39 protein-coding genes, 1 pseudogene and 1 riboswitch (1 of these 41 running past the window's edge) are annotated in these 47372 nt (G+C 71.9%); of the genes and pseudogenes, 17 read left to right on the top strand and 23 right to left on the bottom strand.

From position 1 onward, the window contains the following. Positions 1–172: 172 nt before the first annotated feature. The 6 genes from ACIPLC_RS06630 to ACIPLC_RS06605 all read left to right on the top strand — a co-directional run bounded on the left by ACIPLC_RS06630 (position 173) and on the right by ACIPLC_RS06605 (position 8647). Positions 173–1201, top strand: coding sequence for a carbohydrate ABC transporter permease (locus ACIPLC_RS06630; protein ID WP_400471687.1), 1029 nt, complete (start codon positions 173–175; stop codon positions 1199–1201). Next, positions 1198–2025: a carbohydrate ABC transporter permease gene (locus ACIPLC_RS06625; protein ID WP_400471686.1), complete on the top strand. Its 828-nt coding sequence runs from the start codon at positions 1198–1200 to the stop codon at positions 2023–2025. The genes ACIPLC_RS06630 and ACIPLC_RS06625 overlap by 4 nt, the downstream gene beginning before the upstream one ends. Positions 2026–2030: 5 nt before the next feature. Continuing rightward, positions 2031–3584, top strand: coding sequence for a glycoside hydrolase family 3 protein (locus tag ACIPLC_RS06620; protein ID WP_400471685.1), 1554 nt, complete (start codon positions 2031–2033; stop codon positions 3582–3584). A 432-nt stretch (positions 3585–4016) separates the two neighbouring features. Further along, on the top strand, positions 4017–5312 hold the full coding sequence (locus ACIPLC_RS06615) for an extracellular solute-binding protein (RefSeq protein WP_400471684.1): 1296 nt from the start codon (positions 4017–4019) through the stop codon (positions 5310–5312). A 185-nt stretch (positions 5313–5497) separates the two neighbouring features. Then, positions 5498–6556: an SIS domain-containing protein gene (locus ACIPLC_RS06610; RefSeq protein ID WP_400471682.1), complete on the top strand. Its 1059-nt coding sequence runs from the start codon at positions 5498–5500 to the stop codon at positions 6554–6556. A gap of 570 nt (positions 6557–7126) precedes the next feature. Next, on the top strand, positions 7127–8647 hold the full coding sequence (locus ACIPLC_RS06605; protein WP_400471680.1) for a sensor histidine kinase: 1521 nt from the start codon (positions 7127–7129) through the stop codon (positions 8645–8647). A 441-nt stretch (positions 8648–9088) separates the two neighbouring features. Here ACIPLC_RS06605 and ACIPLC_RS06600 read toward each other — a convergent pair whose 3' ends face one another. Then, positions 9089–9340 carry a WhiB family transcriptional regulator gene (locus ACIPLC_RS06600; protein WP_014138019.1) on the bottom strand — a complete coding sequence of 84 codons (252 nt, stop codon included), beginning with the start codon at positions 9338–9340 and terminating at the stop codon, positions 9089–9091. A 383-nt stretch (positions 9341–9723) separates the two neighbouring features. Then, positions 9724–10695 carry a diacylglycerol/lipid kinase family protein gene (locus ACIPLC_RS06595; protein WP_400471678.1) on the bottom strand — a complete coding sequence of 324 codons (972 nt, stop codon included), beginning with the start codon at positions 10693–10695 and terminating at the stop codon, positions 9724–9726. A 50-nt stretch (positions 10696–10745) separates the two neighbouring features. Here ACIPLC_RS06595 and ACIPLC_RS06590 point away from each other — a divergent pair, with 50 nt between their 5' ends. Continuing rightward, on the top strand, positions 10746–11174 hold the full coding sequence (locus tag ACIPLC_RS06590; protein WP_400471676.1) for a hypothetical protein: 429 nt from the start codon (positions 10746–10748) through the stop codon (positions 11172–11174). 48 nt (positions 11175–11222) lie between these two features. On the opposite strand, the gene ACIPLC_RS06585 is transcribed toward ACIPLC_RS06590, so the two are convergent. From ACIPLC_RS06585 to sodN, 7 genes are all read right to left on the bottom strand, one after another. Further along, positions 11223–12101, bottom strand: coding sequence for an RNA polymerase sigma factor SigF (locus ACIPLC_RS06585; protein ID WP_400471796.1), 879 nt, complete (start codon positions 12099–12101; stop codon positions 11223–11225). A gap of 273 nt (positions 12102–12374) precedes the next feature. Continuing rightward, positions 12375–12785: an anti-sigma regulatory factor gene (locus ACIPLC_RS06580; RefSeq protein WP_350879653.1), complete on the bottom strand. Its 411-nt coding sequence runs from the start codon at positions 12783–12785 to the stop codon at positions 12375–12377. A gap of 249 nt (positions 12786–13034) precedes the next feature. Further along, entirely contained in the window at positions 13035–13511 is a 477-nt protein-coding gene (locus ACIPLC_RS06575; protein WP_400471674.1) for a GNAT family N-acetyltransferase, read from the bottom strand. Between the two features lie 80 nt (positions 13512–13591). Then, complete coding sequence (locus ACIPLC_RS06570; protein WP_400471672.1) at positions 13592–14587, bottom strand: ABC transporter substrate-binding protein; 996 nt, start codon at positions 14585–14587, stop codon at positions 13592–13594. 22 nt (positions 14588–14609) lie between these two features. After that, positions 14610–15374, bottom strand: coding sequence for an ABC transporter ATP-binding protein (locus tag ACIPLC_RS06565; RefSeq protein ID WP_400471670.1), 765 nt, complete (start codon positions 15372–15374; stop codon positions 14610–14612). Then, complete coding sequence (locus tag ACIPLC_RS06560; protein ID WP_400471668.1) at positions 15374–16456, bottom strand: FecCD family ABC transporter permease; 1083 nt, start codon at positions 16454–16456, stop codon at positions 15374–15376. The genes ACIPLC_RS06565 and ACIPLC_RS06560 overlap by 1 nt, the downstream gene beginning before the upstream one ends. 89 nt (positions 16457–16545) lie before the next feature. Further along, positions 16546–16684: riboswitch (cobalamin riboswitch) on the bottom strand. A gap of 87 nt (positions 16685–16771) precedes the next feature. Continuing rightward, positions 16772–17167 (bottom strand): superoxide dismutase, Ni, encoded by a 396-nt coding sequence (sodN, locus tag ACIPLC_RS06555; RefSeq protein WP_400471666.1) that lies wholly within the window; start codon positions 17165–17167, stop codon positions 16772–16774. Positions 17168–17483: 316 nt separating this feature from the next. Here sodN and sodX point away from each other — a divergent pair, with 316 nt between their 5' ends. Beyond that, positions 17484–17855, top strand: a complete 372-nt coding sequence (sodX, locus tag ACIPLC_RS06550; protein ID WP_400471794.1) for a nickel-type superoxide dismutase maturation protease — start codon at positions 17484–17486, stop codon at positions 17853–17855. Here sodX and ACIPLC_RS06545 read toward each other — a convergent pair. The 4 genes from ACIPLC_RS06545 to ACIPLC_RS06530 form a co-directional block, all read right to left on the bottom strand. Beyond that, complete coding sequence (locus ACIPLC_RS06545) at positions 17852–18442, bottom strand: CGNR zinc finger domain-containing protein (protein ID WP_400471664.1); 591 nt, start codon at positions 18440–18442, stop codon at positions 17852–17854. The genes sodX and ACIPLC_RS06545 overlap by 4 nt on opposite strands. A 114-nt stretch (positions 18443–18556) precedes the next feature. After that, positions 18557–19354 (bottom strand): amino acid ABC transporter ATP-binding protein, encoded by a 798-nt coding sequence (locus ACIPLC_RS06540; protein WP_400471662.1) that lies wholly within the window; start codon positions 19352–19354, stop codon positions 18557–18559. Then, on the bottom strand, positions 19351–20325 hold the full coding sequence (locus ACIPLC_RS06535) for an amino acid ABC transporter permease (RefSeq protein WP_400471660.1): 975 nt from the start codon (positions 20323–20325) through the stop codon (positions 19351–19353). The genes ACIPLC_RS06540 and ACIPLC_RS06535 overlap by 4 nt, the downstream gene beginning before the upstream one ends. Positions 20326–20362: 37 nt before the next feature. Continuing rightward, a complete protein-coding gene (locus tag ACIPLC_RS06530) occupies positions 20363–21292 on the bottom strand; it encodes an ABC transporter substrate-binding protein (RefSeq protein WP_400471658.1) in 930 nt (309 codons plus the stop codon). Positions 21293–22265: 973 nt separating this feature from the next. Here ACIPLC_RS06530 and ACIPLC_RS06525 point away from each other — a divergent pair. Further along, the gene (locus ACIPLC_RS06525; RefSeq protein WP_400471656.1) at positions 22266–23459 is read left to right on the top strand and encodes an NADP-dependent malic enzyme; all 1194 of its coding nucleotides are present in this window, start codon (positions 22266–22268) and stop codon (positions 23457–23459) included. 133 nt (positions 23460–23592) lie between these two features. Next, positions 23593–24555, top strand: coding sequence for a zinc-binding dehydrogenase (locus ACIPLC_RS06520; protein ID WP_400471654.1), 963 nt, complete (start codon positions 23593–23595; stop codon positions 24553–24555). 96 nt (positions 24556–24651) lie between these two features. Here ACIPLC_RS06520 and ACIPLC_RS06515 read toward each other — a convergent pair whose 3' ends face one another. The 6 genes from ACIPLC_RS06515 to ACIPLC_RS06490 all read right to left on the bottom strand — a co-directional run bounded on the left by ACIPLC_RS06515 (position 24652) and on the right by ACIPLC_RS06490 (position 33126). After that, the gene (locus ACIPLC_RS06515) at positions 24652–25683 is read right to left on the bottom strand and encodes a PadR family transcriptional regulator (RefSeq protein WP_400471652.1); all 1032 of its coding nucleotides are present in this window, start codon (positions 25681–25683) and stop codon (positions 24652–24654) included. A 1-nt stretch (position 25684) separates the two neighbouring features. Further along, complete coding sequence (locus ACIPLC_RS06510; RefSeq protein ID WP_400471651.1) at positions 25685–26593, bottom strand: DUF4097 family beta strand repeat-containing protein; 909 nt, start codon at positions 26591–26593, stop codon at positions 25685–25687. A 189-nt stretch (positions 26594–26782) separates the two neighbouring features. Then, a complete protein-coding gene (locus tag ACIPLC_RS06505) occupies positions 26783–26962 on the bottom strand; it encodes a DUF6104 family protein (protein ID WP_400471649.1) in 180 nt (59 codons plus the stop codon). 164 nt (positions 26963–27126) lie between these two features. After that, positions 27127–30882: a multifunctional oxoglutarate decarboxylase/oxoglutarate dehydrogenase thiamine pyrophosphate-binding subunit/dihydrolipoyllysine-residue succinyltransferase subunit gene (locus tag ACIPLC_RS06500; RefSeq protein ID WP_400471647.1), complete on the bottom strand. Its 3756-nt coding sequence runs from the start codon at positions 30880–30882 to the stop codon at positions 27127–27129. 282 nt (positions 30883–31164) lie between these two features. After that, positions 31165–32295 carry a sensor histidine kinase gene (locus tag ACIPLC_RS06495; RefSeq protein ID WP_400471645.1) on the bottom strand — a complete coding sequence of 377 codons (1131 nt, stop codon included), beginning with the start codon at positions 32293–32295 and terminating at the stop codon, positions 31165–31167. A 93-nt stretch (positions 32296–32388) separates the two neighbouring features. After that, a complete protein-coding gene (locus tag ACIPLC_RS06490; RefSeq protein ID WP_063351140.1) occupies positions 32389–33126 on the bottom strand; it encodes a response regulator transcription factor in 738 nt (245 codons plus the stop codon). Between the two features lie 625 nt (positions 33127–33751). Here ACIPLC_RS06490 and ACIPLC_RS06485 point away from each other — a divergent pair. The 4 genes and pseudogenes from ACIPLC_RS06485 (at position 33752) to ACIPLC_RS06470 (ending at position 38223) form a co-directional block, all read left to right on the top strand. Further along, complete coding sequence (locus ACIPLC_RS06485; RefSeq protein WP_400471643.1) at positions 33752–34486, top strand: rhomboid-like protein; 735 nt, start codon at positions 33752–33754, stop codon at positions 34484–34486. Positions 34487–34631: 145 nt separating this feature from the next. Then, positions 34632–36336: pseudogene (locus ACIPLC_RS06480) on the top strand (S16 family serine protease). A 105-nt stretch (positions 36337–36441) separates the two neighbouring features. Continuing rightward, entirely contained in the window at positions 36442–36984 is a 543-nt protein-coding gene (locus ACIPLC_RS06475) for a GtrA family protein (RefSeq protein ID WP_400471642.1), read from the top strand. A gap of 18 nt (positions 36985–37002) precedes the next feature. Next, complete coding sequence (locus ACIPLC_RS06470) at positions 37003–38223, top strand: ROK family protein (RefSeq protein ID WP_400471640.1); 1221 nt, start codon at positions 37003–37005, stop codon at positions 38221–38223. 119 nt (positions 38224–38342) lie between these two features. Here the strand turns inward: ACIPLC_RS06470 and ACIPLC_RS06465 are convergent, their stop codons facing one another. Then, complete coding sequence (locus ACIPLC_RS06465; RefSeq protein WP_400471638.1) at positions 38343–39395, bottom strand: ABC transporter permease; 1053 nt, start codon at positions 39393–39395, stop codon at positions 38343–38345. A 112-nt stretch (positions 39396–39507) separates the two neighbouring features. Here ACIPLC_RS06465 and ACIPLC_RS06460 point away from each other — a divergent pair, with 112 nt between their 5' ends. Together ACIPLC_RS06460 and ACIPLC_RS06455 are read left to right on the top strand one after the other, a co-directional pair. Continuing rightward, positions 39508–39957 carry a MarR family winged helix-turn-helix transcriptional regulator gene (locus ACIPLC_RS06460; protein ID WP_400471636.1) on the top strand — a complete coding sequence of 150 codons (450 nt, stop codon included), beginning with the start codon at positions 39508–39510 and terminating at the stop codon, positions 39955–39957. Positions 39958–40217: 260 nt separating this feature from the next. Beyond that, positions 40218–41714 carry an MDR family MFS transporter gene (locus tag ACIPLC_RS06455; protein ID WP_400471634.1) on the top strand — a complete coding sequence of 499 codons (1497 nt, stop codon included), beginning with the start codon at positions 40218–40220 and terminating at the stop codon, positions 41712–41714. A 103-nt stretch (positions 41715–41817) separates the two neighbouring features. Here ACIPLC_RS06455 and ACIPLC_RS06450 read toward each other — a convergent pair whose 3' ends face one another. Next, the gene (locus ACIPLC_RS06450; RefSeq protein ID WP_400471632.1) at positions 41818–42066 is read right to left on the bottom strand and encodes a hypothetical protein; all 249 of its coding nucleotides are present in this window, start codon (positions 42064–42066) and stop codon (positions 41818–41820) included. Positions 42067–42092: 26 nt separating this feature from the next. Further along, entirely contained in the window at positions 42093–43268 is a 1176-nt protein-coding gene (locus tag ACIPLC_RS06445) for an anion permease (RefSeq protein WP_400471630.1), read from the bottom strand. A gap of 333 nt (positions 43269–43601) precedes the next feature. Between ACIPLC_RS06445 and ACIPLC_RS06440 the strand changes: the two genes are divergently transcribed. After that, complete coding sequence (locus tag ACIPLC_RS06440) at positions 43602–45179, top strand: NlpC/P60 family protein (RefSeq protein ID WP_400471628.1); 1578 nt, start codon at positions 43602–43604, stop codon at positions 45177–45179. 54 nt (positions 45180–45233) lie between these two features. Here the strand turns inward: ACIPLC_RS06440 and ACIPLC_RS06435 are convergent, their stop codons facing one another. After that, positions 45234–47372 carry the 3' portion of an FdhF/YdeP family oxidoreductase gene (locus ACIPLC_RS06435; protein ID WP_400471626.1) on the bottom strand. Its footprint extends 147 nt past the window's final position, so 2139 of the gene's 2286 nt are visible here — the last part of the coding sequence; its start codon lies beyond the right edge, outside the window; the stop codon is at positions 45234–45236.

The raw sequence follows: 47372 nt of genomic DNA, 5'->3' as shown, positions 1-47372 counted from the left end.
GGCGGGGCGGGCCCCCCCCCCCCCCCCCCCCCCCCGCCGCCCGCCCCGCCGCGCCCGCCCCCCCCCCCCCCCCCCCCCCCCCCCCCCCGGGGGCCCCCCCCCCGCGGGGGGGGGGGGGGGCCCCCCCCCCCACGCCTGTCCGTCGTGGTCGGGTTGTGAGGAAGTGAGAACGATGGCTGTGCATTCGGATCGGGTGCAGACGCAGTCCCCGGATTCAGGGAAGGCTGCCGTGGCCGGAATTGAGACGAGTGCCGCCGGTGGTGGCGCCGACGGCACCCCCCGCAAGGGCGCCAGACCCGCGGACGGGCCGGGCCTCGGTGCACGCCTGGCACCGTACCTGCTGCTGCTGCCCGCCACCGTGGCGACCGTCGCCCTGCTCGGCTGGCCGCTGGTGAAGACGGTCCTGCTGTCGTTCCAGAACCTCAACAAGCGCCAGTTCGTCCAGCACCTGACCGAGTGGAACGGCTTCGACAACTACAAGGACCAGCTGACCGACCCGGACTTCTGGGCGGTCACCGGGCGCACCGTCGCCTTCACCCTGGTCAACGTCGTGCTGATCATGGCCGGCGGCACCCTGATCGGCCTGCTGCTCAACCGCCTCGGCAAGCGGATGCGGCTGCTCCTCTCGGTCGGGCTGCTGATGGCCTGGGCGATGCCCGTGGTCGCCGCGACCACCGTCTACACCTGGCTGTTCGACCAGCAGTGGGGCGTCGTCAACTGGGTCCTGGACAAGCTGGGTTGGCACGCGATGGCCGACTACAACTGGATGAGCGACCAGTACTCGACCTTCTTCGTGGTGATCCTGCTGATCGTCTGGCAGTCGGTCCCCTTCGTGGCGTTCAACATGTACGCCGGACTGACCACCATCCCCAAGGAGCTCTACGAGGCCGCCCGGATGGACGGCGCCGGCGCGTCCAAGATCTTCGGCTCGGTGATCTTCCCGAACCTGAAGCCGTTCTTCCTGGCCACGACGTTCCTGGAGATCATCTGGGTCTTCAAGGCCTTCACCCAGGTGTACGCGATCAACGGCGGCGGCCCCGAGAACCTGACCCGGACCCTGCCCGTGCACGCCTTCCTGGAGGGTTCGGCCGGGCAGCACTACGGCATCGGCTCCGCGATCGCGGTGCTCACCATCCTGATGCTGGGCGCGCTGATGGCGTACTACTTCCGCATCATGATCAAGCAGGAGGACGAGCTGTGAGGCGCTCGCTCATCGGACGTACCTGGCCGAACGTGATCGCGGTCGTCCTCTTCGTCTTCTTCATCTTCCCCGTCTACTGGATGATCGCGACTGCCTTCAAGCAGGACAACGACATCATCAGCAAGACGCCGGTCTTCATCCCGTTCAACGGGACCCTCGACCACTTCACCACCGCGATCAACGCGCCCAACTTCTGGACGTACGTCACCAACAGCCTCATCGCCACCGTCGGCGCGGTGGTGCTCTCGCTGGTGATCGCGACCCTCGCGGCCTTCGCCATCGCCCGGATGAAGTTCCGCGGCCGCAAGACCTTCGTCCTGGTCGTCATGGTCGCGCAGATGGCGCCGTGGGAGGTCATGACCATCGCGGTCTACATGATCTCGCGCGACAACGAGATGCTGAACAGCCTGGTGCCGCTGACCTTCTTCTACATGATGATGGTGCTGCCCTTCACCATCTGGACGCTGCGCAGCTTCATCGCCGCGGTGCCGAAGGAGCTGGAGGAGTCGGCCATGGTGGACGGCTGCACCCGCTCCCAGGCCTTCGTGAAGGTGATCTTCCCGCTGCTGGCCCCCGGCCTGATGTCGACCTCGCTGTTCGGCTTCATCACCGCGTGGAACGAGTTCCCGCTCGTCCTGATCCTCAACAAGGAGGAGGGCAAGACCCTCCCGCTCTGGCTGTCGTCCTTCAAGACCGCTTTCGGCAACGACTGGGGCGCCACCATGGCGGCGTCCACGATGTTCGCCATCCCCGTGCTGATCCTGTTCGTCTTCCTGCAGCGCAAGGCGGTCGGTGGACTGACCGACGGCGCCGTGAAGGGCTGAGAAACGTGAGCATCCTCGTCCCCACCGCTCCGGTCAGCGACCAGCTGCACCGCGACGCCCTGACCGTCCTGCAGCCCGGCTTCGTCGGCACCGAGCCGCCGCAGTGGCTGCGCCGCCACCTCGCCGCCGGGCTCGGCTCGGTCGCGCTGTTCGACCGCAACGTGGTCGACCTCGACCAGCTCTCCAAGCTCACCAAGGCGCTGCGCGAGGAGAACCCCGACCTCCTGATCGCCATCGACGAGGAGAGCGGCGACGTCACCCGGCTGGAGGCGGGCTCCGGCTCGTCCTGGCCCGGCAACCTCGCGCTCGGCGCGATCGACGACCCGGCGCTGACTCGGGACGTCGCCCGTGAGCTGGGCCGGGCGCTGGCCGCGGCCGGCGTCAACTACAACTGGGCGCCCACCGCGGACGTCAACTCCAACCCGCGCAACCCGGTCATCGGCGTCCGCTCCTTCGGCGCCGACCCGGAGCTGTGCGCCCGGCACACCGCCGCCTGGGTGGAGGGCCTGCAGTCGGCCGGCGTGGCCGCCTGCTCCAAGCACTTCCCCGGCCACGGCGACACCGCGGTCGACTCGCACCACGGCCTGCCGGTCATCGACGTCGACCTGGACGTGCTGCGGTCCCGCGACCTGATCCCGTTCCAGGCGGCGATCGCGGCCGGCACCAAGGCCGTGATGACCGCCCACATCATGATCCCGGCGCTCGACCCGAAGCTGCCGGCCACCCTCAGCCCCACCGTGCTGCGCGACCTGCTGCGCGCCGCCCCGGCCGACGGCGGCCTCGGCTACCAGGGCCTGATCGTCAGCGACGCGATCGAGATGGGCGCCATCGCCGACACCTTCGGGATGGGCGACGGCACCGTGCTGGCCCTGGCGGCCGGCGCGGACGCGATCTGCGTCGGCGGCGGGCTGGCCGACGAGGAGACCGTGCTGATGCTGCGCGACGCCATCGTGGCGGGCGTGCGGGCCGGCGCGCTCTCCGAGGAGCGGCTGGCGGACGCCGCCGACCGGGTCCGCTCGCTCGGCAGCTGGGGCCGGATCTCGGCCCAGGGCGAGCGGCCGGAGCCGGACCTCGCGGTCGGCCTGCGGGCCGCCCGCCGGGCGCTGAAGGTGGTCCGGGCGCCGGGCCGCGAGCCGCTGCCGGTGTCCGAGCGCCCGTTCGTGGCCTCGTTCTCGGACGAGCCGAACATCGCCGTCGGCGACGTCACCCCGTGGGGCGTGGCCGGCATGCTGGCCGACCGCTTCCCCGGCACCCGCACCCGCGCGGTCTCGGCGGCCGAGGCCACCCCCGAGCTGCTGGACGGGCTGGTCGCCGAGCTGGTGGCCGGCGCCGAGGGCCGCCGCCTGGTGCTGGTGGTCCGGGACGCGCACCGGCACTCGTGGATGTCCGCCGCGCTGGGCCGCCTGGTGGCGGCCCGGCCGGACGCCGCGGTGGTCGAGATGGGGCTGCCGCAGTCCGAGCCGGTCGGCGCGCTCTACATCGCCACCCACGGTGCCGCCCGGGTCTGCGGGCTGGCGGCCGTGGAGGTGCTCACCGGGCAGCCGGGAGCGATCGGCTGAACCAACGGGGGGAACGTCACCGGGAGTGTCCGGGAGGCGTTGGCCGACGGGCCCGCCATGCGCATGTCGCATGGCGGGCCCGTTCCGTTTCCCCGCCGTTGACCTGCGGATTCGGCAGGTGACCGTGCTCCCTCAAGTAGGCCTTAAATCCACCTTAAGTTCCACTGAGGGTGACGGTGCGGCGACTGATCGCCACGGGGTACAACGGCTCTGCAACGGCCGTGGCCACGGGGCCATTTGGCCGTTGACACCACCTTTGGTCTAGGCCAGAGTCCAGTCATCCGGTTCGAACTTCAACCTCACCGGATGTGGTATCGGCCCTCCCCGAAGCTCTTCGCCCCTGCCCGGACTCTCCGCTGCGGGCGCCATCACGCTGCCGGCGGGCAACACGGCTCTAGCACCTCGGAGGATGGCGTGAAGAAGCGTCAGCTCATGTCGACATTCGGAATCACGGCCCTGGCGGCCGGGCTGACGGCCTGCTCCTCGGCCGGCACGGCGTCGACGGACGGCAAGGGCCCCGGCGCCGACCCGAAGGCCGCGACCGGCACCGTCACCGTCTGGCTGATGGACGACGCCCAGAAGAACTGGCCCGACCTGGTGCAGCAGGTCAACGACCAGTTCGCGGCGAAGTACCCGAACGTCACCCTCAAGCTCGCCTACCAGGGCTGGGCCGACAAGGTGACCAAGCTCGACAGGGCGATCGCCGACGGCTCCGCGCCCGACGTGGTCGAACTGGGCAACACCGAGACCATGAAGTACGTGCTCTCCGGCGCGCTGGCCCCGGTCGACCGGACCACCTTCGACAACTCCGACAGCTGGATCAAGGCGCTCGCCAACACCTGTACGTACCAGGACAAGCTCTGGTGCGTGCCCTACTACGCCGGCGCCCGGGTCGCCATCTACAACTCCGCGACGTTCCAGCAGGCCACCGGCAGCGCCGAATTCCCCAAGACCGAGACCGACCTGACGGCGGCCCTGGACAAGGTCGCCGACAAGAACAAGGCCGACAAGAGCTACTCCGCGTTCAACCTGCCCGGCCCGTACTGGTACGCCGCGATGAGCTACGTGGCCGCGTACGGCGGCAGCATCGCCAAGTTCGACAGCTCCGGCAACTGGCACGGCGCCCTGCACGACGCCAAGTCCCAGCAGGGCATCAGCCACTTCGTCGACCTGGTCCGCAAGTACACCAAGGGCGACCTGACGGTGAACGAGCAGAACCAGTTCGAGTCGATGGCCCGCGGGCACGCCGCGTCCTTCTACGGCAACGGCTACGAGGCGGCCAGCGTCATCGCGCCGGGCACCGGCGACCCGAGCCTCAAGGACACCGTCAAGGTGGCCACCATGCCCGGCCCGGACGGCAAGCCGCTGCCCACCTTCATCGGCGGCTCCGACCTCGCGGTCACCGCCAAGTCCACGCAGGTCGAGCTGGCCACCGACTGGGTACGGATGTTCACCAGCACCAAGTCCCAGCAGACGCTGGCCGACAAGGACATCCTGCCGAACAACCTCACCCAGCTGAACCCGCTGAAGAGCAAGCCGACCACCGCCGCCGCGGCCAACGCGGTGCCGGACGCCTGGTTCACCCCGCTGGCCCCCGGCTGGGGCGCGGTCGAGAAGCAGAAGATCCTGCCCGACATGCTGACCGGCATCCTCAAGGGCAAGTCGGTGGACCAGGCCACCAAGGACGCCGACGCCGCGATCGACCAGCTGATCAACAAGCCGTCCTGACCCCGGTGCTGCCGTCGAAGGCCCTCCCCGCCCGGGGAGGGCCTTCGGGTGTGCCCGCCCGGGGCGGCCACCGTAGGATTGCGGCAGGAAACCACCGCAGCGAGTGTGCGGACTCGCCGCCGTAGAGGTCCCCGTCGGGCAACCTGCCCGGAGGGGTCGAACCATCTCATCGGAGGCACATCCTGATGTCCGACCCGCAGACTGTTTCCGTCCCCGGCCGGATCATGGCGGCGGAGATGGCCGAGCAGCCGGCCGTCCTCCAGCGCATCCTCGACGAGGGTGCCCCGAAGATCCGTCGGATCGCGGCCGAGATCGCCGCCCGCAACCCTCGCTTCGTCCTGCTGACCGCGCGCGGCACGTCCGACAACGCGGCGCTGTACGCCAAGTACCTGATCGAGATCCTGCTCGGCAAGCCAGCCGGTCTGACCTCGATGTCCACCACCACCGCGTACGGCGCCAAGCCGGACCTCACCGACGTCCTGGTCGTCACCGTCAGCCAGTCCGGCGGCTCGCCCGACCTGGTGGCCTCCACCAAGGCCGCCCGCGAGGCCGGCGCCATCACCCTCGCCGTCACCAACAACGCCGCCTCGCCGCTGGCCGAGGTCTCCGAGTTCCACATCGACGTGCTGGCCGGCCCGGAGAAGGCGCTGCCCGCCACCAAGACCTACACCGCCGAACTGCTGGCGCTCTACCTGCTGGTCGAGGGCCTGCGCGGCGGCGACGGTTCGGCGGCCAAGGAACTGCCCGGCCTGGCCGCCGGCGTCCTGGCCCGCCACGCCGAGGTGAAGGCGCTGGCCGAGCGCTACCGCTTCGCCCAGCGCCTGGTCATCACCTCGCGCGGCTACGGCTACCCGACCGCCCGAGAGGCGGCGCTGAAGCTGATGGAGACCACCTACATCCCGGCCTCCCCGTTCTCCGGCGCCGACCTGCTGCACGGCCCGCTGGCCATGGTGGACAACGTCTCGCCGGTCATCGCGATCGTCCCTGACGGCAAGGGCGGCGAGGCCCTGCAGCCGGTGCTGGACCGCCTGCGCGGCCGCGGCGCGGACCTGGTCGTGGTCGGCCAGCAGGTGCAGGTGGACGCCGCCTCGGCCGGCTTCGCCCTGCCGGCCGGCGTGCCGGAGGAGGTCCAGCCGATCCTGGAGATCCTCCCGCTGCAACTGCTGGCCTACGAGGTCACCATCGCCCGCGGCCAGGACCCGGACGCCCCGCGCGCCCTGGCCAAGGTCACCGAGACCCACTGAGGCACGGCGCCACAACGAGTCGGGGCCCCCGCCCCCCGCGGGGGGGGGGGGGCCCCCCCGGGGGGGGGCCGCGGCCCGGCGGGGGGGGGGGGCCCCCCCCCCCCCCGGGCGCGCCCCCCCCCCCCGGGGGGCCCCCCCCCCCACCGGGTGGGGCGGGGGCCCCGACTCGTTGAGCGGCGGAACATGGCTTCGGCGGGGGAGCCCCCGGAACGCGTCGAACGCGCGCCGCACCCGGAAAGCACTACGGGCCACGGCGCCGACACGGGACCCTCAGCCCATGCGGCACCGCAGCCCGGAGCTGTCGTCGGTCGCCGGAGTCGATCGAGAACTGTGCGGGGTCCTCGCTCGGCGGCGTCCGACCGAGGAAAGGCCTCGCGCGGTCAGGGCAGTTGCGCGGTGGACCTCTCCTTGGTGCCCTTTCATTGTGGACTAGACCAATCTGGGTTGTCCAGGCCGCTCCGGAAATTGGTCTGGACAACTTCGAGCAGTGGGCTCCGCCGCAGGCCCGGCGCGTGATCCGTTCCCCGGTCCGCCGCGCCCCGCCCCGACCGGCGGCGCTACCCTCGCCATGTGCCCTCGCTGAACGAACTCGTCCGCCGCCACACCACCCTGACCGGGGCCGATGTGGAATGGCTCCACATGCTGGTCTCGGAGTGGCAGCTCCTCTCCGACCTCTCCTTCGCCGACCTGGTCCTGTGGATCCCCACCTGGGACGGCATCCGCTACGTCTCGGTGGCGCAGATGCGGCCCAACACCGGCCCCACCTCCTACCAGGACGACATGGTCGGCCACCTCGTCCCGCGCGGGCGCCGCCCGCTGCTGGACGCCGCCTTCGACGAGGGCCGGATCGTGCGCGAGGGCGATCCGGAGTGGCGCGAGGAGGTGCCGGTCCGGGTCGAGTCCATCCCGGTCCGGCGCGAGGGCAAGGTGCTCGGGGTGATCGCCCGCAACACCAACCTGCTGACCGTCCGCACCCCCAGCCGGCTGGAGCTCACCTACCTGCAGAGCGCCTCCGACCTGGCCCAGATGATCGCCGCCGGCAGCTTCCCCTTCCCCGGTGTCGAGCAGATCGACATGGACGCCGCCCCCCGCGTCGGCGACGGCCTGATCCGGCTCGACGCGGACGGCATCGTCACCTACGCCAGCCCCAACGCCCTGTCCGCCTACCACCGCCTCGGCCTCACCACCGATCTGGTCGGCAGCCACCTGGGCCGGGCCACCGCCGAACTGGTCCCGCCCTCCCGGGCGGCCGTGCACGAGGCGCTGGTGAAGCTGGCGAGCGGCTGGGCACCGCGGCAGACCGAGGTCGAGGTACAGGGCGGAGTGGTGACCCTGCGGGCCATCCCGCTGAAGCCCAAGGGCACGCTGACCGGTTCGCTGGTGCTCTGCCGGGACGTCACCGAACTGCGCCGCCGCGACCGCGAGCTGATGACCAAGGACGCCACCATCCGGGAGATCCACCACCGGGTGAAGAACAACCTGCAGACCGTTGCCGCCCTGCTGCGGCTGCAGTCCCGCCGGATGGAGTCGGAGGCCGGCCGGGCCGCGCTGGACGAGGCGGTGCGCCGGGTCGGTTCGATCGCGATCGTGCACGAGACGCTGTCCCAGGCGCTGGACGAGCAGGTGGCCTTCGACGAGATCGCCGACCGGGTGCTGGCGATGGTGATGGAGCTGTCCCAGGACGGCCGGGTGGCGACCCGCCGCAGCGGCAGCTTCGGCATCCTGTCCGCCGAGGTGGCCACCCCGCTGTCGATGGTGCTGACCGAACTGCTGCAGAACGCGCTGGAGCACGCCTTCGGCCCGTCCGCCTCCGGGAACCTGGAAGTCAGCGCGCTGCGTGGGCGGGCCCCGGCGACCGGGGCGGGCTGGTCGGACAGTTGGAACGGCGGCGCCCGGCCGGAGGAGTTCCTGCTGATCACGGTGCAGGACGACGGACGCGGCATGCCCGAGGGGTTCGACCCGCAGACGGCGGGCAACCTCGGCCTGCAGATCGTCCGCACGCTGGCCACGGGCGAGTTGGGCGGCACCTTCGACATGGTGGCCGGCCCGGACGGCGGCACCAAGGTGATCCTGGAGATCCCGGTCCGCTGATCCCGGTCCGCTGATCCCGGTCCGCTGCTCCGCGTCCGCCGAGCCGCGGACTGGTGCATCGAAGCGCGCGGCGGGGGCGTGCACTCGGCAAAAGCGCCGGGTGCCCACTCCGCGCGCCGGGGCGCGGAAACAGAAACGAGGCCCTGTCGACCGGGGGGGGTGGGTCGACAGGGCCTCTCAACCCGTTCCGGCCGTCGGGGGGAGTCGGCCGGAGCGGGGGCTCTGGGTGGTGCGACACCTCGCCCGTGCGTTGCACACGGTGAGCGCCTCAGCTCCACGATATTGCTCTAAGTGAACAGTATCAAGTGGCTGGACGGTTCGGTGTCGCGGGACCTCGCCAGGCAAGGCCCTTTGTGCGGAAGGCTTCACCAGGAGGTGCAGGGAAGCCTTTGATCATGTGTTGATCGGTGTTGCGGTTACTACTGGTGTTACGGCGCGTGATCAGGCGGTGCGGGCGCGGTTGCGGGCGGCGCGGCGCTTCATCGCGCGACGCTCGTCCTCGCTCATACCGCCCCAGACGCCGGCGTCCTGGCCGGTCTCAAGAGCCCACTGCAGGCACTGCTCCATGACCGGACAGCGGCGGCACACGGCCTTGGCTTCCTCGATCTGCAGCAGAGCAGGACCGGTGTTCCCGATCGGGAAGAACAGCTCCGGGTCCTCTTCGCGGCAGACAGCGCGGTGGCGCCAGTCCATGGTCGTCCAACTCCTCCTGCCGGCGGGGGTCACCCGATCGGCATAATCGATGGCTTGTGAATGTGGCTTGTGAATGTGAACGCTTTCACGAATCCCGCAACAGCAAAAGAGACCAAAGGCCCGCCGGGGCCCGGGTGGTCTGTGCTGGGGAGGGATTCGGCGATTCGAGGGACGCTTCGCGGTCGACACCCGCCAGGTTCTGAGGTTGCCGTCGCTGCGATGCGTCCCGATCGCCATGTAGAGGTTCGCAAACCTCGGGCCCGGATACAACCCCCTTCAGGGAGGAATTTTTGATTCTTCGGTGTCGCCTAGCTCACAGCCAGTACTTCTATGGAGTGAAGGGGGCTTGTGCGTTCGAGAAGAAGGGTGAAACCCCCTTCCGGTCACACAATCACACGCAGTGCCCGCCGTACGCCTGTGAAACTGACGCGACTCCTGTCTCCAAGGTGGTCCCCGTCAACCTGGAACGGGGCGGGTTCCTCTGAAACCAAGGTGAAGTGTCTGACGTCGTGATAGGAGACGACGTGCTTGCCGGACGGGCCGGTCGGCGGGGCGCCGTCGCTCGAAGACGCGTACGACCGCAGGATCTGACGGATCGTTCGAGCCGTGCCGAACGCCGTCATCCGGGTGATCCCGAAGACGTCGAGATCGGTGTCGAAGGAGGCGAGCGGTGAGGGGTACACCGGGCGGTTGCCGAGGAACGTCCACGGCGAGGTGTTGCTGACTATGGCCAGGGCCAGGCCCGGAACGCCCTGGTGGCCCGGTAGTTCCAGGGCCACCGGGCCGGAACGGCGCTGCTCACGCTGGGTGACGTAGTGCCGCAGCGCCTGCGCCACGTAGAGCGCGTGGGTGGACTTGCGCCCCAACCGGCGCTGCTCCTCGACCCGGCCGACCACCCCGGCGTCGAAGCCCAGGCCGGCGGTGAAGGTGAACCAGCGGTCCGGCAGCCCGTCGGTCATCGCCTTGCCCAGGCCGACCGGCCGCTCGTTCCCGTGCTCCAGCGCGTGCAGCAGGGCGCCGGTGGCCTCCACCGGGTCGTTGGGCAGGCCCAGTGCGCGGGCGAACACGTTGGTCGAACCGCCCGGCACCACGGCCAGTCGCGGGACCTTCTCGCCCGGGCCGTGCGCCAGCAGCCCGTTCACCACCTCGTTCACGGTGCCGTCACCGCCGAGCGCCACCACCAGGTCGACCGTGCCGTCCTCCGAGGCCTCGCGGGCCAGGTCGCGGGCGTGGCCCCGGTACTGCGTCTCGGCCACCTCCAGCTTGAGGTCGCTGCGCAGCGCGTGGATCAGTACGTCCCTGGTCCGGCCACTGGTGGTGGTGGCCTTGTGGTTCACGACCAGGAGAGCGCGCATGGGGAAAGCCTACGGGTCGGTACGGACCAACCGGCGGCTACCCTGCTGGAGTGACCGCAGAATCCTCCGCACCCGTACCCACGGCGGGCCCGGCCCGCCCCGTGCCGCTGACCGTGGGCGCCGCCATCACCGCCCTGGAGGGCGCCGCGCTGGCCGTCGTCGGCGCCTGGGACATGGTGTCCGCACTGTCCGGCCAGTCCAAGCAGCTCGCCCTCAACGAGTTCGGCGGCGTGGTCATCGTGCTGCTCGGCGTGCTGCCGATCCTGGCCGCCCGCGCGCTGCTCAGGGAGCGCCGCTGGGGCCGCAGCCCGGCCGTGCTCACCAACTCGATCTGCCTGCCGATCGGGTACTACATGCTGCAGAGCGGCGGCGCGATGATCGGCGTCGGCGTGCTGGTCGGCCTGCTCGGGCTGGTCGGCATCGGCGCACTGCTGAACCCGAAGTCGACGGCGGCCCTGTACGCGTCGCACGAGGGCTGAGCGCACAGGGCCGTCGGGGGGCGGCCGCCGGCTGGGCGGCCGTCGGTCCTACTCCTCCACCAGGAGCTTCTCCCGCAGCTGGGCCAAGGTCCGGGCCAGCAGTCGGGACACGTGCATCTGGGAGATCCCCACCTCGGCGGCGATCTGCGACTGGGTCATGTTCCGGAAGAACCGCAGCACCAGGATCTTCTGCTCCCGGGGCGGCAGTTGGGCCAGCAGCGGCTTGAGCGACTCGCGGTACTCGACGCCCTCCAGCGCCTCGTCGGTGGCGCCGAGGGTGTCCGCGACGGCCGGCGACTCGTCGTCGCTGTCCGGCACGTCCAGGGACAGCGTGGAGTACGCGTTGGCGGACTCCAGGCCCTCCAGGACGTCCTCCTCGGAGATCCCCAGGTGCTCGGCGAGCTCGTGCACCGTGGGGGAGCGCCCGTGCCGCTGGGAGAGCTCGCTGGTCGCCGTGGTGAGCGACAGCCGCAGCTCCTGGAGGCGGCGCGGCACCCGGACCGCCCAGCCCTTGTCGCGGAAGTGCCGTTTGATCTCGCCGACGATGGTCGGCGTGGCGTAGGTGGAGAACTCGACCCCGCGCTCGTGGTCGAAGCGGTCCACCGACTTGATCAGGCCGATGGTGGCGACCTGGGTCAGGTCGTCCAGCGGCTCGCCCCGGTTGCGGAACCGCCGGGCCAGGTGCTCGACCAGCGGGATGTGCATCCGCACCAGCTGGTTGCGCAGCTCGACGCGCTCCGGGGAGCCCTCGGGCAGCGCGGACAGCCGGACGAACAGCGCGCGGGCCGCCTCCCGGTCCGGCGCGCCCGAGCGGTGCGGGGCCTGGGTGGGCACCGCGCCGCGCAGGTCCCCGGCCCCGTCCGCCGGTTCGGACGGGGGCGGGGATGCGGGCGACGGATCAGACGTCGGCTCGGTCGGGTGGCTCATCCGGTGGGCGTCCTTCGGGTGCGCATCGTCGTTGGCGGCGAGGCCAGGAACGCTCGCCTGGGTCGGTACGGCAGGTCCCGCCGTCGCGAGGCCGGTACGGTCCAGATCACTCACGGCCATTCCCCCGTTCCGTTCCGGGAGCACCGGGGCCCTCGGGCCCCGGCATCGTCTCGTTGGTCGTACCGCGTGGGGCGGTACCGGGCGCCGTCCGCCCGGCCCCGGGATGGGGGACCGGGCGGACGGCCCATGTGCGGTGCTGGTTCGACGCCCCGGTCAGTGGGCGACGGGGCCGCCGCGCTTCTTGTGCAGGCTGATCGACACGGTCTTGTCCTCGCCGACCGAGGAGTCGACCTCGCCGGCCAGGGCGGAGAGCACCGTCCAGGCGAAGGTGTCCCGTTCGGGTGCCTTCCCGTCGGTGGTGGGGGCGGCGACGGTCACCTTCAGCGAGTCGCCGACCAGCCGGAACTCGCAGGTCAGGACGGAGCCGGGCACCGCCTGCTGGAGCAGGATGGCGCAGGCCTCGTCGACCGCGATCCGCAGGTCCTCGATCTCGTCGAGGGTGAAGTCGAGCCGTGCCGCCAGGCCGGCCGTCGCTGTTCGCAGGACCGAGAGGTAGGCCCCTGCCGCGGGCAGCCGGACCTCCACGAAGTCCTGCACTCCGGGCTCGCCGTCGATCTGGGACACCCTCACCTCCTGGGTGACGCGCTGTGCTTCCGGGCCGGTGGCCGCGGCACTGTCTGTTGCTTGGCTCAACTGCTTCGCCCCAACTGTCCAGAGGGGTGGTGCGGTACGTACCGGTCATACCCTTCGCACGGCGACCGGACGCCGCGTATCCGCCTGAGACCTTACCGCTTTCCGCACGCCGGCCAGGGCTCGGGAGTCACTCATGGTAAGTCATCGCGACGCAGGGTGGCAGGGGTTCGGGCGGTCCGTTCAGCGGCCGCCGGCGGCGGCGAGCGCCTCGCCGGCGAGCCGGTAGACGCTCCAGCCGTCCATCGGCACCGCGCCGAGGGACTTGTAGAAGTTGATCGAGGGCGCGTTCCAGTCGAGCACCGACCACTCCATCCGCGCGTAGCCGCGCTCGACGGCGATCCGCGCCAGTTCCAGCAGCAGCGCCTTGCCGTGGCCGCCGCCGCGGGCCTGCGGGCGGACGTACAGGTCCTCCAGGTAGATCCCGTGGGTGCCGCGCCAGGTCGAGAAGTTGAGGAACCAGACCGCGAAGCCGACCGGCTCGCCGGTGGCGTCGTCCTCGGCGATCAGGGCGAACACCGCCGGATCGGCGCCGAACAGGGTGTCGCGCAGCTGTTCCTCGGTGGCCACGGCCTCGTGCGGGGCCTTCTCGTACTCCGCGAGCTCGCGGATCAGGGCGAGGATGACGGGAACGTCGGTCACGACGGCGGTGCGGATCATGCTGCGAGCCTACTGCGCGGGCCGGCCCCGGCCCAGGCCCGATCGGTGGCCGGGCCGGGCCGGTGCGCGGGCGGACTCGGTCAGCGGGCGGGGACGGTGCGCAGGTAGTCGGCCAGCGCGGTGATCGCGGCCGGGTTGCGCGGGCTCTCCACCAGATCGACGTAGTCCAGGACGAAGATCCGGTCGTTCTTGACCGCAGAGACGCCGGCCAGGGGCGGGAAGGACTTCAGGAAGGCTCGCTTGGCGTCGGCGCCGGTCTCGCCGTAGTTGTTGATCACGATCACCTCGGGGTCGCGCTGGACCACGCTCTCCCAGCCGGCGGTGACCCAGGTGTCCGCGAGGTCGCCCATCACGTTGGTCCCGCCGGCCTTGGTGATGATCTCGTCGGCTGCGGCGAACTTCCCGACGGTGTACGGCTTGTCCTGCCCGCTGTCGTACAGGAAGACGGACGGCCAGCGCTCGGGCTGCGGGGCGGCGGCGACCTGCGCCTTGAAGTCGGCGATCAGCTTGTCGGCCCGGTCGCGGACGTCGAAGATCTCGCCGAGGTTGGCCAGGTCGGTGTAGAGCGCGTCCAGCGGGGACATCACGCCGCGCTCGGTGCCCTTGCCGCTGCGGCAGGACTCGCTGAGCACGTACGAGGGGATGCCGAGGTCCTTGAGCGCCTGCGGGGTGAAGCCGCGGCCCTCGTCGAAGCCGTAGTGCCAGCCGGCGAAGACCAGGTCGGCCCTGGCGTCCAGCACGATCTCCTTGGTGATCTCCTTCTTGGAGAGCCACTTGGCCTGCTGGTAGCCGTCCTTCCAGGCGACCTGGTCGACCCGGCCCTTGTCGTCGGGCATCACGTAGCCGGCCATCCGGTCGGTCAGGCCGAGGGCGAGCATCAGCTCGGTGATGCCGACGTCGTTGGTCACCGTCCGGGCGGGCTTCTGCGGGAAGGTGAGCTTGCCGCCGCAGTTCTCCACGGTCACCGGGTAGTGGGCGGAGGCGGCGGTCGCGTCGCCGCTCGGGGCGATCTCGGCGCCGCAGGCGGTGAGCCCGAGGGTGAGCAGGGCGGTGATGGCAGCGGCCTTGGTGCGCACGGGGGTTCCTTCGGGGGGTGGGTCAGATCCGGTCGAAGAGCAGTTGGACGGCGCCGGTCACCGGATGCCGGACCGGGGTGGCCCGGACACCGAACACCTCGGCCAGCAGGGCGGGTCGGAGCACCTCGGCGGGCGGCCCCGAGGCGACGATCCGGCCGGCCCGCAGCACGTACAGCAGGTCGCAGTGGCCGGCCGCCAGGTTGAGGTCGTGCAGTGCGGTGAGCACCGTCGGGCCGGCCTCCCGGACCAGCGCCAGCACGTCCAACTGGTGGGCGATGTCCAGGTGGTTGGTGGGCTCGTCCAGCACCAGCAGCCGGGGTTCCTGGACCAGCGCGCGGGCGATCAGCACCCGCTGCTTCTCGCCGCCGGACAGGCTCAGGAAGCCCCGCCCGGCCAGCTGCTCGGCGCCGACCTTGCGCAGCGCCTCCGTACAGCGCGCGTGGTCGCCCCGGCTCGGTCCGCCCAGTCCGCGCCGGTGCGGGAGCCGGCCCATGGCGACCACCTCGGCCACCGTGAAGTCGAACTCGGCGGAGTGCTCCTGGGGCAGCGCGGCCACCCGCCGGGCGGCCTCGCGCGCGGTCAGCGCGTGCAGGTCCGCGCCGTCCAGCCGGACGGCCCCGGCAGCCGGCCGCAGCGCCCGGTAGACGCAGCGCAGCAGCGTCGACTTGCCGCTGCCGTTCGGCCCGACCAGCCCGACCACCTGCCCGGCGGCGGCGTCCAGGGCGACGTCGTGGACCAGCCGGGCGCCGGCCAGTTCGACCGAGACGGAGTCCAGGGAGAGATCCATCAGCGGCCTCCGAAGGAATAGCCGCGACGGCGCATCAGCAGCAGGAAACAGGGCACCCCGAGCACCGCGGTGACCACCCCGACCGGCAGTTCGGCGGGCGCCAGCAGGGTGCGCGAGACGATGTCCACCCAGACCAGCAGCAGCGCCCCGGCGAGCGGCGCGACCAGCAGCACCCGGCGGTGCCCGGCGCCGACCAGCATCCGGGCCAGGTGCGGCACCATCAGCCCGACGAAGCCGATCGCCCCGCTGACGGCCACCACCGTGCCGGTGACGGCGGCGGTCACCACGAACAGCTCGCGGCGCAGCCGGTCCGGGTCCACGCCCAGCGAGGCGGCCGTCTCGTCGCCCATGGCGAGCGCGTCCAGCCGGCCGGCGGCGCAGGCCAGGTACGCCAGGCCGGCCAGCACGGTGACGGCGGCGATCGGCACCGAGCCCCAGGTGGCGCCGCCGAGGCTGCCGAGCAGCCACATCATGGCGTCCCGGGCGGCCTCGCCGCGGGCGGCCGCGAAGACCATCAGCGCGGTGACGGCGGAGAAGCCGTAGGACAGCGCGGTGCCGGTGAGCACCAGCCGCAGCGGGGTGAGCCCGTAGGCCGTTCGCGCCGCGAGGTAGACCAGCACCATGGCGACCAGCGCGGAGCCGAACGCGGAGGCCGAGATCGCCCACATCCCGAGCGAGGCGAAGGCGCCGAGCAGCAGCACGGCGTTGGCGCCGACGGCCGCGCCGGAGGAGATGCCGAGCACGAAGGGGTCGGCCAGCGCGTTGCGCACCAGGGCCTGGACGGCGACCCCGGTGGCGGCCAGCCCGGCGCCGACCACGGAGGCCAGCACGGCGCGCGGCAGCCGGATCTCCCAGACGATCGCGTAGGCGGCGGCCTCGTCCGCCTCCAGCCGTCCGCCCGTCAGCCCGGCGGCCAGCAGCCGCAGGACGCGGGGCAGGCCGATCCCGGAGGCGCCCAGCGCCACGCCGCAGAGCAGGGAGAGCACCAGGGCGGCGGCCAGGCCGACGGCGAGCGGGACGGCGGGTATTCGACGGGCGGGCGGGCTCGTTGCGCCACTGCCCGCGGCTGCGGTGCTGCTCACGGTGCGCCTTGCCTCGGGCCGCGGGTGCGCGGGGGCGGCACCGGTCGGGCACGGGCCCGGGCGCCATCCCCTCGCAGTCCACGGCGAGTTGTCGGGAGTTCAGCGGCCGAGGGCGATCGGGCTGGCGCGGTTCTGGGGCCGCGCTCACCGTTGCGGGTCAGCGCCGGATTCACACCGGACTTCCCCCTCGGACGCCCTGGCAGCATAACAGCCACTCAGGCTAGGCAACCCTTACCGGATCGGATGGGGCGTGAACGCACGACCGCCCCCGTCCGGCGCTGCGGACGGGGGCGGTCGGGTGGCGACCTGTCAGGCTCAGGCCTTCTTGGTCTCCCAGAAGATCTTGTCGACCTCGGCGATCAGGTCCAGCAGGGCCTGGCCGGTGGCCGGGTCGGTGGACGCCTTGGCGGCCGAGGCGGCCTTCAGGGTGTCGTTGATCAGCTGGTGCAGCTGCGGGTACTTCTCGAAGTGCGGGGCCTTGAAGTAGTCGCTCCACAGCACCGAGATGTGGTGCTTGACGGCCTCGGCACGCTGCTCCTTGATGATCAGGGCGCGGGTGCGGAATGCCGGGTCCTCGTTGGCCTGGTACTTCTCCTGGGTGCCCTTGACCGACTCGGCCTCGATCCGGGCCTGCGCCGGGTCGTACACGCCGCAGGGCAGGTCACAGTGGGCGTGAGCGGTGGCGCGCGGTGCAAACAGACGAGAGAACATGGGAGTCCTTCCTTAGATCGTCTTCCCGCGCCCGAGATTACCCTTCCGTCCCCGGGGTTTCGCGATCGGGCGATGGGCCTAGGGCAAAAGACGGACCCGCAACCGGGGTAATCCGGACATCGAACGGATCGAACGGGGTGACGGTCCGTACGGCAGACTGGGACCGGGTGGTCCGGGAGGAGGAGTCGTGGCGCGGAGCACGGAACCGGCGGGCACGGAACCAGCGGGCACGGAACCGGTGGGCACGGAACCCCGGGGGCGGGGCCGGGGCGGCGGCGCGGTGCCGTTCGGGCTGGTCGACGTGGCGGGCCCGTCGATGGTCCCGACCCTGCGCGAGGGCGACCAACTGCTGGTGCGCTACGGCGCGCCGATCCGGCCCGGCGCGGTGGTGCTCTTCCGGCACCCCTTCCAGCAGGACCTGCTGGTGGTGAAGCGGGCCGCCGAGCGGCGCCAGCGGGGCTGGTGGCTGCTGTCCGACAACCGGCCGGTGGACAGCGACAGCCGCAGCTACGGCCCGGTGCCGGACGACCTGGTGCTCGGCCGGGTGCTGCTGCGGCTGCGCCCGCGCCCGGCCTGGCTGGCGCCGGGGCGGCGGCTGGAGCGGCTGCTGCTGACCACCGGCCAGGCCCGGGTGCCGGGCCTGGCCCGCCGCCTGGGCGTCTGGGCGGAGGAGCTCCAGGCGCCCTAGCCGGTGGCGCCGAGTGCCGCGGCCTCGGCCTCCTGGCGCTTGCGGGCCCGGTACGCGGCGACGTTGGCGCGGGTCGCGCAGCGGTCCGAGCAGTAGCGGCGGGAGCGGTTGGTCGAGGTGTCCAGGTAGGCGTTGCGGCAGGGTGCGGCCTGGCAGATGCCGAGCCGGTCGGCGCCCAGCTCGGTCAGGTGGACGGCCAGGCCCATGCAGGCGACCGCGCTGAAGTGGGCGGTGGCGGTCGGGGAGTTGTCGGCCAGGTGCAGGTGCCAGCGCGGCCGGCCGGCGTCGTCCAGGTAGTCGTGCCCGGAGACCAGCGGGCTGACCGGGTACTCCATCAGCAGGCTGTTCAGCAGGTCGACGCCCCGGATCTCGTCGCCCTCGGCGGCGGCCTCGAAGACCCCGCGCAGCCTGGTCCGCACCGCCCGCAGCCGGGGCAGGTCGGACTCGTCGGCCTGGGCGGAGGCCCGCGAGGAGTCGGAGAACAGGCCGCGCACCGCGTCCACGGACGTCAGCGTGTCGGTGCCGCGTTCGGGCTCCTCGGTGTTCACCAGCCGAACGGCGAGATCGGCGTACGAGGCGAGCTCCACGGAGGTCCTTCCAAAAGGTCGGTAACGGGCTGATTGCGTCCAGCCTATTACCCGGGTGGGGAAAACGTTCGGCGCCCGGCAGGAGTAGCCTGCCGGGCGCCGGTGGGTACGGCTCTACAGCACCTTGGAGAGGAACGCGCGGGTGCGCTCGTGCCGGGGGTCGGTGAGCACCTCGCGGGGGTTGCCGGACTCGACCACCACACCGCCGTCCATGAACACCAGCGCGTCGCCGACCTCGCGGGCGAAGCCCATCTCGTGGGTGACGACCACCATGGTCATGCCCTCCTCGGCGAGGCCGCGCATGACGTCGAGGACGTCGCCGACCAGTTCGGGGTCGAGCGCCGAGGTGGGCTCGTCGAACAGCATCAGCTTGGGCTTCATGGCCAGCGCGCGGGCGATCGCGACGCGCTGCTGCTGGCCGCCGGAGAGCTGGGAGGGGTAGTTCCTCGCCTTGTCGGCGAGGCCGACCCGCTCCAGCAGGACCATCGCCCGCTCCCGGGCGGCGGCCTTGCCCTCGCCCTTGACCTGGACCGGGGCCTCCATGACGTTCTCGACGGCCGTCATGTGCGGGAACAGGTTGAAGCGCTGGAAGACCATGCCGATGTCGCGCCGCTTGACGGCGACCTCGCGGTCCTTGAGCTCGTAGAGCTTGTCGCCCTTCTGCTGGTAGCCGACCAGTTCGCCGTCCACCCAGAGGCGCCCGCCGTTGATCTTCTCCAGGTGGTTGATGCACCGCAGGAAGGTCGACTTGCCGGAGCCGGAGGGGCCGATCAGGCAGAACACCTCGCCCTGCCTGACCTCCAGGTCGATGCCCTTGAGCACGTGCACGGAGCCGTAGGACTTGTGGACGCTCTCGGCGCGGACCATCGGCTGTCCGGTGGCGGCGGCCGGGGTCTTGCTCAGGTCGGTCATACGTGACCACCTCCCTCGAGCCCCGGGACGACGTCGACGCCGGTCTTCGGGGCGGGCTTCCCGGCGAACAGGCCCCGCAGTCGCTGCAGCGGGGTGGGCGGGAGGGTCCGGTTGGAGCCGCGGGCGTAGTAGCGCTCGATGTAGTACTGGCCGATGGTCAGCAGCGAGGTGAAGAACAGGTACCAGAGGCTGACCACGATCAGCAGCGGGATGTTCTGGTAGTTCCGGGAGTAGATGACCTGACCGGCCCGGAAGATCTCCTCCAGGGAGATCACGCTGACCAGCGAGGTGGTCTTGAGCATCGAGATGGTCTCGTTGCCGGTCGGCGGGATGATCACCCGCATGGCCTGGGGCAGGATGATCCGCCGCATGGTCTGGAACCGGCTCATGCCGAGCGCGTGGGCGGCCTCGGTCTGGCCCTCGTCCACCGACTGGATGCCGCCGCGGACGATCTCCGCCATGTAGGCGGCCTCGTTGAGGCCGAGGCCCAGCAGGGCGGCGACGAAGGTCGGGATCAGGACGTTGGTGTTCGCCGACCAGAACTCCGGCCCCCACGGGACGCCGATCGACAGCTTGGCCCAGATCAGGCCGAGGAAGTTCCAGAACACCAGCTGCACCAGCACCGGGGTGCCGCGGAAGACCCAGATGTACATCCAGGCGGTGCCGGAGAGCAGCGGGTTCGGGGACAGGCGCATCACGGCGAGGACGATGCCGCCGACCACGCCCATCAGCATGGCGAGCACGGTCAGTTCCAGCGTGACGACCATGCCGTGCACGATGCTGTCGTGGAACAGGTACTGCCCGACGATGTCCCACTTGAAAGCGGGGTTGGTGAAGAGGGCGCTCAGCAGCATCGCCGCGAGCAGGGCGATGACGACGGCGCCCGCCCAACGTCCGGGGTGGCGGACCGGGACGGCCTTGATGGTCTCAGGCCGTCCCTCCTCCGCCTTCCCCTTGTCCAGAGAGTTCACGGTGTGGCCTCGGGGGAGAGATGGAGCAGGCGGACGGTCAGTTCACGGCGCCGTTGACGGTCGACTTGTCGAGGGCACCGGACTCGACGCCCCACTTGGTGAGGATCTGCTTGTAGGTGCCGTCGTCGATCAGCGACTGGACGGCGCCCTGGATCGCGGGGGTGAGCTTGGAGCCCTTGGTGACGGCGACGCCGTAGGGGGCCACGCCGTAGGTGGAGCCGAGCTTCTCCAACTGGCCGCCGGCCTGCTTGATCGCGTAGTCGACGACCTGGGAGTCGGCCATCATGGCCTGGTCGCGGCCGGAGACGACGGCGTTGGTGACGTCCGTCTGGAGGTCGAACTTGTCGCCGTCGTTCTGGATGCCCGGCTTCGAGTTCTTGGCGCAGTCCGGGTTGCGGGTGTCCTTGATCTCGTCGGCCTGGGTGGTGCCGGTCTGGACGGCGACCTTCTTGCCGCACAGGTCGTTGGGGTCGACCTTGTCCGGGTTGCCCTTCTTGACCGCGATGGCGCTGCCGGAGTTGAAGTAGGTGACCATGTCGACGACCTGCTCGCGCTCCTTGTTGTCCGTGAAGGACGACATGCCGAGCTGGAACTTGTTCGACTGGATGCCGGGGATGATCGCGGTGAAGCCGGAGTCCTGGACGTCGGCCTTCAGCCCGAGCTTGGCCGCGATGGCGTTGGCCAGGTCCACGTCCATGCCGATGACCTTGCCGCTGTCGTCCTTGAACTCGTCCGGCGCGTACGAGGCGTCCGCGCCGACCACGAGCTTGCCGGAGGACTTGACGTCGGCGGGGACGAGGGCGGCGAGCTTGTCGTCGGCCTTGACCTCGTTGACGGTCGCGGAGGCGTTGGGCGCGCCGCTGCCACTGTCGCTCTTGCTGCTGCTACAGCCGGTCAGGACGAGGGTGACGGAGGCGGCAACCGCGCCGGCGGCGAGAAGCCGGGTGCGCTGGGTACGGGCGGTCATGAGGGGGATCTCCTCCTGAGGGAGAGGGCGGGCGGAGCGCGCCGCGGGGGCGGCACACCGGGGCAGCGGGGCCGTACGGCGCTGTACGGGTGCATTTCGCCGTACGTCGCCGTACGTGCGGGGCCGGGTGGTGCGGTGCCTGTGCGGACGGGCCGCCCAGGTTGCTACGGGGTACTGCGTCCGCCACCCTCCGCCGAGGTGGACGTTGAGCGAACCGCCTCGACCAGTGGCCGGCTCGATCCGAGATGGGGGGAATCCTGCCATCTGAGGACGGTCAGATGGCCCTCATCCAGATCAAAATCGGATAACGAGGGCTCAGGCTGTCCGCTATTCGGACTTATTCCGTGTTCCTGTCACTCCGTGCATAAGTATGCAGATCCCTCCGGTCGGTGCCCGGAGGCCCGCCGCCACGGCGGACGCGCGACCCTGCCGTCCCGCCCTGCCGTCCCGCCCTGCCGTCCCGCCCTGCCGTCCCGCCCTGCCGGGCCCGGCGGCGGGTGTGTCAGAATTCGGTACCGGGTGACCCCCGAACGCTCGAACCAGACCGACGAGTCCTGACAGGCTCGGGGTGTCCGGGAACGGAAGTCATCACGTGGCTCCGTATCCGGGACGCCGACTCCCCTTCGCGTCTGCGTTCACTCCTGCGGGTGCGCGTGCCGCCATCACCGTTGCCGCCGCCGGAGCCCGGCGCTTCCGACGCCGGGCCCCAGTGACGCGACAGCTCGGCGATGAACTGCACGTGACGAGGACGAAAAGGCATAGGTGCGATGCCTTGGTCCGACCTACGCTCGGCCCGGAAGCACAACGCGGACCAACAAGACCCATAAAACCCTCATCCGAGGGCGCCGCCCGACGGCAGCGCCCCGACCCAGCCCCCCGGGTCCGCTTCGGCGTACCCGGTTTCCGGTTTCCGGACGGGTCGTCCTGTCCGTCGGTCGCGCACCCTCGCCAGATCAATGACGAAGAGGTCATCGTGGCAGCGGAGATCATCAGCAGCACCCAGGACACCGTCGATCCGGTCGACGCCGTCTTCGCGCTCCACCGCGGCGGCAAGATGGAGATCCGGGCGACCGTCCCGGTGCGCGACGCGGACGACCTGTCCCTCGCCTACACGCCCGGTGTCGCCCGCGTCTGCACGGCCATCGCCGAGCAGCCGGAGCTGGTCAACGACTACACCTGGAAGTCCAACACCGTCGCCGTGGTCACCGACGGCACCGCCGTGCTGGGCCTCGGCGACATCGGCCCGGAGGCCTCCCTGCCCGTGATGGAGGGCAAGGCCATCCTGTTCAAGCAGTTCGGCGGCGTGGACGCGGTGCCGATCGCGCTCGCCTGCACCGAGGTCGACGAGATCGTCGAGACCGTGGTGCGGCTGGCGCCCTCCTTCGGCGGCGTCAACCTGGAGGACATCTCCGCCCCCCGCTGCTTCGAGATCGAGCGCCGGCTCCAGGAGGCCCTGGACATCCCGGTCTTCCACGACGACCAGCACGGCACCGCGATCGTCACCACCGCCGCCCTGTGGAACGCGGCCGAGGTGACGGGCCGCGAGATCGGCTCGCTGCGGGCCGTCATCTCCGGCGCCGGCGCGGCCGGCATCGCCATCGCCAAGATGCTGGTGGCGGCGGGCATCGGCGACGTCGCGGTCTGCGACCGCAAGGGCGTGGTGTACGACGGCCGCGGCGACCTCACCGACGTCAAGGCCGAGATCGCCGAACTGACCAACCGCACCGGCCGCAAGGGCTCGCTGGCCGACGCGCTGGTCGGTGCCGACGTGTTCATCGGCGTCTCCGGCGGCACCGTGCCGGAGGAGGTCGTCGCGACCATGGCCGAGGGCGCGTTCATCTTCGCGATGGCCAACCCCAACCCGGAGATCCACCCCGAGGTCGCGCACAAGTACGCGGCGGTCGTCGCCACCGGGCGCAGCGACTTCCCGAACCAGATCAACAACGTGCTGGCCTTCCCCGGCATCTTCGCCGGCGCGCTGCAGGTGCGGGCCAGCCGGATCACCGAGGGCATGAAGCTGGCCGCCGCCAAGGCGCTGGCCGGTGTCGTCGCCGACGAGCTGACGCCGCAGAAGGTCATCCCCTCGCCGTTCGACGAGCGGGTCGCCCCGGCGGTCACCAAGGCCGTCGCCGAGGCCGCCCGGGCCGAGGGCGTGGCCCGGATCTGACGATCCGGGCGCCCCCGCCCGACGGCCAGGTCCTGTCCGGCCGGGGAGCCGCCGCCGACACGGCCGGGGCCGGGACACGCGTCACACCCACGCGTGGTTCCCGGCCCCGGCCGGCACGGCTATCGTCCGCAGCATGTTTGCTGCCTACGCCGCACGTATCGACGCCGACGACCCGCTCAGCGGGCTGGAGTTGGGTGAACTCCCCGAACCGCAGGCCCGCCCCGGGTGGAGCGTGGTCACGGTCAGGGCCGCCAGCCTCAACCACCACGACCTGTGGTCGCTGCGCGGGGTCGGCCTGCCCGCCGGAAGACTGCCGATGATCCTCGGCTGCGACGCCGCCGGCGTCGACGAGCACGGCAACGAGGTCGTCCTCCACTCGGTGATCGGCCAGACCGGCCACGGGGTGGGCCCGGACGAGCCCCGGTCCATCCTGACCGAGCGCTACCAGGGCACCTTCGCCCAGCAGGTGGCCGTGCCCACCTGGAACCTGCTGCCCAAGCCCGCCGAGCTCAGCTTCGAACAGGCCGCCTGCCTGCCCACGGCCTGGCTGACGGCCTACCGGATGCTGTTCACCAACGCCGGGGTCAGGCCCGGTGACACCGTCCTGGTGCAGGGCGCGGGCGGCGGCGTGGCGACCGCGCTGATCGTCCTCGGCAAGGCCGCCGGGCTGCGGGTCTGGGTCACCGGCCGGGACGAGGCCAAGCGCCGCCGGGCGGTCGAACTCGGCGCCGACGCCGCCTTCGAGAGCGGCGCCCGGCTGCCCGCCCGGGTGGACGCGGTGATGGAGACGGTCGGCGCCGCCACCTGGTCGCACTCGGTGAAGGCGCTGCGCCCGGGCGGCACCGTCGTCATCTCCGGTGCCACCTCCGGCTCCAACCCGAGCGCCACCGAGCTGAACCGGATCTTCTTCCTGGAGCTCAAGGTGGTTGGCTCGACCATGGGGACCAAGGAGGAGCTGGCCGGGCTGCTCTCGCTGTGCGCGACCACCGGCGTCCGGCCGGTGATCGACTCGGTGCTGCCGCTGGCCGAGGCCCGGGACGGCTTCGCGCGGCTCGCCAAGGGCGACGTCTTCGGCAAGATCGTGCTGACGCCGTGACGCCGTGACGCCGTGACGCCGTGACGCCGTGACGCGGACCGGCCCGGCACGCTCCGTGGAGTGTGCCGGGCCGGTGGTGGTCCGATGGCCTGCTGGTCAGCCGAGCAGGCGCTTCAGCCGCTCGCCGGCCGCGCCCAGCACCGAGCGGGCCTCGGCCAGCTTGTCGGCGCTCACGCCGCCGTCCCGGGCCGCGTCGCGCACCTGGTCGCGGAAGCGGTCGAGCAGTCGCTCCAGTTCGCGGGCCGGGTCGCCGGCCGGGTCGGTCCGTGCCCACGGCGGCAGGTCGGCCGGGGCGGTCGGGGCGGCTGGCCCGTCCTTGTCCAGGTCGATCCGGGTGACGGTGACCTCCTCGGCCGGCTCGTCGGCCGGCTGGCCCCAGCGGGCCGCGTCGGCCAGCCCGGACAGGCCCTTGGTCAGCTCGGACAGACCCTCGGCCAGGCCGGTCGGCCAGTCGCCCTTCGCGGCGTGCTCGCGCACCTGCTGCTCGACCCGGCGTTTGATCCGCAGCGCCTCCTGCTGCGCGGCCGTCCGCGAGGCCTTGGCCTGCTCGCGCAGCCGGCGGGCCTCCTCCTCGGCGGCCTTCGCCTTGGCCTTGGCGGCCTTCTCCTGCTCCCGGGCACGCTTGGCCTGGTCCTTGGCCTGCCGCTTGAACTGGGCGAACTCCTCCTTGGCGCGCTGCCAGGCCTCGTTGTCACCCCACGGGCCGGACCACGGGTCCCCGCCCTCGGCGCGGTCCGGCCGGGGGGCCTGCCGGGCGGCCTGCCACAGCTCCTCGCGCAGGTCCTTGGCGCTGTCCCGGACGTCCTCGCGGATCGCCCCGGCCAACTGCGCCACGGAGTCGTGGATCTCCACTTCCAGGTCGTCCAACTCGCCCTGGCGGGCTTCCAGTTCGGCGCGCCCGGCGTCGGTCAGCCGGTAGACCTTGCGGCCGCCCTCGGTGCTGTGGGAGACCAGGCCCTCCTGCTCCAGCTTGGCGAGCCGGGGGTAGACCGTCCCGGCGGAGGGCGCGTACAGGCCCTGGAAACGCTCCTCCAGCAGGCGGATCACCTCGTAGCCGTGCCGCGGGGCCTCGTCGAGCAGCTTCAGCAGGTAGAGCCGGAGCCGGCCGTGGCCGAACACGGGCGTCATCTCAGGCCTCCTTGGTGAGGTCGGGCTTGCCGAGTCCGGCCGGGAGCTCCTTGACGACCACCGGCGCCTCGTCCTCGGGGTCGGGGCGGCGCAGCACGGTGACGCCGCCGGAGACGGTGGTCACGGCGAGGCTGCCCCGGCCGTCGCCGAGCTGGCCGGACAGGCGCTTGGCGCCCCAACTGCCGCTCAGCTTGAGCCCGTCGAAGGTGCTGGAGATGTCGCCGCTGGTGGAGCCGGCCTCGACCTTGGCGTCGGCCAGCGAGGGGATCCGGATGACGACCGGGCCGCTGACGGTGGTGACCTTGACGTCGGCCGGGCTGGAGACGTCGAGGTCCAGGGTGACCGCGCCGGTGACGGCGTTGGCCTGGACCCGGTCGGCGGTGCCGGCGACCACGGTGAGCTGGCCGGAGACGGTGTTGACCTTGAGCTGGCCGGCCACCGACTGGGCGTCGACGTCGCCGGTGACGGTGTTGGCCTCGGTGCGGCCGGTCAGGCCGACCAGGGTGGCGTCGCCGCTGGCGCTCTGCACCGAGACGTGCCCGGTGATCCCGGAGACGGTGGCGTCGGCCGAGACGGTGCCGACCTTGACCTCGGCGTCGGCCGGGACGGTCAGGGTGACGTCGGCGACCCGCTTGCGCTTGAAGGAGCTGAAGAAGCCCTTGACCGCGTCGACCGACTTGAGTCGGTCGCCGAACTCGCCCCAGCTGTTGATGTCCTTGTAGGTGACCGTCAGGACGCCGTCCACCAGGGTCACGTGCAGCGGCTCGCCCTGGAGTTCGGTGACCTCCAGGCGGGCCGGGCCCTCGGCCGCCACCACGTTCACCGTGCCCTCGATGATCCGCACGTGCAGCGTCCGGACCGCCTCGTCGATGGTGATCCTCTCGGGCCCCTCGACCGTCCACTGGCTCATCTCTGCCGCCTCCCGTTGTCGATCGCGATGTATCGCGTTCCCTTCCAAAGACGATATATCGCGTGACGCGCAAGTCAAGCGTGCCGGCCCGGATTCCGCCCCTGAGCCGCCCCGGAGCCGTCCCCTACGGGTACGCGAGAGGCCCGGGAGGCGGTTGCCTCCCGGGCCTCTCGCGGGCCGCTCACCGGGTCACTCGTCGTCCTCGTCGTCGAGCCGCGCCAGCCAGGTGGCCAGCCGCTCGACGGGGATCTCGAAGTCCGGGTTGAGGTCGACGAACTCGCGCAGGCGCTCGGCCAGCCAGTCGAAGGTGACCTCCTCGTCGCCGCGCCGGTTCGCCAGCTCCTCGATGCCTCGGTCGGTGAAGTACACGGTTCGCTCCGGTCGGATGGGGGTTGACCTGGTCAGGATAGTCGGGGCCGGTCGGCCGGCCCGTTCGGCCCGGTACCACCGGGAACGCCCGCGGCCCCGGCCCTCCCGGGTGGGAGGGCGGGGCCGCGGGCGTCGGTGCTCCAGCGACGCGGGGCGTCAGGGCCTCAGAGCGAGTAGACCTCTTCGATCAGCGCCTGCTGCTCGGCGGCGTGCCGCTTGGCCGAGCCGACCGCCGGGGACGAGGCCGCCCCACGGGCGACGCGGCGCAGCCGCGCGTCGTTGGCGCTGCGGCCGATGACGACCTGGAGGTGGTCGACCAGGTTCATCGCGATGAACGGCCAGGCGCCCTGGTTGGCCGGCTCCTCCTGCGCCCAGACGAACTGGACGTCGTCGCCGTAGCGGGCGAGCTCCTCCTGGAGCTCGGCCACCGGCAGCGGGTAGAGCCGCTCGACCCGGACGATCGCGGTGTCGGTGACGCCGCGCTCGGTGCGGGCCGCCGCCAGGTCGTAGTAGAACTTGCCGGCGGTGATGACGACCTTGCGCACCTGCGCCGGGTCGACGGTGTTGTCGCCGATGACCGGGCGGAAGGAGCCGGACAGGAACTCCTCGGTCGCACTCGCCGCGGCCTTGAGACGCAGCATCGACTTCGGGGTGAAGACGACCAGCGGCTTGTGGTGCGGGTTGTGCGCCTGCCAGCGCAGCAGGTGGAAGTAGTTCGACGGCAGGGTCGGCATGGCGACCGTCATGTTGTTCTGCGCGCACAGCTGGAGGAAGCGCTCCGGGCGGGCGGACGAGTGGTCCGGGCCCTGGCCCTCGTAGCCGTGCGGCAGCAGCAGGGTGACGCCCGAGTGCTGGCCCCACTTCTGCTCGGCGGAGGCGATGTACTCGTCCACCACGGTCTGCGCGCCGTTGACGAAGTCGCCGAACTGCGCCTCCCACATGACCAGCGAGTTCGGGCGGGTCAGCGAGTAGCCGTACTCGAAGCCCATCGCCGCGTACTCCGACAGCAGGCTGTCGTAGACGGTGTAGCGGGCCTGGTCCTCGGTGAGGTACTGCAGCGGGGTGTAGTCCTCGCCGGTGTTGCGGTCGATCAGGACGGCGTGCCGCTGGCCGAAGGTGCCGCGGCGGCTGTCCTGGCCGGCCAGGCGGACCGGGTGGCCCTCCATGAGCAGCGAGCCGATGGCGAGGGTCTCGCCCGTCGCCCAGTCGATGGTGTTGTCCTCGACGGAGGCGGCGCGGCGCTGCAACTGCGGCAGCAGGCGCGGGTGGACGGTCAGCCAGTCCGGCAGGTTGACCTGCGAGGCGGCGATCCGCTTGACCATCTCCTGGGAGATGCCGGTCTGGATGTTGACCGGGAAGTCGGCGACCGGCTTGCCGGCGGTGGCCACGGCCGGGGTCTGGGCGGCGTCGCGGACCTCGGCGAAGACCTTCTCCAGCTGGCCCTGGAAGTCCTGGAGCGCCTGCTCCGCCTCTTCCATGGTGATGTCGCCGCGACCGATCAGGCCCTCGGTGTACAGCTTGCGCACCGAGCGCTTCTTGTCGATCAGGTCGTACATCAGCGGCTGGGTGAACGACGGGTTGTCGGCCTCGTTGTGACCGCGGCGGCGGTAGCAGATGAGGTCGATCACGACGTCCTTGTGGAACGTCTGACGGAACTCGAAGGCGAGCCGCGCGACGCGGACCACGGCCTCCGGGTCGTCGCCGTTCACGTGGAAGATCGGGGCCTCGATCATCCGGGCCACGTCGGTGCAGTACATCGAGGAGCGCGAGGACGCCGGGGCGGCGGTGAAGCCGACCTGGTTGTTGACCACCAGGTGGATCGTGCCGCCGGTGCGGTAGCCGCGCAGCTGCGACATGTTCAGCGTCTCCGCGACGACGCCCTGGCCGGCGAAGGCCGCGTCGCCGTGGATCTGGATCGGCAGCACCGGGAAGGTGGTGCCGCCCTGGTCCAGGATGTCCTGCTTGGCGCGGGCGATGCCCTCGACGACCGGGTCGACCGTCTCCAGGTGGGAGGGGTTCGCGGCGAGCGAGACCTTGATGGTCTCGCCGTCCAGGCCGGTGAAGGTGCCCTCGGAGCCGAGGTGGTACTTCACGTCGCCGGAGCCGTGCATCGACTTCGGGTCGAGGTTGCCCTCGAACTCGCCGAAGATCTTGCCGTACGGCTTGCCCACGATGTTGGCCAGCACGTTCAGGCGGCCGCGGTGGGCCATGCCGATGACGGCCTCGTCGAGGCGGTGCTCGGCGGCGGCGTCGATGGTGGCGTCCAGCAGCGGGATGAGCGACTCGCCGCCCTCCAGCGAGAAGCGCTTCTGCCCGACGTACTTGGTCTGCAGGAAGGTCTCGAAGGCCTCGGCCGAGTTCAGCCGGCGCAGGATGCGCAGCTGCTCCTCGCGCTCCGGCTTGGAGTACGGCTTCTCCAGGCGCTCCTGCAGCCACTTGCGCTGCTTCGGGTCCTGGATGTGCATGTACTCGACGCCGACGGTGCGGCAGTAGGTGTTGCGCAGCAGGCCGAGGATGTCGCGGAGCTTCATCATCTTCTGGCCGCCGAAACCGCCGACCGCGAACTCGCGCTCCAGGTCCCACAGGGTGAGGCCGTGGGTGGTGACGTCCAGGTCGGGGTGCTTGCGCTGCTTGTACTCCAGCGGGTCCGTGTCGGCCATCAGGTGGCCGCGCACGCGGTACGCGTGGATCAGCTCCATGACGCGGGCGGTCTTGTTGACCTCGTCGTCGTGGGTGGTGGCGACGTCGGTCGCCCAGCGGACCGGCTCGTACGGGATCCGCAGCGACTCGAAGATCTCGTCGTAGAAGCCCTTCTCGCCGAGCAGCAGGCGGTGGATCTCGCGCAGGAACTCGCCGGACGCCGCGCCCTGGATGACGCGGTGGTCGTAGGTCGAGGTCAGCGTCATGATCTTGGAGACGCCCAGGCGGGACAGGGTCTCCGGGGCGGAGCCCTGGAACTCGGCCGGGTACTCCATGGCGCCGACGCCGACGATGGTGCCCTGGTTCTGCATCAGGCGCGGCACGGAGTGCACGGTGCCGATGCCGCCGGGGTTGGTCAGCGAGACCGTGACGCCGGTGAAGTCGTCCATGGTCAGCTTGTTGGCGCGGGCCCGGCGGACGATGTCCTCGTAGGCCTGCCAGAAGCCGAAGAAGTCGAGGGTCTCGGCCTTCTTGATGGCCGCGACGACGAGCTGGCGGTCGCCGTTCGGCTTGACCAGGTCGATGGCCAGGCCGAGGTTGACGTGCTCGGGCTTGACCAGGAAGGCCTTGCCGTCCTCCACCTTGTAGCTGTAGTTCATGCCCGGGGCGGCCTTGACGGCCTGGACCAGGGCGTAGCCGATCAGGTGGGTGAAGGAGACCTTGCCGCCGCGGGCGCGCTGCAGGTGGTTGTTGATGACGATGCGGTTGTCGATCAACAGCTTCGCGGGCACCGCGCGGACCGAGGTCGCGGTCGGCACCTCCAGCGAGGAGTCCATGTTGGTGGCGACGGCCTTGGCCGGGCCGCGCAGCTGGACCAGCTCGGGGCCGGCGGTCGCGGCCGCGGCGGCGGCCGGGGCGGCCGCCTTGGGGGCCGGGGCCGGAGCCGGGGGCGCGGCGGGTGCTGCGGCGAGCGGCGCGGGGGCCGGCGCCGGAGCGGCCGGGGCGGCCGGTGCGGCGGGGGCGGGCGCGGCCGGAGCAGCAGCAGCGGGCGCGGGGGCAGCGGCAGGGGTCGGCGTGGTGCCGGCCTGGGTCGCGGCCTGGGTCACTGGGGTCACCTCGGTACCGGGCTTGTAGTCGGCGAAAAAGTCCCACCAGGCTCGGTCGACCGAGTTCGGGTCCTGGAGGTACTGCTGGTAGATCTCATCGACGAGCCACTCATTGGGACCGAAGCCAGTGGAGCTAGCCGAGCTATTGGGGGTTTCAGGGGACTGTGGCGACACGGCGGCAACCGCCCTCTTCCGCTTCCTTTTGGGATGTTTGGACAGCGGGGATTAAGGCTACGCCCCTGACCAGTGATCGCGCAGTCCCCGGGCCCCAGGCGTCGCCCAGATCACAGTCCTGACCTGCAGTTTGGCTGAAAACGTACGTTAGAAAGCCGTATCTGAGGGGAAGCGATCGCGCCCGTTCATGGGGCATATTGGGGCGAAACCGGACAAAGCGCCGAACGGATCATCCAATGATCTTCGTGTACGTCTGTGTCGGTTCTGTGACACAGGCGACCCTCAGTGCTGCCCCGGCAGCCGGACCTCGATCCGGCAGCCGCGCGGCGCCTCGGCGACCGCGATCCGCCCGCCGTGCAGGTCCACCGCCCAGCGGGCGATGGCCAGGCCGAGACCGGTGCCGCCGTCCGAGCCGGGCCCCTGGGCGGTCGCGGTGCCGCTGCGGCTGAACCGCTCGAACACCCGGCCGCGGTCGGCCGGCGGGATGCCCGGGCCCTCGTCCTCGACCTCCAGCAGCAGGCCGCCGGGGCCGCCGTCGGGCCGCGCGCGCACCGTCACGGTGCCGCCGGGCGGGGAGTGCTTGCAGGCGTTGTCGACCAGGTTGGCGACCACCTGGTGGAGCCGTTCCGGGTCCGCCACGCCGGTCAGGCCGGTCGGGCTGACCTCCAGGGCCAGCCGGACGTCGCCGCGCCGGGAGAACGCCCCGCCGGCCGTCGCGCCGTCCACGGTGACCCCGCGCAGCACGCCGTCCAGGAACTCGCGCACCTCGAAGGGGCGGGCGTCCAGGTCGACCACGCCGTCGTCGATCTTGGAGAGGTCCAGCAGGTGGGTGACCAGGCGGCCGAGCCGCTCGGTCTGCTCCAGGGCGGCCCCCAGGGTCGCCGGATTGGGCTGGACGACGCCGTCCACCACGTTCTCCAGCACGGCGCGCAGCGCGGCGATGGGCGTGCGCAGCTCGTGGGAGACGTTGGCGACCAGCTCGCGGCGGTGCCGGTCGGCGGCCCCCAGGTCGGCGGCCATCTGGTTGAAGGTGGTCGCCAGCTCGCCGATCTCGTCGCGCGAGTTCACCTCGACCCGGCGACTGTAGTCGCCGGAGGCCATCGCGCGGGCGGCGGCCGTCATCTCGCGCAGGGGGGCGGTCAGCCCGTGCGCGAGGAACTGCATGAAGAGCAGCGAGGCGATCATGGAGAAGACCATGATGATCCGGATCTGGGTCTCGGACCGGATCGCCACGACCACCATGCCGGTGGCGAGGAAGACGGAGACGATCACCAGCAGGGCGAGCTTGCCCTTGATCGAGCGGACCGGGTCGAGCGGCCGGATGTCGGCCCAGACCCGGCGGGCGGCGCGGGCGGCCAGCGTCTGCGACTGCGTGCCGCCGGTGTCCCCGTTGCGTTGCTGTGGAAAGGTCATTGGTCCCCTGTGATCACCGCGTACGTCCCCCGCGCGGTGTGCGCGGCAGTTCGGGACACGGGCCCCCCGGAGGCCCGTCGCCCGAGGCGCGCCCTAAGAGAGCGGGGCCTCCAGCGCGTACCCGACACCGTGGACGGTGCGGATCCAGCTCGCGCCGATCTTGCGCCGCAGCGCCTTGACGTGGCTGTCCACGGTGCGGGTGCCGGACGCGTCCGTCCAGTCCCAGACCTCGGCCAGCAGCTGCTCGCGGGTCAGCACGGCGCGCGGCTGCGCGGCCAGGCAGGCGAGCAGGTCGAACTCGGTGGGCGTCAGGTGGACGTCGCCCGAGGCGAGCCGGACCCGGCGCTGCACGTGGTCGATCTCCAGCTCGCCGAAGCGCAGCGAGCCGAGCGCGGGCGTGCGGGCCGCCTGCTGGGCGCGCTCGACGCGGCGCAGCAGCACGTTGACCCGGGCGGCCAGTTCGCGCATCGAGAACGGTTTGGTCATGTAGTCGTCGGCGCCCACGCCGAGGCCGACCAGCAGGTCCGTCTCGTCGTCGCGCGCGGTCAGCATCAGCACCGGCACCGGGCGCTGGGCCTGGATCCGACGGCACACCTCGAGGCCGTCGAAGCCGGGCAGCATGATGTCGAGGACCACCAGGTCCGGCTGCCAGGTGTGGAAGCCGTCGACCGCGCCCGGTCCGTCGTGGGCCACGGCGACCTTGAAGCCCTCCGCGCCCAGCCGGGCCGCGATCGACTCCGCGATCGTCGGCTCGTCCTCCACCACCAGCACTCTGCGTTGGCTGCTCACCGTGCCGCCGCTGTGGTTGTTGTCCTGCTGAAGTTCTGTCACGGTCACGCCACCGCCCCCAGGGCTGCGGGCCGGCCACCTGTGGGGATGGCGGGGCTCCGCTCGTAGTCTTGTTCCGTCGTGGACTGTGCCGGGTCCGCCGTCCCGTCGTGCGCGCGGGTCGGTGGGCGGATTGTCGGCCGCCCACTTCTCCCGCGCACTTCGCAGCGTACGGACAGCGGATGCCTCCCGGCAGGTGGACCGGACGTTTCCGGCCCGTGGGCCGGCTGTCGGGCCGCCCTCGGACCCACTGCACGAGTGGGCACGGGCCGATACCTTACCCGGCGATTTTTCTCTGCGTAACGGTACGTATGCAGTCGAGTTGACGCCAAGTCGCCGGTCAGAGCCCCTGCCGGCGCGTTCACGGGAAGAAGGTCTGGACCAATAACGGGAATCCGGTCGACCGGTTTCCTGATGGTCTTCACCGGCTTTTCTCAGATGCCTCTCAGAACCTCGACGTAACGTGGCCGCGACAACGCCCCGCAGGGCGGGATCCGCGGCGCGCGCCGGTACGTTGGGCACCTGGTGAGGGGCCGGCGGCTGTGGGCGTGGAGCGGAGGGCGGCATGGCTGGACTGCGGCGAGGTGCCGGACGGGTCGGGGCACCCCCTGCGGGTCCGCCGTACGGCATGCTCCGGCACGGCCTGCGCACCGGCGTCGTCGACTGGCTGCTGGCGCGGGTGCCGACACCCCGGCGCAACCCCTTCACCCTCGGCTATCTCGCCGTGGTGGGCGCCACCACGACCTTTGCCAAACTCGCCGATCCGGAACTCGTGCAGCGGCTGCAGGAGGCCTCCAGTTCCGACGGCCACAACCTCTTGCAGCACCCCCTGCGCGCGCTGGTGCTCAGCGGTGTCTGGGTGGCCGGCGAGGTGTGGATGCCGTACCTGTGGGGATTCGCCGTCACCCTCGCGCCGCTGGAGCGCCGGATCGGCCCCGCCCGGGCGGCGGCGGTCTTCGCGATCGGGCACGTCACCGCCACGCTGTTGTCCCAGGGCGTGGTGATCGCCGCGGTGGAGACCGGGCGGCTGGAGAGCGGGGCGCTGGACCACCTGGACATCGGCGTCAGCTACGGCGTGCTCGCCTGCCTGGGCGCGGTGGCCGGACTGCTGTCCTGGCGCGGGCGGCTGGTCGCGCTCGGCGGGGCCGGGTTGCTGATCGCCGAGCAGATCCTCACCGAACGGGACGTGGTCACCGCCGTGGGGCATCCGGCCGCGGTGCTCACCGGGGTGGCGCTGTGGCGCTGGCTGCGCCGGGCCCAGGCCCGTCGGCCGCGGCCGAAGTCGCGGACCCGCCGCGCCGAGGCGCCGGCCGGGGGCTCCTCGCCCGCGCCGGGCGGCGCTCCGGTCCTGGACGCGCGCTGACCCTTCCGGGTGCCGCCCCGGGCGCTTTTGACGGCGCTTCCCGCGGCCTCCCCCTGTTCGCTCGCGGCGAACATCGCCCCGGGGGCATCCGGCGCGCGTCAGTCCTTAGTCAGGTCGACTCAACTTCGCTGACTGGGGAGAGATCATGGCATCGACGTCCACACCGCTCACCCTGCCCGTGCTGCCGCTCGACGACGAGGTCGTCCTGTCGGGCATGGTCGTCCCGCTGGACCTGAAGGACACCGAGGTGCGCGCCGCGGTCGGGCCGCCCGCGCGGCGGCCACCGGCACCGGCAAGCCGCAGGTCCTGCTGGTCCCGCGGGTGGACGGCTCGTACGCGGCGGTCGGCACCCTGGCCACCGTCGAGCAGGTCGGCCGCCTGGCCGACGGGGAGCCGGCCGCGCTGGTGCGCGCCGTGCGCCGGGTCCGCATCGGGGCCGGCACCACCGGCCCCGGCGCCGCCCTCTGGGTGGAGACCACGCCCTTCCGGGAGTCCTCGGTGGGCACCCCGGTGGCCGGCCGGGCCGCCGAGCTGGTCAAGGAGTACAAGGCGCTGTCCGCCCAGTGGCTGCGCAGGCGCGGCGCCTGGCAGATCGTCGACCGGGTGGCCCAGATCGAGGGCGTCGGCGAACTCGCCGACAACATCGGCTACGCGTCCTTCGCCACCGCCGAGCAGAAGCTCAAGGTGCTGCTGGAGGCCGACCAGGTCGCCCGCCTGGAGTACGCGCTGACCCTGCTGCGCGACCACCTCGCCGAGGAGGCGGTCAACGACACCATCCGCAAGGACGTCGAGGAGGGCGTGGCCAAGCAGCAGAAGGAGTTCCTGCTCCGCCGCCAGCTGGAGGCCGTCCGCAAGGAACTGGCCGAGCTCAACGGCGACCCGGCCGACGAGGAGGAGGACTACCGCGCCCGGGTCGAGGCCGCCGACCTGCCCGAGAAGATCCGCGAGGCGGTCCTCAAGGAGGTCGACAAGCTGGAGCGGGCCTCCGAGCAGTCCCCCGAGGGCCCCTGGATCCGCACCTGGCTGGACACCGTCCTGGAGCTGCCCTGGAACGAGCGCACCGAGGACGCGTACGACATCGCCGGCGCCCGCGCCGTGCTGGACGCCGACCACGCCGGCCTGGCCGACGTGAAGGACCGCATCGTCGAGTACCTCGCGGTGCGCAAGCGCCGGGCCGACCAGGGGCTCGGCCCGGTCGACGGCCGGCAGGAGGGGCAGCGCGAAGCGCTTCCCGGGAAGGGCGCCGGCGGGCGACGGGCGGGCGGCGCACCGCCGTCCCCGGCGTGGCCACCGGCCTCGCCGTGACCGGCGCCGGTGGCGACGTCCTCTACATCGAGGCCTCGCTCGCCGACGTCGAGACCGGCGGCACCGGGCTCACCCTCACCGGGCAACTGGGCGACGTGATGAAGGAGTCCGCGCACATCGCGCTCTCCTACCTGCGCTCGCGCGGCGCCGAACTGGAGCTGCCGGTCACCTCGCTGCGCGACCGCGGCGTGCACCTGCACATCCCGGCCGGGGCCGTCCCCAAGGACGGGCCGAGCGCCGGCATCACCATGACCACGGCGCTCGCCTCGCTGCTGTCCGGCCGCAAGGTGCGCACCGACCTGGCGATGACCGGCGAGGTGTCGCTGACCGGGCGGGTGCTGCCGATCGGCGGGGTGAAGCAGAAGCTGCTCGCCGCCGACCGGGCCGGCGTCACCACGGTGATCATCCCCAAGCGCAACGAGGCCGACCTGGACGACGTCCCGGCCGAGGTGCTGGCGAGGCTCACCGTCCACCCCGTGGCGGACGTGCGGGAGGTGCTGGAGCTGGCCCTGGAGCCGGCCAAGGTCCTGGCCGCAGCCGCCTGACCCGCCCGGCCCGGCTGACCGGCCTGGCCCGGCTGTGCCGGTCGACGGGAGGACCGACGGGAGGACCGAGGGGAGGGCGGCGTCTCCACGTGCAACACTGCGGAGATGCCGTCCCCCACGCAGCGTGCCCTGGTCCGGGTGCCGGCCCGACTGCGTCCGTTCCTGGTGCGGCACCGCAGGCTGGTGAAGTTCCTGCTGGTCGGCGGCGTCTGCTTCACCCTCACCCTGGTGATCGACTTCGAGCTGAAGTTCACCGTGCTGGAGCACGAGCCGGTGGTCGCGCTGACGATCGCGACCGTGATCTCCACCGGCGTCTCCTACGTGCTCAACCGTCGCTGGGCCTTCCGGACGGCCGGGCACCCGCGCGAGGTACTGCTGTTCTTCCTGGTCAGCGCCATGGCGATCGCCGTCAACGACCTGCCGCTGGTGGTCTCCCGCTACGCCCTGGACCTGCGCGAGCCGTACGTCGGCCCGTTCGCCCAGGAAGCCGCGGACTTCCTCAGCGGGATGGTCGTCGGCACCTTCGTCGCCATGCTGTTCCGTTTCTGGGCGATGCAGCGGTGGGTCTTCACCCGGCCCGCTGAGCGGGGGCACCCGCGGTACGAACCCGGTTACGCTGCACCCGAGATGCCACGGGATGCGCCATGAGGCCGTGAGGTGAGGGTTATGCGCGGGGAACCGGACGCGCTCCGGAGCGGGCCCGCCAGCCAACAGGGGATGCGCCGGGCCAACCTGGCCCTGGTACTCGGGGTGATCGCGCACACCCCGTGCTCGCGGGCCGAGGTGGCCGCCGAGACCGGGCTGACCAGGGCCGCCGTGTCCTCGCTCGCCGAGCAGCTGATCGCCGGCGGCCTGGTCGTCGAGGAGGGCCCGGCCACGCCCAGCGGCAAGGTCGGCCGCCCCGGCACCGCGCTCGGGCTCAACCCGCTCGGACCGGGCGGCCTCGGCGCCGAGATCGGCGTGGAGCACCTCGGCGCCTGCGTGGTCGACCTGCGCGGCGAGGTCCGGACCTGGCGCCGTCGCGAGGTCCGCAACCGGGGCCGGCAGCCCGCCGCGGTCATGGCCGACCTCGCCGAACTGCTGCACGCGGCCGTCGCCGAGGCGGGTCTGCGCCCGGCCGGGCTGACCCTGGCCGTCCCCGGGCTGGTCGGAACCTCCGGCGGGGTGCTCCAGCGGGCCGCCAACCTGGGCTGGCGGGACGTCCCGCTGGCGGCCGAACTGCGCCCGGCGCTGCGCGCGGCCGGTGCCGCCGACCTGGCCGAGCTGCCGGTCGAGGCGGACAACGAGGCCAACCTGGGCGGGCTGGCCGAACGGTGGCTGGGCGGCGGGCCGGAGGACTTCCTGTACGTCTCGGCCGAGGCCGGCGTCGGCGCGGCCATCGTGGTCGGCGGGCGGCTGCTGCGCGGGGCACGCGGCTACGCGGGCGAGTTCGGCCACGTGCCGGTCCACCCGGGCGGCCCCCGCTGCGCCTGCGGCGCGCACGGCTGCCTGGAGCAGTACGCGGGGGAGGCGGCCGTGCTCCGGGCGGCCGGGCCGGCGGGCACGCGGGGCGACTGGGTGACGCTGCTCGCCGGGCGGGCCGGGGCCGGGGACGATCCGGCCCGCGCGGCGCTGGCCGGGGCCGGTTCGGCGCTGGGCATCGCGGCCGCCGGGGCGGTCAACCTGCTGGACCCGGCCGAGGTGGTGCTGGGCGGCGGCTACGCCCGGCTGGCGCCCTGGCTGCTGCCGGCGATGCGGGCCGAGCTGGCCGCCCGGGTGACGGTGCGGCCCTGGTCGGACGAGCGGCTGACGGTGTCCCGGCTGGGTCGGCGCGGGCCGCTGCTGGGCGCTGCGGTGGGTGTGGTGCGGGCGGTCGTCGCGGACCCGGGCCGGCTCGCCGGCGGCTGAACTCCCGCCCCGGGACACGCCGGAGCCCCCGGCCGGGCGGCCGGGGGCTCGGGTGGAGGCAGGCGGAGGGTCAGGCTTCGGAGGGCCCGGCCTCGCGAGGGGTCAGGCCTCGCGAGGAGTCAGACCTCGGCGGGCGCCTCGGCGGCGACGATCTCGCGGCCGCCGGAGCGCGGGCCGCGCAGCACGGCCAGGTAGGCGACGGCGATGCCGATCAGCGCCCAGACCACCAGGACCAGGATCGGCATGCCCAGGTTGGTCGAGCCGAAGTAGGCGATCGACTTGGTGGCGCTGGTGCCGGCGCCGTTCGGGATCAGCGAGCCGATCGCCCGCCAGAACGGCGGCATCATCGGTGCCGGGTAGACGCCGCCGGCGCTCGGGTTGCCCAGCACCACGAAGATCAGCACCGCGACGCCGATGCCGATGACGTCGAACAGGCACTGCAGCGCCATGGTGAACGCGCCGACCGTGAACACCACCAGGGCGCCGATGCCGGTCAGGGCCAGGATCGAGCCGGGCAGCGCGTCCAGCACCGGGCCGGCGATGATCGTGCCGCCGAGGCCGGCGCCGACCGAGTACAGCGCCAGCACGCCGAGGCGGATCAGCAGGCGGTGGACGTTGGCGGGCTTGGAGCCGGCGCTGATGCCGAGGATCGAGGCGACCAGGTAGCCGCCGACGCACCAGCCGATGACCAGGTAGAAGGCGGAGAGGCCGTTGGTGTCGCCCTTGGCGAGCGGCACGACGTCCTCGACCTTGACGGTGCGGCCCTGGGCCTTGTCCAGCGAGGTGGTGATGGTCTCGGCGGCCTTGGCGGCGGAGGTGCCGCGGGCGCCGCCGACCAGCAGGGTGTCCTCGGTGCCGGTCGGGTTCACGACCAGCGCGGCGTAGATCTCCTGGTCCTTGATCTGCTGGGTGGCCGTCTCGGCGTCCGGGGCGGTGACGGCCTTGACGGCGTCGTCCGGCACGGACTCCAGGGCCTGGACCAGCTTGGGGGTGACCTGCGGCGGGGCGACCACCGCGATCGACAGCCCGTGCGGGGCCGGGTGGTGCAGCGCCCCGACGTACGAGGTGATGAAGCCGAGCTGCAGCAGCAGCACGCCGATCACCAGCAGTGCCGCACGCGGTGTGACCGCGCCCTTCAGTTCAGCGACGAAACCCTGCCCCGGGGCGGCCATCCACATCTCCTTGTGTATTGGGGGAAAACGGATACTTCATACCATGAACTAGTTGGCTTGTCTCACTGCACGCGCCGCCTTCGAGCCCGTGCGGCTGCGGGATACTGGCGCGGTGAGTGACGAGGAAGCCCTGCTGGCGGTGGAGCGCGAGGTCGCGCTGATGTTCCGGCGGGGCCGGGCCCGAGTGGCGGAGCTCTCACGCCGGGTGCACCCCGAGCTGGAGGGGATGGCGTACAGCCTGCTCGGCTACATCGAGCAGGCCGGGCGGGTGCGGGTGACGGACGTCGGCGTGCACTTCGCGGTCGGCAAGGCCACGGTGAGCCGGCAGATCCGGGCGCTGGAGGAACTGGGCCTGGTGGCCCGGGAGACGGACCCGCAGGACCGTCGGGCCGCACTGGTCTCGCTGACCGAGGACGGGCGGCGGCGCTACCTGGCGGCGCGGGACGCCCGGATGCGGCGGGTGCGCGAGTTGCTGGGCAACTGGTCGCCGGAGGACGTGGACCGCTTCGCGGAGCTGCTGCACCGCTTCAACGACGTGATCGGGGAGCCGCCGGTGGAGTGACCGGGGCCCGGGCGGGGCCCGGGCGGGACTCGGGCGGGGGTCGGGCAGGTGTCGGGGCGGGGGATCGGCAGGGGTCGGGGTGAGGCCTTTACTTGGGCTTGAAGAAAGTTGCCTTAGTCAACCATCGGGCCTATGGTTGCGTAAGGCAACGAAATTTCCCTGCCCGCGCATCCCCACTCCCCGCCCACTCCTCCCGCCGAAGGACCCAGATGACCGTCACAGCCGAGGCGACAGTCGGAGCCGCCGTCGACGATCAACCGATGACCCACCGGCAGGTGATGGAGGCGCTGTCCGGCCTGCTGCTCGGCCTCTTCGTGGCCGTGCTCTCGTCGACCGTCGTCTCCAACGCCCTGCCGCACATCCTCACCGACCTGCACGGCGGCCAGTCCGCCTACACCTGGGTGATCACCGCGGCCCTGCTGACCCTGACCGCCTCCACCCCGATCTGGGGCAAGCTCTCCGACCTCGTCAGCAAGAAGCTGCTGCTGCAGATAGCCCTGCTGATCTACATCGCCACCTCCGCCCTGGCCGGCCTCTCGCAGAACACCGCCGAGCTGATCGCCTGCCGCGCCCTCCAGGGCATCGGTGCCGGCGGCGTGGTCGCGCTGGGCCAGATCTGCCTGGCCGCGATGGTCCCGCCGCGCGAACGCGGCCGCTACAGCGGCTACTTCGGCGCGGTCTTCGCGCTGGCCACCATCGGCGGCCCGCTGATCGGCGGCGTCATCGTGGACACCTCGTGGCTGGGCTGGCGCTGGTGCTTCTACGTCGGCATCCCGTTCGCGCTGGCCGCGATCCTGGTGGTGCAGCGCACCCTCAAGCTGCCGGTGGTCAAGCGCAAGGCGAAGATCGACTACCTGGGCGCGCTGGTCATCACCGGCGCCGTCAGCCTGCTGATGATCTGGATCACGCTGGCCGGCACGAACTACGACTGGCTGTCCTGGCAGACCGCCGCGATGGTCGGCGGCGGCCTGCTGCTGGGCGCCCTCGCCGTGGTGATCGAGCGCCGCGCCGCCGAGCCGATCATCCCGCCGGACCTCTTCAAGTACCGCACCGTCTCCCTGGCCGCGCTGGCCAGCGTGCTGGTCGGCGTCGGGATGTACGGCGCGACCACCTTCCTCAGCCAGTACTTCCAGCTGGCCCGCGCCAAGTCCCCGACGATGGCCGGCCTGATGACCCTGCCGATGATCCTCGGCCTGGCGGTCGCCTCCACCGTCGCCGGCCGGCTGATCACCAAGTACGGCAAGTGGAAGGCCTACCTGGTCGCCGGTACGGCGCTGCTCGCGATCGGTTTCGGCCTGCTCGCCACCGCCCGCGTCGACACCGACTACAAGCTGCTCTGCGTCTACATGGCGATCACCGGCATCGGTCTCGGCCTGACCAGCCAGAACCTGGTGCTCGCGGTGCAGAACACGGTGCCGCGCCACGAACTCGGCGCGGCCAGCTCCGTGGTGACCTTCTTCCGCACCATGGGTGGCGCGATGGGCGTCTCCGCGCTCGGCGCGCTGATGAACAGCAAGGTGACCCACTACCTCGCGGAGAACCTGGCCGCCGCGCACATCCCGGCCGGGAGCGCGGCCGGCGGCGGGGGCATCCCGGACCTGCACAAGCTGCCGGCCCCGATCGTCCCGCTGGTGACGGACGCGTTCGGACACGGCGTCGGCACCGTCTTCCTGTGGGCCGCGCCGTTCGCGGCGCTGGCCTTCGTCACGGTGCTGTTCATCCGGGAGACCGCGCTGAAGACCAGCCAGCAGGGCTGACTCCGGGCGGGGACGCGCGAACGGGCCGGGGAGTGTGATCCACACTCCCCGGCCCGTTCGGTTCGTCCCGCACACGTCCGGGCGGGAACCGCCGGATCAGGCCCTACGGCGCGGCGATCAGGACCAGGCCGTAGACGACGGCGGCGGCGCAGAGGCCGAAGCAGGCGTAGGCACCGACCAGGGCCAGCCGGCCGCCGCCCGGCTCCTGGGCGGCCTCGCCCTCGCGGGCGCTCAGCGCGGCCTCGCGGCGGGACAGGGCCAGGATGCCGAGCGCGAAGACGGCGACCACGGCGACGGTGATGCCGAAGCTGGCACCGGCGGTCTGGGCCAGGGCGTTCCACTTGATGTGCATGGCGGGTGCTCCTCAGCCGGCGGCGCTCAGGCCGCGACCGTGGTCGAGGCGGGGGTGGGGGCGTTCGCGGTGGCGGCGGTGGCGGGGACCTCCACCGGGGTGACGTCGTTGACGTTGTCCGCGCTGACCGGCTGGCGGCGGGAGATCAGCCACATCGCACCCGAGCCGGCCACCAGCACGGCTCCGACCAGGACGATGCCCCAGGTGCCCTGGCGGACCAGCAGCGCGGCGCCGCCCGAGACCAGCGCGGCGGCCGGCAGGGTCAGCGCCCAGGTGTAGACCATGCGGCGCACCAGGCTCCAGCGCAGCTCGGCCTTCGGGCCGCCGAGGCCGGCGCCCATGATGCCGCCGGAGCAGACCTGGGTGGTGGAGAGGCCGAAGCCCATGTGCGAGGAGGTCAGGATGACGGTCGCGGCGGCCGACTCGGAGGCGAAGCCCTGCGGCGCCTTGATGTCCGCCAGGCCCTTGCCCATCGAGCGGATGATCCGCCAGCCGCCCATGTAGGTGCCGAGCGCGATCGCGGCGCCGGCCGAGATGATCACCCAGGTGGGCGGCAGCGCGCCGTGCGGCAGGGCGCCGACCGACACCAGGGTCAGGGTGATGATGCCCATCGTCTTCTGGGCGTCGTTGGTGCCGTGCGCGAGCGAGATCAGCGAGGACGAGAAGATCTGGCCGGTCTTGAAGCCCTTGGTGGCGGTGGCCTCGTTGCCCTTGCGGGTGATCGCGTAGGCCAGCTTGGTGCCGCCCCAGGAGGCCAGGCCGGCGACCAGCGGGGAGGCGATCGCCGGAATCAGGATCTTGGAGAGGACGGTGTCGAAGTTGACGCCGTTCATGCCGACGCCGACCACGGTGGCGCCGATCAGGCCGCCGTACAGCGCGTGCGAGGAACTGGACGGCAGGCCGCGCAGCCAGGTCAGCAGGTTCCAGAGGATCGCGCCCGCCAGTGCGGCGAAGATGATCTCGGGGTGGATGCCGCTCTTCTCGTTGACGATGCCGCCGGAGATGGTGGTGGCGACCTTCACGGACAGGAACGCGCCCGCGAAGTTGAGGACGGCCGCGATGGTGACCGCGACCTTCGGCCTGAGGGCTCCCGTCGCGATGGAGGTGGCCATCGCGTTGGCGGTGTCGTGGAACCCGTTGGTGAAGTCGAAGGCGAGCGCCGTGATGATCACAACGGCTACCAGGAACGAGATGTGTTCCATACCCAAACAATCGTCGTAGTTGTCGCACGGACGTTGGTGTCGTCGCGACCGTAGGTCTGTTTGGTAAACGGAAGGTGAACTGAGCCGGGAATCGTGGTTCCGCTGGTGTCCCAGTGGTGTCCGGAAGCTTTCGGAGGGGTGTCGGCGGTCGCGCTGAGCTGGACATTAGCGAAGTTCGCCCCGGTTCGCTCCGGTTTGCTGAGAGCTCTCTCACAGATCAACCGAGAATTAACCTCCCAGTCCGGATGCGCCCTGTTTCCGGTGAGTAACCCGTGGGAGGATCTGCGGGATCCGGGGACGCCGGTGACAGGCTGGGGCGGGGAGGACCAACCCATGGGCGGGGCTGCACAGCGCACTGAGTCGGCAGTCGTACGGCCCTGGCTGCGGGCGGCACTGCGCTGCGGAGCCGCCCTCGCGGCCGCCGCGCTCGCCCTCCCGCTCGCCGCCCAGGCCGCGTACGCCGCCCCCGATCCGGGAGCCCCGATCACCGCGGCCAGCCCGGGCGACGACCCGCTCGCCGCCGCCAAGGCCACCCTCGGCCCGCTGCTCGACCAGTTGCACACGCTCTACCAGAGCGCCGAGACCGCCACCGAGCAGTACAACGGCGCCGTCGCCAAGGTCGCCGAGCAGCAGGCCGCGCTCACCGACCTCCAGGGCCGGCAGGACCGCCAGCAGAAGCAGGTCGACGCCGGCACCGACATCGCCTCCCAGCTCGCCGCCGCCCAGTACCGCAACGGCGCCGCCTCCGCCTACGCCGAACTGCTGCTCTCCAAGGATCCGTACGAGGCCGTCACCATCGCGGAACTGCTCACCGCCGCCAGCCGCTCGCAGTCCGAGTTCCTGGACCGGCTGAAGAGCGACCGCGAGGCCCTCGCCGGTCTGACGAAGCAGACCGAGGACGCGCTCAAGACCTCCCAGACGCTGGTCACCCAGCAGGACGCCGCCAAGGCCAAGGTCGCCACCGACCTCGCCTCCGTCGAGCAGCTGGTCTCCTCGCTCACCGGCGCGCAGCGCACCGAACTGGAGAAGCTGGAGAAGGCCAAGGCCGACGAGGCCCAGCTCGCCTTCCTCGCGTCCGGCGCCCTCGGCAAGGGCGAGCGCACCCCGTCGGTGGCCGGCCGCGCCGCCGTCGCCTTCGCGCTCGCCCAGCTCAACAAGCCGTACCTGTGGGGCGGCGCGGGGCCGGACTCCTACGACTGCTCGGGCCTCACCTCGCAGGCCTGGCTGCACGCCGGGCTGCCGATCCCGCGCACCAGCCAGGAGCAGTGGGCCCAGCTCCAGCGCATCCCGCTGAACCAGCTCCGCCCCGGCGACCTGGTCATCTACTTCGAGGGCGCCACCCACGTCGCGATGTACATCGGCGGCGGGCTGGTCGTCCAGGCGCCCCGGCCGGGCGCCGTCATCAAGGTGTCGCCGATCGGTTCGATGCCGATCCTCGGCGCGGTGCGGCCCGACCCGTCCGGCGCGGCGGACGAGGCCGGCGGCAGCTGGAAGGTGCCCGACCTGCCCGCCGGCTGGGACGTCGTCACCCCGATCGCGCCCAGCCCGGCCAACCAGGTCCCGACCACCCCGGCCCCCGGCACGCCCGCCAACCCGTCGGCCACCCCGGGCACGCCGTCCACCACCCCGGACACGCCCGCCGGCACCGGCACCGGAACGCCCACCGACCCGGGGACGCCGTCCGGCACCGGCACCACCGCCCCCGGCACGCCCACGCCGACCGGGACCGGCACGCCCGCCCCGACCGCCCCCGGCACTCCGACGCCGACCGGCACGGGCACCGGGACGCCCACCCCGACCGGGACCGGCACCCCGAACTCCACCGGCGCCGCCACCACCAGCACCAGCGGTTCGGCGAGCGCCGCGGCCCCGGGCAGCGCCACCGCGACCCTGCCGCTCGGCACCAACTGAGCCACGACGAAGGCCGCCCGGCGTCCACGGACACCGGGCGGCCTTCGTCATGGGCTACTCCGGGGAGCCGGTGTCCGGCTCGAAGCGGACGACCACGGCCTTGGAGGTCGGCGTGTTGCTGATGTCGGCGGTGGAGTCCAGCGGGACGAGCACGTTGGTCTCCGGGTAGTAGGCCGCCGCGCCGCCGCGGGCGACCGGGTAGTGGACCACCCGGAAGTGCGGGGCGCGCCGCTCGACGCCGTCCCGCCACTCGCTCACCAGGTCGACGAACCCGCCCTCGGCCAGGCCCAGTTCGGCGGCGTCGGCGGGGTTGACCAGGACCACCCGGCGGCCGCCCTTGATGCCCCGGTAGCGGTCGTCCAGGCCGTAGACGGTGGTGTTGTACTGGTCGTGCGAGCGCAGCGTCTGCAACAGCAGGCGGCCCGGCGGGACCTCGGGGGCGGTGAGCGGGTTGACGCTGAAGTTGGCCTTCCCGGTCGCGGTGGGGAAGGTCCGGGAGTCGCGCGGGCCGTGCGGCAGGGTGAAGCCGCCGGGGCGGCGGACCTTCTCGTTGTAGTCCTCGAAGCCGGGGACGACCCGGGCGATCCGGTCCCGCAGGGTGTCGTAGTCGGCGGCGAAGTCCTCCCACGGCACGGTGTCCCCGGGGCCGAGGGCGGCGCGGGCCAGCCGGCAGACGATCGCGGTCTCGGAGAGCAGGCCCGGGGCGGGCGGGCGCAGGCCGCCGCGCGAGGAGTGCACCTGGCCCATCGAGTCCTCGACGCTGACGAACTGGGCGCCGGCGCCGGTGACGTCCCGGTCGGTGCGGCCCAGGGTGGGCAGGATCAGCGCCCGGGCGCCGGTGACCACGTGCGAGCGGTTGAGCTTGGTGGAGACGTGCACGGTCAGCCGGCAGCGGCGCATCGCGGCCTCGGTGACGTCCGTGTCCGGGGTGGCCGCGACGAAGTTGCCGCCCATCGCGAAGAACACCCCGACCCGGCCGTCGCGCATCGCCCGGATGGTGTCCACCGAGTCGAGGCCGTGCGCGCGCGGCGGCTCGAAGCCGAACTCCTTGCCGAGCGCGTCCAGGAAGGCCGTCGAGGGCCGCTCGAAGATGCCCATCGTCCGGTCGCCCTGGACGTTGCTGTGCCCGCGCACCGGGCAGACCCCGGCGCCGGGGCGGCCGACGTTGCCGCGCAGCAGCAGGAAGTTGACCACCTCGCGGATGGTGGGCACGGCGTGCTTGTGCTGGGTGAGGCCCATCGCCCAGCAGACGATGATCTTCCGGGAGCCCAGCACCAGCCGGCCGAACTCCTCGATCTGCTCCCACGGCAGGCCGGTCGCGGCGAGCACCTCGGCGCGGTCGGTCGTCCGGGCCTGTTCCTCGAACTCCTCGAAGCCGTGGCAGTGTTCGGCGACGAAGGCGCGGTCGACGCCGTCCTGCTCCAGGATCATCCGGTTGAGCGCGCGGAACAGCGCCAGGTCCCCGCCGAGGCGGATCTGCAGGAACAGGTCGGTCAGCTTGGTGCCGTTGCCGACCAGGCCGCGCGCGTGCTGCGGGTTCTTGAAGCGCTCCAGGCCCGCCTCCGGCAGCGGGTTCACGCTCACGATGGTGGCGCCGGCCCGCTTGGCGCGCTCCAGCGCGGAGAGCATCCGGGGGTGGTTGGTGCCCGGGTTCTGGCCGGCCACGATGATCAGGTCGGCCTGGTAGAGGTCCTTGAGGCTGACGCTGCCCTTGCCGACGCCGAGCGTCTCGGTGAGCGCCGAACCGGACGACTCGTGGCACATGTTGGAGCAGTCCGGCAGGTTGTTGGTGCCCAGCCGGCGGGCGAACAGCTGGTACGCGAAGGCGGCCTCGTTGCTGGTCCGCCCGGAGGTGTAGAAGGCGGCGCCGTCCGGGGTGTCCAGGGCGCGCAGCTCCTCGGCGATCAGCGCGAAGGCGTCGTCCCAGGAGACCGGCGTGTAGTGGGTGGCGCCCTCGTCGAGCAGCATCGGCTGGGTGAGGCGGCCCTGCTGGCCCAGCCAGTAGCCGGAGCGCTCGGCCAGTTCGGCGACCGGGTGGGCGGCGAAGAACTCGGCGCGGATCCGGCGCTCGGTGGCCTCCTCCGCGACGGCCTTGGCGCCGTTCTCGCAGAACTCCGCCGTGTGCGTCTTCCCCGGCTCCGGCCAGGCGCAGCCGGGGCAGTCGAAGCCGTCCGGCTGGTTGACCTTGCGCAG

The organism is Kitasatospora sp. NPDC086801 (assembly GCF_044745805.1).
GTDB lineage: Bacteria > Actinomycetota > Actinomycetes > Streptomycetales > Streptomycetaceae > Kitasatospora.
Note: the sequence above shows the minus strand (reverse complement) of the source record. Positions and strands in the feature narration are given on the sequence as shown.

Coding starts and splice junctions, on each gene's coding strand:
- sodN (WP_400471666.1), bottom strand. CDS start 17,167: ATGTTCTCTCGTCTGTTTGCACCGCGCGCCACCGCTCACGCCCACTGT.
- ACIPLC_RS06530 (WP_400471658.1), bottom strand. CDS start 21,292: ATGACCGCCCGTACCCAGCGCACCCGGCTTCTCGCCGCCGGCGCGGTT.
- ACIPLC_RS06615 (WP_400471684.1), top strand. CDS start 4,017: ATGTCGACATTCGGAATCACGGCCCTGGCGGCCGGGCTGACGGCCTGC.
- ACIPLC_RS06455 (WP_400471634.1), top strand. CDS start 40,218: ATGACCCACCGGCAGGTGATGGAGGCGCTGTCCGGCCTGCTGCTCGGC.
- ACIPLC_RS06470 (WP_400471640.1), top strand. CDS start 37,003: ATGCGCGGGGAACCGGACGCGCTCCGGAGCGGGCCCGCCAGCCAACAG.
- ACIPLC_RS06440 (WP_400471628.1), top strand. CDS start 43,602: ATGGGCGGGGCTGCACAGCGCACTGAGTCGGCAGTCGTACGGCCCTGG.
- ACIPLC_RS06610 (WP_400471682.1), top strand. CDS start 5,498: ATGTCCGACCCGCAGACTGTTTCCGTCCCCGGCCGGATCATGGCGGCG.
- ACIPLC_RS06445 (WP_400471630.1), bottom strand. CDS start 43,268: ATGGAACACATCTCGTTCCTGGTAGCCGTTGTGATCATCACGGCGCTC.
- ACIPLC_RS06515 (WP_400471652.1), bottom strand. CDS start 25,683: ATGACGCCCGTGTTCGGCCACGGCCGGCTCCGGCTCTACCTGCTGAAG.
- ACIPLC_RS06520 (WP_400471654.1), top strand. CDS start 23,593: ATGTTTGCTGCCTACGCCGCACGTATCGACGCCGACGACCCGCTCAGC.
- ACIPLC_RS06575 (WP_400471674.1), bottom strand. CDS start 13,511: ATGATCCGCACCGCCGTCGTGACCGACGTTCCCGTCATCCTCGCCCTG.
- ACIPLC_RS06595 (WP_400471678.1), bottom strand. CDS start 10,695: ATGCGCGCTCTCCTGGTCGTGAACCACAAGGCCACCACCACCAGTGGC.
- ACIPLC_RS06630 (WP_400471687.1), top strand. CDS start 173: ATGGCTGTGCATTCGGATCGGGTGCAGACGCAGTCCCCGGATTCAGGG.
- ACIPLC_RS06475 (WP_400471642.1), top strand. CDS start 36,442: ATGCCGTCCCCCACGCAGCGTGCCCTGGTCCGGGTGCCGGCCCGACTG.
- ACIPLC_RS06485 (WP_400471643.1), top strand. CDS start 33,752: ATGCTCCGGCACGGCCTGCGCACCGGCGTCGTCGACTGGCTGCTGGCG.
- ACIPLC_RS06565 (WP_400471670.1), bottom strand. CDS start 15,374: ATGGATCTCTCCCTGGACTCCGTCTCGGTCGAACTGGCCGGCGCCCGG.
- ACIPLC_RS06600 (WP_014138019.1), bottom strand. CDS start 9,340: ATGGACTGGCGCCACCGCGCTGTCTGCCGCGAAGAGGACCCGGAGCTG.
- sodX (WP_400471794.1), top strand. CDS start 17,484: ATGGTCCCGACCCTGCGCGAGGGCGACCAACTGCTGGTGCGCTACGGC.
- ACIPLC_RS06495 (WP_400471645.1), bottom strand. CDS start 32,295: ATGACCTTTCCACAGCAACGCAACGGGGACACCGGCGGCACGCAGTCG.
- ACIPLC_RS06585 (WP_400471796.1), bottom strand. CDS start 12,101: ATGAGCCACCCGACCGAGCCGACGTCTGATCCGTCGCCCGCATCCCCG.
- ACIPLC_RS06465 (WP_400471638.1), bottom strand. CDS start 39,395: ATGGCCGCCCCGGGGCAGGGTTTCGTCGCTGAACTGAAGGGCGCGGTC.
- ACIPLC_RS06510 (WP_400471651.1), bottom strand. CDS start 26,593: ATGAGCCAGTGGACGGTCGAGGGGCCCGAGAGGATCACCATCGACGAG.
- ACIPLC_RS06540 (WP_400471662.1), bottom strand. CDS start 19,354: ATGACCGACCTGAGCAAGACCCCGGCCGCCGCCACCGGACAGCCGATG.
- ACIPLC_RS06450 (WP_400471632.1), bottom strand. CDS start 42,066: ATGCACATCAAGTGGAACGCCCTGGCCCAGACCGCCGGTGCCAGCTTC.